Origin of the sequence: Mycobacterium sp. ENV421, assembly GCF_002887815.1 — a bacterium.
GTDB lineage: Bacteria > Actinomycetota > Actinomycetes > Mycobacteriales > Mycobacteriaceae > Mycobacterium.
Map to the genome: position 1 here is coordinate 1 of NZ_PDHO01000024.1, position 56,474 is coordinate 56,474.

Below are 56,474 nucleotides of genomic sequence, written 5' to 3' on the forward strand. Positions count from 1 at the left end.
AAGCTGCACAAACTCAGAGAACCGCGCTGCCGCACGGGGACTGAACCCTGGAGAAAAGGCCCCATCCGTAGAGGGTCTTGAACGCGATCGCATCCCGCCACGCCGCCAGTGCGCCCTTGCGCCCGGCGCGCAGGATCCGTTCGGGTTCCAGATCCGCCAGGTCGAAGAACTGTTGCAGCTCCTCGAGCGTGAAGGGCCGTTTCAACGCCCGCGAATCGTCGACCTGTACGTGCTTGGCCCGATTGAACTCGGTGATCACCTGACTGAACACCGTGCCAAACAGCCGACCGCAGTGCTCATTCCAGTCATAGGCAGGATTTGTCGCGTAATCGAGGAACAGCTTCACATCGGTCTGATAGGCCCGCACCGTGCTATGGGCTCGGTTGAGCACGCCGCGCAGATGACCGAAGAAGTCATCGGCATCGGCGGGAGTCCACTGCCACGGGAAGGTGCCCACGAAGTCGGTCATCCGCAGCACCTGGGCTTGGCGTCGGCGGATGGTCTCGGTAGAGGTGCCCTGAGCCAGCTGCGCACGCCGCCAGCCGGTCAGCACGTCCTGCAGGAACGCCTCGGGATCCGGACCCGACGCACCCGCTGGCAAGTACACCAGCCGACCCATCGAATCGTCCATCCAGACCTCCTAACTGAATGCAGATTCTGCACTCAAGATGCAGAACATGCAGAGGAACGATGCAAATTCCCAGCTCGAGCCAGCGGATCATCGCCCGACAACCAACCGGAGCCGCCTCCAGGTCAACCTGCTGGCTCTGCACCCAAAAGAGCCGAAACCTGCTCGGCCGCAACGTCATCGGTCTTGCAGGAGAGCGTTATCCAAAACTGATCTATTCGCATCCGATGCGAATAACCAACTTACAAGTTGACATAATGTGGCTTATCGGCAAAACGTGGACCTGGGCGGAGTCTGAATCCGGCCCACCCGCAACCCGCGTTCCGCTCGCCGGCGCGTGTCGCACACTCGGCCCTGTCCTAGGCACTGCTCGTCGAGAACTGATATCGCCGGTGATACCGAGTTCCCGGCGACAGACAATGCCCGCCCGCCATGCCGCGGTATCCGGTCACAAGCGCTGAGGCGGACCGGCTTCCGCTCGGCCCCGGATTCCAGCCCGGCAGGTCCAATTCGTCACTGTGACGTTTATGCTGCGGCGGGCGGCATAGTCCGACTGGCGGTCCGGCACGGCCCACGCCGGCCAACGCCGCCCGGCGGGCCGATGCCGCCCCCCCTCTCGCGGCAGTATCGCCCGGGTAGCCCTCCTACCCCGCCAGCCCAAGAGGATCATTACGTCACAGTGACGGAACACCGCCACCCGACTCGGACTCCGCATTCGCGAATCGCATTCCCCCGCAACGCCTTCGAGTGGATGAATGAACGGAGCCCCGGCGCGCGCGCCAATCCGACCCCGGACATCCGCGAACGTGCGATCGCACCCGAGCCGCGAAAGGGCTACGCCCCCAATAGAATTCGTCACTGTGACGATTATGTCTGGGTCCGGTTAGAATTCGTCACTGTGAGATCTGCGCCTCGGGGCCAGCGCTGATGCGAGACGTGTGGGGCCGTTGCCTGACCGCAGTGTTGTTCACCGCCTCGGCTGCCGGTCTCGGAGCCCTCGGGACAACCGGCACGGCAACCGCCGATTGCTTCCAACGCGGCGGGTACAACCCGGCCCCCTGCACAACCCCCGCTCCGACAAGCGGCGGAGCGTCGAAGACATCGTCGACCAGCAGCCCGTCCACGCCGGACAATCAGAACGCCGATCAGAACGGGTCCGGCTCGCCGGACAAGGACCAGTCGGAAAGCAGTTCGACCGGGACCACGCCCGCAGATTCCGGGCTGACGGCCTGTCAGAACCAAGGCGCGATGACGACCTCGCTCGGACTGCCAACCGCCACCTGTCGCGCGAGCCAGGGTCCGAACACCCCACCGGACTCCGGCGTGACCGCCTGCCAGAACCAAAGCGCCATGCCCATCGCCATCGGCCTACAGCCCACCACCTGCCGAGCCAGCCAAGGCCCCAACACCCCACCGGACTCCGGCGTGACCGCCTGCCAGAACCAAAGCGCCATGCCCATCGCCATCGGCCTACAGCCCACCACCTGCCGAGCCAGCCAAGGCCCCAACACCCCACCGGACTCCGGCGTGACCGCCTGCCAGAACCAAAGCGCCATGCCCATCGCCATCGGCCTACAGCCCACCACCTGCCGAGCCAGCCAAGGCCCCAACACCCCACCCGATTCCGGCGTGAATGCATGTCAGAACCAAAACGCCATGGCGAATTCGCTCGGTCTTCAGCCGGCGGTCTGTCCGCCCAGTGCACGCGACTGACAAAGGCGCTAAGGCCGAAGGCTGCGCAGCGTGCTCTTCACGAATTTCTTGAGGACCACGTCGCGAGCCGGGCCGTTCTCCCGGGCACTGATGAGAACGGCATGGAGCCCGATGAGGAAGAACGCGGCGCCGTCGTAGGCTTCGACGTCGTCGTAGAGTTCGCCGCGGATACGGGCACGCTCGATCTCGGCGGCCAGCAATACGAACGTCGGGTGTCTGCTCCACTGCTCGTCCTGGGCAAGGGACGGCGAGAAATACAGACTGATGACATCGCGGAACAATGCAGCGCCCCAGCGATTCTCGAGCTCGACGGCGAGCCTGATGATCTCCTCGAGGACGGCTTCCAAATCATGCCGGGTCTCTAGGAATCGACTGAGTTCGTCACCGAGGTAGTCCTCGTCGCGCCGGATCAACTCGAGCAGGACATGCTCTTTGGTCGGGAAGTGGAAATAGAAGGTGCTTCGAGCCACTCCCGCGGCTTCGACGATGGCATTGATGTCGGCCGAACTGGTGCCTGCCCGCTGAAACTCGACGATGGCCGCGTCGAGCACACGCGCACGCGTCCGACGACGCTGGGCTTCGCGGCTCGTCGCAGTCTCTCGCACGGCTCCATTGTGCCGCACACGTTCGCTTCACTGACAGATGTCACCCAAAACTCGGTAAACACCAGGAACTCTCCATAACACCCGCCCTGTTTCGTTGTTATCTGTCAGCGAACGTGCTACAAAAAGTCCGATGAACACACGAGGCCAGCGCATTCTGCTGTGGACCGCGCCGCCGGCGGCAGCTCTGCTCGCCCTGGCCTACGTACTGTTCCCGGTGTTCTCCCCGCCGCTGTCCCCGACCTTGTCCCCCGACGAGGTTGCGGCGTTCTTCCGGGAGAACGCGACGGGTGTGCTCGGCGTCGCGATTCTGTGCAATCTGATCGCCGGTGCCCTGATCCCGCTCTTCGCGGTGACGGCGGTCCAGATTTCGCGGGTCGCGACCTCCAGCGTGGTGCTGACCTACGCCTACATCATCTGCGTCGGCGTCGGGACAACCGCGTTCATCCTGGCCGACTATTGCTGGGGCTTGGCGGCTTTCAGACCTGACCGCGATCCCGAACTGGTCAGCCTGCTCAACGACATGGCCTGGTTCTTCTTCATCGCGCCGGTCGGCACCATCATCGTGCAGAACCTGTGCTTCGCGCTGAGCGTGTACCTCGATGAGCGCCCCGATCCGATCTTCCCCCGCTGGGCGGCGCACTTCAACGTCGCCACCGTTGCGCTCCTGGCTCCGAGCGCGTTTTCGATTCTGGTCAAGACCGGTCCCCTGGCCTGGAACGGCACGCTGTCATTCACGTTGCGGCTGCTGACTTTTGCGGCCTACATCGTGGTGATGTTCGTCGTACTCCTGCGTGCGGTGAATCGGCAGGGCGACGAGCGAGAAGTCCTCGCGTGACACCACGACGCAGGAACCGCAAGCTCGACCAATGGATCACCTTCTGGAGTGTGCCGTTCTTCTTCAACGTGTTCGGGCTGGTCTTCGTGCCGTTGAGCTGGATGATGCCGCCGAGATCACCGAGCGCCCCCGCGTCACAGATCGTCGCATTCATGCAGTCCCACAATCTGCTGATCGCCTGTGTCCTGCTGACACTCACGTTCGGACTCGCGCCGGTATCCAACGCGGTGTATCTCATGCAGATCAAGCGGATGTCGGTCAGCCCGGCGTTCCGGTACACGCTGATGATGGGCGCCATCACCGGCGCCATCGTCGGCATGCTGTTCCCGATGTTCTGCTTCGGCGTGGGCGCCTTTCGCCCGGGCTACAGCCCAGCCGTGCTGTCGATGCTCTACGACTTCGGCTATCTGGCGTTCATCGGATCCCTTGGCTGCTTCTGTGTCATGTGGATGGCGTTCGGGCTGGCCATCCTTCTCGACAAGAACAATGTGCTGCCGAAGTGGCTGGGCTACTACACCGTGTGGCAGTACATGACCGAGCTGATGGCCGCGCCGGTCTGGATCAACAAGTCGGGCCCCTTCGCATGGAACGGGCTGATGACGTTCTGGTTCACCGTGGTGCTGTACGTCTCGTGGCAGATGGTCGTCTACACCTGCATCTACCGGTCGATCAAGAGACAACCCGACACCGAACTCGACAACGCCGACCTGCACACCGCCACAGGTGATCCCCGCGCCGGGGCGACCGTATGACCGACGTCGCCGAAGGACGCTTCGATAACCTCAGCGACCCCAACCCGGACCACGACGCGCGGTGGCACATCCCTGGCGATCCGAGCATGTGGTTCTTCGTCATCGGTGATCTGCTGATCTTCGGTGTCTACTTCATCGGCTACGTCTACTACCGCGGTCAGAACCCGGATCTTTTCCTGGAGAGCCAGGCCCGGCTCAACGTGGACGTCGGCGCGATCAATACCGTTGTGCTGCTGACCAGTTCGTTGTTCGTGGTTCTCGGGACCACCGCAGCACGAGCTGGCAACTCCGCGGACGCGCTGCGCCGGTTCGCCGTCGCGCTGGGCTTGGGTGCTGTGTTCCCGATCCTGAAGATGTTCGAGTGGATTCCGGAGATCACCGCGGGCATCACACCGGGGACCAATCTGTTCTTCATGTTCTACTTCGTGATGACCGGACTGCATCTGTGCCACGTTCTGCTCGGTCTCATCATCCTGTGCTTCGTCATGCGCAACCTGAAAACTGCTGCCCAACCGAAGATCTCGTTCGTCGAGACCGGTGCCACCTACTGGCACATGGTTGATGTTTTGTGGCTGGTCCTGTTCGCCGCGTTCTACTTGATGAGGTGACGATGACGTCGTTGATCCGCAACCCGCTGATCCTCGTGTGGGCGCTGCTGACGGCGGTCACCATCGTGTCGTGGCTGGTCTCGCGCGACGGCGGGGCCGCCCATCAGCTCAATGCGACGGTGACCACCGTCGTGCTCCTGATCGCGGCCGCGAAGGCCCAGCTGGTGATCTGGCATTTCATGGAGGTTCGCCGGGCACCGGTGTGGCTCAAGGCCGTTACCAGCGGTTGGGTGATTGCGGTGTTCGCGGCAATGCTCGGCGTCTACTTCACCGGCGGATAGTGCTGACGGACCGTCACAACTCGGTCCACCACGGCTTGAGATCAAGAGTGAACGAGATGGTCTTCGGTGCCCGGCTGGTGCCGCCGAACCAGCTGTTGATCCGGAACGCAGACAGCTGATTCGGGTGCAGACCCTCGGGAATCGGCTTGTACACCGCCGTGTCTCCGTATTGCACGGTGATGCCCTGGTAATCGGCGTGGAAGGTGAATGTCTGCCCGACGGGTACCGAGATGATCTCGGAGTCGGTCGGCATGATCCTGGCGGTATCGACGTTGTAGTACGGCCCGACCTCGAACATCTGGGTGCTCACGTTGTATCGCCAGGCCACCATGATGGCGTCGGTGTCCGGCCGCAGGAGCGTGAACGAGATGCCGGTGAGCTTGTTCCAGTCGTACTGGTCGACGGTCTGCAAGTCGTAGACGGAGTTCTCGGTGAAGGTGGCATTCCCGGTAACGCGTTTGGCGAAGAACACCATCTGCAGCGGCAGCGCCAGGTGGGTGTTCTTGACGATGACGATCCGGTTGCGTAGCGGATGTCGGGCCGACGACGCGGCGGCCGCCGGTTGACGAGCCGTCGCGACCTGTCGTTTCACGTTGCTGGGGGCCACTCGAGGGGCCGCCGGCCCGCGCGTCGGCGTGGTCTTGTGGTCACGCGCGCTGGTCGCACTGTGCGCGGTTGTCCTGTCGGAGGAACCGGCCGGCGCCGCCGACGCGGGCTGCGCGCCCCCGATCCCCATGGCCAGCCAGATCCCGAATCCGACCGCCAGGCCACCCAGAATCCCCGTCAACCGCACCCCCGGCATCAGCAAAGCGTAGCCATGCGTGATGGGCACCGGGCGTTGTTTGCTGAGATCTCATGCCCGGCAATGTGATCCGAAGGTCGGTTATCCGCGTTTACCCGACCGCGGCTTCGAGGACATGTTCAGTTCAACCGCAGACCGGATGAGGGCCGCCAACGCACGCTCGTCGATGACATCGCCGTCGTGGAAATCGATCGCCCGCCGGGTGTTCCCCTCGAGGCTCGAATTGAACAGACCCGAGGGGTCCGGCAGTGCGGCACCTTTGGCGAATGTCATCTTGACCGCGGTCTTGTACGTCTCGCCCGTGCAGATCATTCCGGCGTGCGACCACACCGGAACGCCCCGCCACTTCCACTCCTCGAACACCTCAGGATCGGCCTGCTTGATGACGGCGCGGATCCGGGCGAGTGTCTCGCCTCGCCAATCGTCGAATTCGGCAATTCGTGCGTCGATTCGCTGTGAAGCGGTGATGTCGTCGTCGGCCATATCGTCATCATGGCCGCACCGACCGCGATTTTGTATTCGCCAGTCACAGAGAGTATCTTTTCCCGCGGCCCAGAATCGTTTCGGAAAGCTTGAAGATGCGTACTCATTACAGAACTCGCGGCTTTTCCACTCGTCCGCAACGGGGTCTTCGCACCCACCAGGTACTTCGGCCGATGGCCGGTCAGTGCTTCGAGATCGATATTCGGTTCGAGAGCAACCGGTGGCTTGTCCGGATCCCCGAAATCAACGATTCCACCGAGGCGACGGCGCGCGACAAGGTCGAGCTGGCTGCGCGCGAATGCATCGCCGCCCGCACCGGCATCCCCATCGGCTACATCTCGGTCTGGGTCCGCGACTGACCGCAATCCCCGCAATCACGTTGCCTCGCAACGGTTGAGTGCAGCCTGTCAGATCGTGACGGGTCGGAACAGCGGGATCCACACTCGGGTGTCCTCGCCGCCGGACAACCCGGTCCAATCTTCGAAGAACACCTCCACCTCGAGCCCGATGCGCATGTCCGCCGGCTCGACGTCCACCACATTGGTGATCAGCCGAACCCCTGGATCCTCGGCGATTTCGACGATCGCCACGATGTAGGGCGGCTCGAAACCCGGAATCCAGGGTTGCCGGTCGACGCTGAACGCCGCAACGGTGGCTCGCCCGGAGACCTTCTCCGGTGCGACATCGGTGCTGCGGCAACGCCAGCAGGCCGGCCCGGGCGGATGAAAGAAATGGCCGCACGCGTGGCAGCGGCTGATCAGGAGGTGGCCGTCGCGGCCGCCGGTCCAGAATGCCTCCGACTCCGGCGTTGGGCTGGGCGCGAGCCGTAGCCCTGGTCGTTGATAGCTCATCGGCTGCTCACCAACATCGAGCCCGCGACGGGACCGCCGCCGACACCGATCGCGACGACCTCAGGAGTGCGCGGAGCTTGTCGTTCGCCGCCCTCGCCCCACAACTGCACACAGGCCTCGTGCAGGAAGCCCATGCCGTGCAGCCGTCCTCCCGACAACTGCCCGCCGCTGGTGTTGAGTGGCAGCTGCCCGTCGAGGGCGATTCGGTCACCGTCCTGGATGAACTCACCGACCCGGCCGTGTTCGCAGAATCCCAACGCCTCCAACCACATCACCGTCAGGAAGCTGAAGCCGTCGTACAGCTGGGCCATGTCGACATCACGCGGCCGTAGCCCGGTGTGCTCCCACAGAGTGGCGGCCGAATCGTGGGCCGCCATCGTGGTGAGGTCGAAACGTTGTTCCCACGTTGGCCGTTCGAACATTCCCGGCCCGACCGACTCGACGGTCAACGGGTGGCGGGGCAAACCGCCGCAGGCGTCCCTGCGGGAGACGATGACCGCGGTCGCCCCATCGCAGGGCACGTCACAGTCGTAGAGGCACAAGGGTTCCGAGATCATCCGCGCGGACAGATAATCCTCCATTGTGAGCGGGTCCCGGTAGACGGCGTCGGGATTGCGGCCGGCGTTGCGCCGGGCATTGAGCGCGATCGCACCGAGTTGTTGACGGGTGAGCCCGAAGTCGTGCATGTATCGCTGCGCCGGCATCGCCAGCCAGTTGGCCGCCGACAGCGCCCCGAACGGCGCGGTCCACTCCATCTGCGGTGGCAGCTTGCCGCCCCCGCCGAGCAGCACCGACGCGTGGCCGCCGCCTGCCTGCTGCGCGGCGGTGGACTCCCACACCGAGCGAAATACCACAACGTGGTTGGCCAGACCGAGGGTGACGGCCATACAGGCTTCGATCACCGGTCCGATCTGGCCCGCCGTCTCCAACCCGGACATGTACCACCTGCTTCGCAGGCCCAGCGCGGTACGCACTTCGGTGACGTTGGCGCCGGAGAAGCCCGGGTTGGCGGCGACCGCGCCCGGGTAGCTGGCGATGCCGTCGACGTCCTCGACATCGAGCCCGGCGTCGGTGATCGCGCGCAGGACCGCTTCGATCGTCAGCTCCAGCCCGGTGCGGCCCAGTCGGCGACCGACCTGTGACTTGCCCGCGCCGGTGATCACGGCCTTGCCGTCGAACGGGCCGCGGTTCACCGGGTCCTCGTCTCCATCTGGGCGGCAACAAGATCCGCGAGACGCGCGACTTCGGCCTGGAGACTTTCGATGTGCGCCACGGTGGCCGCCTGCTGAGCACTGTCCTGCGCCGAGACACGCTGCACGATCCAGCTCGCGATCGTGGCGGTGATCGCACCGACCATGCTGATCCCGCCGATCATCAGAAGTGCCGCGACAATTCTGCCCAGCACGGTCACCGGGTAGAGGTCACCGTAGCCGACCGTGGTGATCGTGGTGACCGACCACCACACGGCGTCGCCAAAACTCGTGATGTTGGCTCCCGGAGCGGGCCGTTCGACCTGCAACACCGCCAGCGACGCGGCATAGACCAGCAGGACGGCGCTGAACGCGGTGTAGGCCACCACACGACCGCGGATGGCGTCACCGACGGCCCGCTGCAAGGCCCCCACCAGGGCGACCAGGCGCAGCAACAGCAGCGGGCCCATCAACGGCAACACGACGACCACCAGGTCCAGCACGTGGCGGAAGAACCACCGCGCGCGCTGCTCGGCCAGAGTCAGGCGCGCCACGTAGTCGACCACGAACGGCAGATACAGCAGGAAGAGCAGCCCGTGGATGATGTGCATGTTCAAGCCCTGCGGCCGGCCCAGCACCTTGACCGAGAACAGTGCGAGGAACGCCGCCGCGCACGCCGCGAGCGGCCACTCGGCCAGTGCCTCCCACCGCTGTAGCCTCGACTCAGGAACCGCTGTCTCGTCCTGTGTTTCGCGTTCGACCACGGTCACGAACTGCGAGCCTCCTCTTGATCGCGCACCACCTGTTTGGCCCGCATGGTCTGGTCGGTCAGCCCGAGCGCGATCAGCACGTCGACGGCGGTGATCACCAGTCCCCAGTAGTACATCCACCGGACGGTCGGGTCGGGTTGCGCGGCGAAGTACACCACCAAAAATATCGGGCCGACGATGCCGAACACGAGGCACATCGCCTGCACTTTGAGGTACACCAGGAACGTCTCCATCGTCACTGCTCGCCGCGGGCGACCGGCCGGCCGGGCTCCGAACTCCATTGCGACCACGAGCCCGGGAACAGTGCGGCCTGACGGCCCGCGGCGGTCAATGCGGCGACGGCCACCGCCGCGGTGATGCCCGATCCGCAGTACACACCGATCGGTGCCTCGGGGCCGACGTCGCAGGCGGCCAGTAGCTCGTCCAGGGCGCTGTCGCTGATGAAGCTCTGATCCCCGGTCAGCAGTCCCGTACTCGGCAGGTTGCGCGCCCCGGGGATGTGCCCGGCCACCGCGTCGACCGGTTCCACCTCACCGCGGAAGCGGTCCGGCGCGCGGGCATCCAGCAACGGCCCGCTGCCGACCTCGTCGGCGGTCAAGGTGGGCAGCGCACCCGCGTACAGATCGTCGTGGGCCACCGTGACGTCGCCCGGAGGTGGTTCGACCGGGCCGGTGTCGACATGCCCACCGGCCGCTTTCCAGGCCGCCCAGCCGCCGTCGAGAATGCGGACGTCCGGGATGCCCGCCGCCGTCAGCACCCACCAGGCCCGTGCCGAGCCGGCCCGGTTCCAGTCGTCGTAGACCACCACGGTCTGCCCCGCGCGGATCCCCCACCGACGCGCGGCGGCCTGCACCGCAGGTCCGGACGGCAGCGGGTGTCGTCCGCGGCCGGGCACCGTGTGGTCGCTCAGGTCGTCGTCGAGCGATACATACACCGCGCCCGGAACGTGGCCCTGCAGGTAGTGCTGTCGCCCGTCCGGCTCGCTCAAGGTCCACCGCACGTCGAGAACGGTCACCGGATCACCGGCTGCCAATCGATTGACCAGCGCTTCAGCGGTGATCAGTACGTCAGCGCGCCCAGTCATCGAGTCTCCCCGTTCGTCGTCGGTCGGCACCGATGATCATGCCCTCGCGCGCGCGTCGACGCAGGCACCAGGTGGTCAACCTGAGAAGAAGCTGAAATCGAGTAGTGCACTACGCGTGCGCACGTCGATATCGGCCCGATAACTTTGCTACAGCATCAGACGACACACGGGTTCCGACGGGGGGCGCCGGAATCGCCTGATGGTTCGCACCACGGCTATGGGGGGTGTGGTGCGAACGCCAGGCGGCGCTGGGGAAGGTCATCGAGCCTTCCCCGGCGTCCGTGGTTTTCTCGGACGTCCTCGTCCGGTAGCCGACGGTAGGGTCGGCCGGATGACGTCTCCAGCGGCATTCACCGCCGACGGCCGGCCTCGCGCTCGTGGACTGGACATCCCGCTCGCCGGCGAACCAGGCCCACTCAACGCCATCACCGATGTGGCCGGCGTCGAGGTCGGTGTGACCACCCTGCTGGCCGGCGACGGAGAGCTGATCGTGGGAAGCGGCCCGGTGCGCACCGGCGTCACCGCGATCCTGCCCCGCGGCCGGGCCGGCCTCGGCAGGCCATGCGCCGCGGGTTGGTTCTCCCTCAACGGCAACGGCGAGATGACCGGCACCACCTGGATCGAGGAGTCCGGCGCCTTCAATCTTCCTGTGCTGCTGTCGAATACGCATGCCGTCGGTGCCTGTCACGCGGGTGTGATCTCCTGGGTCAACCGGATCGATCCGGTGCTGGCCCGTCAGTGGCTGCTGCCGGTGTGCGCCGAGACGTGGGACGGCTACCTCAATGACATCAACGGCGGGCATGTGCGCCCCGAACACGCCGAAGCGGCACTGGACCACGCCACCGGCGGCCCGGTGGCGGAGGGGTCGGTCGGTGGCGGCACCGGGATGAATTGCTATGAGTTCAAGGGCGGCAACGGAACTGCGTCCCGGCTGGTGCGGTACGGCAGTCACACCTTTACCGTGGGCGCCTTTGTCCAGGCGAATTTCGGTGCGCGCCATGAACTCACCGTGTCCGGACGTCTCGTCGGCCCGCACTTGGATGTCGAGAATCCGCTCGACGGCGACTGGTTCGAGCGCGACCTCACCCGGCCGCCGCCCGGAGCCGGTTCGGTGATCGTCGTGATCGCCACCGACGCACCGCTGCTACCCGGGCAGTGCAAGGCACTGGCCCGACGGGTGCCGCTCGGGCTGGCCCGCACCGGCACCACCGGCAGCCACTTCTCCGGAGACATCTTCCTGGCGTTCTCGACCGCCGACGCACCGGATCTGGCCAGCCGGTTCCCCGTCGGCCCAGTCGGCGACGACGAATTCGGCCACCTGCGGTTCCTGCCGTGGGGCCGGATGGACGACTTCTATGCCGCGGTCGTGCACAGCGTGGAGGAGGCCGTCCTCAATGCGTTGGTGGTCAACGCCGACATGGTCGGTCGCGACGGGCATCGCTCCCCCGCACTCCCGCACGACCGCCTGCGCGCGCTGCTGTGACTCAGACGTTAAGCGTCGGGATCGTGTCAGGTTTGCTGAAGTCGATCTGAGCCGCCGGGTTGGCGATCGCGGTGACCAGACCCGTCGCAAACGGGCCGGCGTCGTCGAACAGCGTCCCGGCACCGACCGAGATGCCGTCCGACGTCCAGTGCGAATCGCCCTGCACCCCAATGTGTTCCGACTGCGGCAATCGGGAGAGCGCGACGGTGAGATCACCGTTGATGTAGCCGATGCCCTTGGTGCCGAGGTTACTGACCAGGCTGGTGGCCTCGGCCACGACGACGGTGCGGACGAACGGCGTGATGTCGTGACCGGCGACCACATCGATCGGGCAGTGGTAGACGCGCTTGCGTGAGGTGTTCTGGTGCGCGCCTCCGTCGGCGAGCCAGCCGACATCGTCACTGCCGATGAAGTAGCCGTGCCGGTCGCCACCGGTCGGCGGGGTGAACTCGGCGTGGGCCATCCACTCTTCGCCGGGCGGCGGTTCGGACAGCCGGTACTGCACCATCGTCGCCCGCGCGACGATCGCCTCGCCCTGAAGGACGTCGCATTCCGAGTTTCGAATCCGCCTGCCGTCACGAATCAGCCGGACACGCACCGTCGTCGGCACCCGGCGTGCCGCCTTGAACAGGTCAACGGTGAGCCGGGCCGGCAGGAACTCGGGCAGGCCGAACCGCTGCTCGAGGGTGAACGCGGCCAGGCTGACCACAGCGGGCCCGTTGAGCATGTCGTCACCCCAGCGGCTGCGGGCATTCTCCGTCGGATGGAAGTTGCCGTCGGGATCGGAAATGAAATGCGCCGGTCGGGTGGCCATCCGGGCATCCTCGCACAGCCCCCTCCGGCGTCCGGCACTCGGTGGTTAGCCCGCATAATCAACTCGTGCGCGACCTCCAAGCCCCCCATGCCGGCGCCGGGTATCACCGGCCGGGGCCGCTCGTGGCCACACTGAGCGTCGTCGCCCTGACCGTCGCGGTGTTGCAGACCGGCGTCGTGCCGGTCCTGGGTGTGATGGCCCGACAGCTGCATGCGTCCCCGGTCGACGTCAGCTGGGCTGTCACGGCCAACCTTCTCGCGGCGGCGGCGACCACTCCCCTCATCGGTCGCCTTGCCGATCTGTACAGCAAAAAGGGGGTGCTGCTGGCGGTCCTGGGGATCGTGCTCGCCGGCTCGCTGCTGGCCGCGCTGACGTCCTCGCTTCCGCTGCTGATCACCGCGCGGGTGTTGCAGGGCGCGTCGTACTCGCTGTACCCGATCGGGGTGTCCATCCTGCGCGAGGAGCTGCCCCCCGACCGCCTCATGCGGGCGATGGCGGTGCTGTCCGGCTCGCTCGGATTCGGCGGCGGCATGGGCCTGGTCGTCACCGGGCTGTTGATGCGCGGTGACGCCGGCTATCACCGGGTGTTCTGGTTGACGACGGTGTTCACGGTGCTGGTGATCATCGCCGTGCTGGCCGTCCTGCCGACCCGCCCGCGAAGTTCGGCGGGGACCGTCGATTGGGGCGGTGCGGCCGGGCTGGCGTTGGGTCTGTCCGCGGTGCTGCTGGCGATCACCCAGGGTCACGGCTGGGGCTGGGTATCGGCACGCACGGTCGGCTGCCTGGCCGCGGGGCTGGCGGTGCTGAGCGCCTGGTGGTGGTGGGAGCGACGCAGCCCGCACCCCTTGGTGTCGACGGCGATGCTGTCGCGCCGCCCGATCCTGTTGACCAATCTCGCGACGATCCTGGTCGGAATGGGCCTGTATTTCGCGTTCCTCGGGCTGACCGACTTCGTCCAGGCGCCCGCCGGTAGCGGCTACGGCTTCGGCGCGACGGTGCTCGGGGCCAGCGTCGTGTTCTTGCTGCCCGGCGCTCTCGCCGGGTTCCTGACCGCGGTGGCCAGCGGCCGCTACATCGACCGCTTCGGTGCCCGCGCGGTGTTGATGGTGGGCGCCGCGGCCGGCGTCCTCGGGTTCGTACTGCTTGCCGTCCTGCACCACCAGCCGTGGCAGGTGATCATGGCCGGCGTACTGGCCAACGCCTACATCAGCCTGGCCTACGGGGCATTGCCTGCCCTGGTTGTGCGCGAGGTCGACGCAGGCGAAACCGGGGTCGCCACAAGCATGAACGCCATCGCGCGCACCGTCGGCAGTTCGATCGCCGCCGCGATCGTCGCGGTCCTGCTGGGCCGGTCGGACCACGGCCACATCCCGGAGAGCAGCTTCACGGTGATCTTCGCCCTCGGCGCGATCACTGCTGCCGCCGCGATGCTGCTGATCGCGATCACCCGACCGAAGCTGCGGGTCGCCTCGACCGAGGACGTCACCGAGTCGCGCGCGATGAACCACGAATGGGGCTGAGCTACCCGGGCTGAACCGGCGTCGGTGTGTCACGCGTGCCGGCGCGGGCGGCCCCGATCCCGGCGGCGACGACGAAGCCGACACCGACGATCGCCCACGAGTTGGGCACCTGGTGAACGACGACGAACCCGATCAACAGAGCCAGCGCCGGCTCCAGGCTCATCAGCGTCCCGAAGGCCGCGGTGTTCAGGCGGCGTAATGCCATCAACTCGAGGACGAACGGCGCAATCGGCAGCAACAGGGCCAAGCCGAGGCCGATCAGGATCATGTCCGGCGTCATCCGCGGCAGCACCGCCCAGCCGACCGCCGCGGTGACAGTGACCGCGGCCACCGGCATCGACACCCCGAGACCCTGCAGCCCGCTCACCCGGTCGCCGACGCGCTGGGTCAGCAGGATGTAGGCCGCCCAGCAGGCTGCGGCGCCCAGCGCGAACGCCACCCCCACCACGTCGATCGCACCTTGCGCCGGCTGGGTCAGCGCCGCGACGCCGACAGCGGCCAGCGCCGGCCACACCCAGCGGCCCCGCCCGCGGCCGCTGACGACCGCCACGGCCAACGGTCCGAGAAACTCCAGGGCACTGGCCGTCCCCATCGGGATGCGCGCCAACGCCGCCATGAACAACATCGTGGTCAACGCGGTCACCAGCCCCAGCAGCACGCAGATCCCGAACGTGGCTCGGGTGAACGCCGAGGGCCGCGGGCGCACGAGCACCAGCAGCAGCACTCCGGCCCAGGCCACCCGCAGCCACGCGGCGCCTTCGGCCCCGATCCGCCCGATCAGGCCGATCGCCACCGCAAGCCCGAGCTGGACGCACACCATCGCGGCCACTGCCAGGGCAGCACCCACGCGGGCCGGATGTCCGGTCATGGCTCGCATTCAACGACACCCGGCACAGCACCACGGTGCCGGGCTGGTATCAACGTCTCGGACACCCCATACAGAACGGACCCTGCGGAACGGACGCGCTGTGACTTCTTCACCGAAGGACGAGTCTCTCGACTCGATCAGCCGAAGCCTGGCCCAGGTGGTGCGCCTGACCAGCAGCCGGTCCCTATTCGCCAGGCAGGCGGGCGCAGCCGGTGTCGGCCTGACCCAGCCGTCGTATGCGTTGCTGCGGATTCTTCTCGACAGCGGCCCGCTGCCCATGGGTGCGCTGGCGCGGGGCGCTCACATGGACCTGGGGATGGCGACGCGTCAGGTCACCTCCCTGGTCGACGCGGGACTCGTGACCCGCAACCCGGACCCGACCGACCTGCGGGTCGCCCTGGTGGCTGTCACCCCGCAGGGCCGGCGCGAAGCCGGAAAGCTGCTGGACGTCCGACTCGGTCATCTGCGACGGGCTCTGTCGGGGTGGACGGAAGCCGAACTCGACCAGTTCGACCGCTTTCTGACCCGGTTTGTCGCCGACTCCCTCGCCACCCCGATCGACGATTGACTCGCCACCGATGATTTGCTTGACTTTGTCAATCTTTCGCTTCTAGCCTTCGACCATGGCCGGGGCACGGTTCCATTTCGACGTGGGCAACTACGTCACGATGCTGCGCCTGGTGCGTGCCGAGACCGACACATCCCGCCGCCGAAAGCTGCTCGCCGCGTTCCTGATCGGTGTTCCGGTGATGGCCGCCATCCACGCCGTCTGCTTCGCGTTGGACCCGCTGCTGTTCCCCTCCTTACAGCGCACCGAGGTCCGTGAACCGGTGTTCTGTGTCGGGCACGCCCGCAGTGGGACCACCTACCTGCATCGACTGATGGCCCGTGACGACCAGTTCAGCGTGGTCATGATGTACGAGATGTTCTTCCCGTCCCTGTTGCAGAAGCGGGCGCTACGACTGCTGTTTCGCGCCGATGAGGTTCTGTGGGGGAAGCGGCTGCGACACCGGATCGAGGCGATCGAAGAGCGTGCCTTCGCCGAGACCAACGACATGCACCGCACCGGGTTCTTCGCCGCAGAAGAAGACGATTTCCTGCTCACGTGGTCACTGGGATCCGGATTCTGGATCGTGCTCTTCCCGTACCTGGGCCAACTCGACTTCTACCACGTCGACCAGTGGAGCGAACGCAAGCGCCGGCGTCTGATGCTGTTCTACAAAGAGTGTGTGCGACGCCAGCTGGCCCTCAACGGCGGCCGGACGCATCTGAGCAAGAACCCGACCTTCTGCGGACGCGTCGAGGCGCTCATCGAGACCTTTCCCGACGCGAAATTCATTGTGCCGATGCGCAATCCCTACGAGACCATTCCGAGTCTGCTGAAGATGCTGCAGACCACGTGGGAGCTGCAGGGCCGTGACGAGCGGCTGATCCTGGAATCGATGCAGATCCTGGCCGATCAGTCCTTCGACGCGTACTGTCATCCGCTCGACGTGCTGGCTCGCCATCCCGAAACACGTTCCTGCGTCATCGATTACCGTGACCTGGTCGGCGATCCCGCATCGACCATGCGACGCGTCTACGACGAGCTCGAGCTCGATCTGCCCGCCGACGTGGCCGTGGCCATCGGCGCGTCCCGAGGCCAGGGCCACGAAACCACCCACCGGTACAGCCTCGAAGAGTTCGGTCTGGACCCCGAAGCGATCCACGTCCGGCTCGCGACCCTCTTCGACCAGTTCGGTTGGGCAGGCGACGGACACGAAGGAGAACACGCCGGTGCCAACTGATCACGGTGCAGCCGAGCTGCGCGCCGCCTGGGACGACCTCACCAGCGCCCTGAACCGGGCCCGCGACGCCGTCGACTCCGAAGCGCTGCACGCTCCCCCGCCGACCGAACGCGGACTGGCCGAGGGCTACCGGTATCTGCTGGGGTTCACCTTCGCCGCCATCGAACGTGCCTTCTTCGAAGACCCGGACTTTCCGTACTTCCGCCGGGCCATTCAACCCGCCGACAAGGCCACCATCGACAATGCCGACGCGCTGTATCTGTCCGCGGCGATCGACGGGGAGCAGACCTACCGGATTCGGGGACGGGTACTCGCGAAAGCTCCGCAGTACATCGTCTTTGAGACCCATACCGCCTACGCGGGAGACTCGGGCAGCCTCATGGAACTGAGCCCCGCCCACCGCATGATCACCGGATCGCTGGACAGTAGCGAACTGCGCATCGACGACGACGGCCAGTTCGAGATCGTGGTCGGTCCCGAACCGCCCCCCGATTCTGCCGGCAACTTCCTTGCCAGCCATCGGGTTACCGACAACGGCTCCGGGACAGCGCAATACGTCATCGTGCGGCTGCTGTTCCACGACTGGGCCAATGAGGTCTGCCCGGATCTACACATCGAGCAGGTCGGTCAGCAGGGACGGCATCCCGCGCCGATCGACGCCCCGGGAGCTGCCGGCCGGATGCGCAGGGCCGGTGCGATCGTCGAAAACCAGATGAAGTTCTGGAACGAGTTCTACGACGTCATCCTCGAGGCGCACGGCGACCGCAACGGTGACGGCGCAACGTTCATGCCGCGCAACGGAGTGAACGCACCGGCACGTGCCAACCTGGCGACCGGCGGCGGCCAGAACACCAACGTCTACGCCGGCGGGGTGTTCGATCTCGACCAGGATCAGAGTCTGCTGATCGAGACCAGCGTGCCGGTCGAGCCCGCCTACAGCGGATTTCACCTCAGCAACCTGTGGGGCGAGTCGCTGGACTACGCCAATCATCAATCCAGCCTCAACGGGTTTCAGGCCGAACCGGACGACGACGGTGTCGTCCGCTACGTCGTGGCCGCCAGCGACCCCGGCGTGCCGAACTGGCTGGACACGACCGGCTTGCCGAAAGGCTTCCTCAGCTTCCGGTGGACCTACGCCCAGGACCCCGAGCAGCTGCCCGAAATCTCGGTCAGCACTGTGCCCCTGGCTCAGCTGCGCGACCACCTGCCGGCGACTACTCGAACGGTCTCGGCCGCCGAGCGTGCCGAACAGATCGCCATCCGCCAGGCGCACGTCCAGCGTCGGTACCGCCAGTACTGATCCGGCTCAGCCGGTGACGCGGTCGACCAGTTCGCCGGCGAGCGCGAACGCCGACGTGGCGGCCGGCGACGGCGCGTTGCGGACATGCGAGATGTGACCGTCCCGGGAGATCACGAAATCGTCGACCAGAGAGCCGTCCCGGCCGACGGCCTGGGCCCGGACACCGGCGTGGGAGCTGCCGTCCAGATCGGCCAGGGTGAGGCCGGGCATGTATCGGGCGGCGGCGGTGACAAAGGCCCGTCGGCTCGCCGCCATGCGGATCTCGTCGAGCCCCACTCGCCAGTACCGGCGTGCCACCCGCCAGGTCCCGGGCCACGCCAACGTCTCCCAGGAGTCACGAATGCTCAACCGGCGCAGTGAGTACGCGTCCCGGGCGCCCACCATCATGGCGGTCGGCCCGAGCGTCACCTCGCCGGTGATGTGCTTGGTGATGTGCACCCCGAGAAACGGCAACTCGGGGTTGGGCACCGGGTAGATCATCCCGTTCAATCGCGGCGAATCCGTGGGCTTGAGCCCGAGGTAGGCACCGCGGAACGGCACGATCTGCGGGTCGCGGGGCGCCCCCGCCCGCCGGGCGAGGCGGTCGGCCCACAATCCGGCGCAGGCGATGACGGTGCGGGCACGCAACGGGCCGCCGGCGGTGTGGACGATCGGGTTGTCTGCCCCCTCGATCGCGGTGACCTCGGTGCCGAACCGGATCGACACGCCCGCGGCCGTCAGCTCGGCGACGAGAGCCCTTGCCACCGCGGGATAATCGACGATCCCGGTGTTGGGTGCGTGAAGCGCCTGCAGGCCAACAGCATTGGGTTCGATCTCGGCTATCTCCTGGGCACCGATACGACGCAGCCCCGGTACGGCGTTGGCGATACCCCGCTCCTGCAGGTCGTCCAGACGGCCGAGCTCCTCGGCTGATACCGCGACAATCAGCTTGCCGCACCGCTCGTGACCGATGGCGTTGTGCTCGCAGTATTCGTACATCATCCGGGCGCCGTCGACACAGAGCCGGGCCTTCAGCGATCCCGGCTGGTAGTAGATCCCGCCGTGGACCACACCGGAGTTGTGGCCGGTCTGGTGGCGGGCAGGCGCATCCTCGCGCTCGACGACGGCCACCGAGTCCTGGGGGCGCCGCGACATCCACTCCCGGGCAACTGCCAGGCCGACGATGCCCGCGCCGACGACAACGAGGTCATGTCTAGGAGGCGTCATCACCGTCGCTCGTCGCGACCGCTCGCAGCATGTAGTCGCGGCGCTGCTCGATGGTCCGCCCGAATTCCTGCAGGAGCAAGGGGTTCTCGTGGACGATCGTCTCAACCTGCTCGCGCGCGAGATACACCATCGTCACCTCGCCCACCGCGTACGACCAGCCGATCACGGGCTGACGGGTGAGCGTGCTCTGCCCCAGGAACGAACCGCGCTCGTGGCTGCCGACCACCACTTCGGTGCCGTCCTCTGCGATAGCCGTCAACTGGACCGCACCGGAGACTATGAATTTGATGCCGGCGGGGACTTCACCGGAGCGCTGGACAAGTTCGCCGTCGCCGTATCGCTCCATCGACGCATACGGGATCAGCCGCTGCTGCTCGTCGCGGTCCAGCCGCAATGTCGGCGCGACGATGGAACGAATGGCCGCGGTGACTCGCTCGGTAGAGGAAAATTGGTCATCCGCTTCGTCCAGGTGCAGACCTTCGCGCCGGGCCGAATACCAGATCCAGCGCAGGAACGTGGCTTTGGCCTTCCCGTCGTCGGCCGGCGATGTCAACGGAATCTTGGTCTGATACTGATTGGCCCCCAACGGAACCGCCGACGGCTGCAGATCAGGGTGGCATTGCGGCAGCTCCGAGGCGACCCGCACCAGCATGGCGCACACTTCGTCAGGAGCGTCATCGACCGCGAACACGCTCGTGACCATGATCGTGTGCTTTCCGGGCGGCCTGCTGAGGTTTGTGAACGATGCCCCAGCCAGTACCGAGTTCGGTGTGATCTGCAGGCCGGTCCCGGTTTCGAGATGGACGGCTCGCCAATTCACCTCCACGACCCGTCCTTTGGCGGCCGGCGTATCCAGCCAGTCGCCGATCTTGAAGGGCTGTTCGAAGAGCATCAACAACCCGGAGATGATCTGGCCGACCGAGTTCTGCAGTGTCAGGCCGACGACGATCGAGGTGATTCCCAGTGCGGTGAAGAGGCCCTTGACGTTGGCGCCCCAGATGTAGGCGAATATCAGCGCCAGACCCACGGCGATCAAGAGGAAGCGGGCAACGTCGAGGAAGATCCCCGGAATTCGCTTGCGCCAGCTTCCATCCGGTGCGCTTTGGAACACTGCGGCATTGATCCCCGACAGCAGCAGGACCAGAACGACGAACGCCACCAGGGTGCCCACCATCCGCACCGAGGTCGAACCCGCCGGCACCCGGCTGGCTTCGAGCATCAACAGCAGCAGCGCACCGAGCGGCAAGAGGTAGTTACGCAGCAGAGTTACCGGCTTGAGCAGAAAGCTCTTCCTGCGGCGCAGCGCATGCTGCCACTCGGTGAGGGCGACCAAGCCGAGGGGAAGTCCGATGGCGATCCCGATTGCCCAGTAGAACCAGGACGAGGTGAACACGTCGCTCATCGCTGGTCCTCCGACACCTGCCAGATCGGTTGCGCCGCCTCACCGACGGTGACCGATCCCGCCTCGACGAACGTCATCGTGTCGCGCAGGGCTTCATAGACCTTGGCGGTGACGAAGATGCCCGGACGGGGTGAACCATCCTTGACCTGGTGCGCCAGGTTCACCGCGTCGCCCCACATGTCGTAGACGAGCGACGGGCTGCCCAGCAGGCCGCTACCCACGTCACCACTGTCGATTCCGGCGCGCAGAGCCAGCTCGATCCCCGCGTCAGAGTTGAACCGTTCGACGATCCGCTGGCACTCGAGCGCGAAATCCACGGTACGGCGCACGTTGTCGAGTCGGGGCACCGTCAGTCCACAACTGGCCAGATAACCGTTACGTACGGTGTGAACGCTCTCGACGCCGAAGTCGGCTGCGGCAGCTTCGATCTGGCGGATCAACTCATTGCCCAGCGCCAGGTAGTCGGTGGGGCTCATGTCCGCTTGCAGTCGGTCGATGCCCAGCAGATCGGCGAAAATGACCGTCACATTGTGGTGTTCGCTTGCGATCGTCTCTTCGCCCTGCCGGAAACGCTCCACTACGGCTTCCGGCATCAACGATCGGAGCAGTTCGTCGTTCTGCTGCCGCTGCTCCTTGAGCAGATCATCCTTGACGGTCAGACTGCGACTCATATCGTTGAACGCCTGCGTCAAGTCGCCGAGTTCGTCTCGCGTCTCCACCGGGATGGCAACCAGATAGTCACCCGCAGCGATCCGTTGGGCCCCGGCCTCCAGTTTGCGGATCGGCCGCACGAACACCTGCGCCAGGTAGGCGGCGAGTACGCAGACGATGAAGATCATCCCGACGGTGCTGAGGACCATCGTGCGGGTGAACGAGGATTCCTTGGCGAAAGCCTCGGCTACATCCACCTTGGCGATGATCGACCACTGCAGCCCCGAATTGTGATCGGGCAGAGGGGCATAGGACTGGAGAGCTCGATTGCCCAGATAGTCGCTGGACACCAGCGTGCCGGTTTCGCCCCGTCGCGCGTTGGTTGTGGCTTGGGATATGTCGGGCTGCACCAATGTGGTGCCGCCGAGCCGAATCGCCTTGTCGGCGACTTCCGCGGGGGTACCGGCCGCGGTCACCTCACTCTTGTACCGCTGCGGGTCCTCGACGAACATTCGCGAGTCCGAACGCATCAGTCCATCGGGTCCGACGAGGAATGTCTCCCCGGTGGCGCCGAGGCCGGCGTCTTTCCACTTTCGGTCGAAGGTCATGAGCTGGTTGATCTTCGAGATCGGAAATTGCAGAGCCAGTACACCTTCGGTTCTGCCGTTCGGCGTGATCGGGGCGACCATCCACGCGGTGGGCTGCATCTGGGCCGGTTGATAGAACTCGAAATCGGTGAGGCCGACGTAGTCGACGGTGTTGGCCGACATCGCCTTCAGGTAGGCGGCATGCAGTTTGGAGCCGGCGTAGGGGCCGGTGATGATGTTGGTGCCGAGGTCGACGCCCTTGTAGGCGGTGTAGACCACATTGCCGCGGGCATCGAGGAGCAAGGCGTCCTGGAAACCGAAGCGAGTGGTGATCTGCCGGAAGAAATCCTGGTAGCGCGCGTTTGCCGCCGACCACTGGCTCCCGTCACCGGCGTCGCCCATGGCGATGGCCGCGTCGTCGGTGGGCAACCGCGCGGTGTAGTTGGCTTGCAGATATCGCTGGGCCGGGGCTGTCGGCAGGAGCGCGGACGCATCCAACAGGATGCCGCTCTGCTGATCGGTCTGCTTGATGAAGGTGTCGTAATACCCGAGCACGCCCTGCCACTGTGCCGGGCTGACCGATGCGTTGTCGAGCTGATCGAAGCCGGCGGTGAACGCCGCGAGCGCATCCGAGGTGCTCGTGCCACGGCTGTAGATGACCAGCGAATTCTTGAGGTCCTGGAACTCGCCCTCCAGCGCCCGGGACTGCGCCTCCCGGATCTCGATCAAACGGCTGAACACCGCGGTGCGCAGCGACGTCCGGCCGACCTCGAAAGCGATCGCGCCGACGACCGCCGCGGCCAGCATGGTGCACAGCACCAGCATCAAGATCAGCTTGGACTGGATGCTGACGCGCGCGAGGATCCGATCGCGGCGGAATCGCGACAGCATCTTGTGCTTGTCAGGGGCCGGATCCGGCGTCGGCGCGGGTTGCGACGCGCCCTGCTCAGCCACTCGAGACATCGGCACCCTTTCGCGGTCACCCCGCAGCTAACCGGTCCCGGTGCAGATTAGCAGGATGATGTGGCAAATGAGGCGTACGAGGCTGTTGATATCGGGTCGAATTACTGTCCGGTCGGCGGGACCGGGCAGTTGAGCACCGTCGCAATGCATGGTCGGATAGCACCCGTGGACACGACTTACGAAGGCACCAAGCGCGAGATCGCCACCGAGAAGGGCGTTCTGCGCTATCACGAGGCCGGCGAGGGCCCCACCCTGCTGATGCTGCACGGATCCGGGCCGGGAGTCACTGGCTGGCGCAACTTCCGCGGCAACCTGGCGTTCTTCGCCGAGCGCTATCGGTGCCTGGTGCTGGAGTTCCCCGGATTCGGGGTGAGCGACGACTTCGGCGGCCACCCGATGCTGGATGCGCAGGCGGCGGTGCCCGCATTCGTCGATGCGCTCGGCCTGGACAAGGTCGACATCATCGGCAATTCGATGGGCGGCGGCGTCGGCATCAACTTCGCGATCAATCATCGTGACCGGATCGGCAAGCTGGTCACCATCGGCGGCATCGGCACCAATATCTTCAGCTCGGGACCCAGTGAGGGCATCCGGTTGCTCCAGGAGTTCACCGAGGATCCCACCCGTCAACGGCTCGTCGACTGGCTCAACTCCATGGTCTACGACCCGGCATTGGTCACCGAACAACTCATCGAGGAGCGCTTCGCACTGGCGACCGATCCCGAGACCCTCGAGAGTGCGCGGCGGATGTACGGCAAGGCGGCGTTCGCGGCGATGACGAAGATGATGCGCAACGCTGACTTCCCGCTGCCGTGGGCCATCATGCACAAGGTCAAGGCACCCACCCTGTTGACGTGGGGCCGTGATGATCGGGTCAGCCCGCTCGATATGGCGCTGATCCCGATGCGCACCATCGCCAACGCCGAGTTGCACGTGTTCCCCAACTGCGGACACTGGGTGATGATCGAGGCCAAGCAGGCGTTCGAAAGCACCGTGATGGGCTTCCTGCAGCGCGATTAGCTCGTCGTGATCAGGTCGAAGCCCCGGTATCCGTCGGCGGCGACTTCGGCGCAGATGTCGTTGTAGGCCCCGAAGCCGCCGATGAAGAGCATGAAAACCCTTGGCTTTCCGGGCACATTGGCGCCCAGGTACCACGAGTTGGCTTTCGGGAACAGTGTGGTGGCAGCTCGCCGGTCGAGCTCGGCAAGCCAATTCTCGACGGCGTCTGGGCGCGCCTCGATGCCGGCGTATCCGTTCGCATCGAGATAACCGATGGCCTCGGCGATCCAATCCACGTGCGCCTCGGCATGCAGGACCATGTTCGCCAGCACGGCCGGCGCTCCCGGACCGGTCACGACGAACAGGTTCGGGAAGCCGTCGTCGCCCAGACCCAGGTAGCTGCGTGGGCCGTCGGCCCAGTCCTCGGCCAGCCGCTCGCCCCCGCGGCCGACGATGTCGATCTTGCTCAAAGCCCCGGTGAGCGCGTCGAATCCGGTGGCGAACACGATCGCGTCGAGATCCACGTGCTCCGCGGACGTGGTGATGCCGGTGCGGTCGACCGACACGATCGGGGTGCGGCGGACACTGATCAACGTCACGTTCGGCCGGTTGAAGGTCTGAAAGTAGTTGGAATCGGTGCAGATTCGCTTGGTCCCGATCGGATGATCGTCGGGTATCAGCAGTTCGGCGACTCCCGGGTCGTCGATGACCGCACGAACCTTCTCCTCCCAGAACTTTCGCGCCTCGTCGTTGGCGGCCTGGTCGGTGAGCTGATCGGGGAACGTCTTGGAGAACAGCACACCGCCCAGGCGCCACCGCTTCTCGAAGGCTTCGCGCCGCTCCCGGGCCGAGACCTCCATCGTGGGTGTAGTCGTGCCCACATAGGGCGAACCGCCACCGCTGCGCATCGAGAGGCGCCTGCGCTCGGCGTAATTCGCCTTCACCTCGGCAACCTGCTCGGCGGTCAGCGCCGAGTTGCCTGCCGGGATGCTGTAGTTGGGGGTGCGCTGAAAGACATACAGATGCTGCGCCTGTTCGGCCAGGACCGGGATCGATTGGATACCTGAGGAACCCGTGCCGATGACCGCAACCCGCTTGCCGGTGAAATCGACGCCCTCGTGCGGCCAGTGCGCGGTGTGGAAGATCTCCCCGCCGAAGCTGTCCAGCCCGTCGAACGCCGGCGTGATCGCGGCCGACAGCGCCCCGGTCGCCATCACCACGAACCGGGCAATGGTCACCCGGCCGTCCTCGGTCGTCACCGACCAGCGCAGCGTCTTCTCGTCGAGTACCGCTGAGGTCACCCGGGTGTCGAAGGTGATATCGCGACGCAAGTCGAGCTTGTCGGCGACCCAGTTCAGATAGGTCAGGATCTCGGCCTGGGTGGCGTACTTCTCGGTCCACGTCCATTCCTGCTGCAGCTCGTCGGAGAACGAGTAGCTGTAGTCGACGCTTTCGACGTCACACCGGGCTCCCGGGTAACGGTTGAAATACCAGGTGCCGCCCACCTCGGGTGCCGCCTCGAACACCCGGACCGACAGCCCTTGCCCGCGGAACCTGTGCAGCGCGTACAGCCCGGCGAATCCGGCGCCGACCACGACCACGTCGAGTTCCTCTGCGCTCATGTCCAGCAGAGTAGGTCCAAATTCTGACGTAGCCCCGCTCATCGAGACATTGGCCGGTGCTGACGGCCTCGCGGGTTCAGGATGAGATCAACAGCCCAGACCTGGACTAAGGATGCATGATGACTGCTTCGGTGCTCGACAAGACCATGGAGCTCGCTGACCAGCTTCGCGAGCAGGCCGTGGAAGCCGAGAAGATCGGCAAGCTCACCGATCAGACCGTCAAGGCGATGAAAGAAGCCGGCCATATCCGGCTGCTTCAGCCGGCCAAGTACGGCGGATTGGAAGTGCACCCGCGGGAGTTCGCCGAGACCGTGATGGCGATTGCCTCGCTCGACCCGGCGGCCGGTTGGATCAACGGCGTCGTCGGCGTGCACCCCTATCAGCTGGCCTATGCCGACCCGCGGGTCGCCGAGGAGATCTGGGCCGACGACGTCGACACCTGGGTGGCCTCGCCCTACGCCCCCCAGGGCATCGCCCGGCCGGTCGACGGCGGCTACATCTTCAACGGGCGCTGGCAGTTCAGCTCCGGAACCGACCACTGCGACTGGATCTTCCTGGGCGCCATCAAGAGCGACGCCGACGGCAAGGTGCAGATGCCGCCGCAGATGCTGCACATGATCCTGCCGCGCAAGGACTACACCATCGTCGAGGACTCCTGGGACGTGGTGGGTTTGCGCGGCACCGGTTCCAAGGACGTCATCGTCAAGGACGCCTTCGTGCCCGAGTACCGGGTGATGGACGCGTTCAAGGTGATGGACGGCACCGCCCAGCGTGAAGCCGGGATGACCGACACCCTGTACCTGATGCCGTGGTCGACGATGTTCCCGCTGGGCATCTCCTCGGCCACCATCGGCATCTGCGAAGGCGCGCTCGCCGCTCACCTGGACTACCAGCGTGAGCGGGTCAGCGCCGCAGGCACCGCCATCAAGGACGACCCTTACGTCATGTACGCGATCGGTGAGGCCGCCGCCGACATCAACGCCGCACGCCAGGAGATCCTGGCCAACGTGGACCGGATCTACGACATGGTGGACTCCGGCAAGGAGGTCTCGTTCGAGGACCGCGCCGCCGGGCGACGCACCCAGGTGCGCGCGGTGTGGCGTGCGGTCAGCGCCGTCGATGAGATCTTCGCCCGCTCCGGCGGCAACGCGATGCGGATGGACAAGCCGCTGCAACGGTATTGGCGTGACGCCCACACCGGGATGGCCCACGCCATCCACGTGCCGGGCACGGTGTATCACGCGTCGGCCCTGAGCTCCTTCGGTGTCGATCCGCAGGGCCCGCTGCGGGCGATGATCTGACCGGAAAGCAACCGTGAGCCTGCTGAAGAGCCTCGGCTACGTCACGATCCATACGGCTGACATCGATCGGTGGCGCCAATTCGCCTTCGGTGTACTTGGATTCGCCGAAGGAAAGGGACCCGATCCGTCCGCGCTGTACCTGCGCATGGACGAACGGGCGGCGCGGATCATTGTGGTGCCCGGCGACGGAGATCGGATCGCGACGGTGGGCTGGGAGGTCCGCGACCACGCTGCACTGGACCAGGTGAAAGAAGTGCTCGACCGCGCCGGGGTCGCCTATACCCAGCTGTCGCAGTCCGAGGCCGACGACCGCCGAGTCGAGGAGGTCGTGGCGTTCGACGACCCGGCGGGAACCCACCTGGAGGTCTTCCACGGCGCGGTGCTGGATCACAGCCCGGTGGTCACCCCGTTCGGTGCGCGATTCGTCACCGGCGACCAAGGATTGGGCCACGTCGTGCTGCCGGCACTCGACGCGCCCGGCCTGTTCGATTTCTACACCCAGGTCCTGGGTTTTGTGTCCCGCGGTGCATACCGGGTTCCGCTGCCCAAAGAGTTCGGCCCGATCCGGATCCGCTTCCTCGGGATCAACGAACGCCATCACAGTTTGGCGATCGCTCCGGCGATGCACCAGCGCGATCCAGGCCTGATCCACATGATGGTGGAGGTGGACAGCCTCGACACGGTTGGCGAGGCGTTGGACCGCATCGCCGCGCAGGAGTTCCAGCTGTCGTCCACACTAGGTCGGCACACCAACGACAAGATGGTGTCGTTCTACGTCCGCGCCCCCGGCGACTGGGATATCGAGTTCGGCACCGGCGGCCTGCGGATTGACGAAAACCATTACACCGCCGAGGAAATCACAGCGGACAGCTATTGGGGTCACAAGTGGGTCGGCGACCTGCCCGCCGCGATGCGGCCCTGACATGACCGACGTCCGCCCCGTTCCGGCCACTTCGGTGACCACCTGGGACCACGAGGCCGACGTGGTGGTCGCCGGTTACGGTGTCGCCGGCGCGGCCGCGGCGGTCGAGGCTGCCGGCGCAGGCGCCGATGTCCTGGTCCTCGAGCGAGCGGGCGCCTGGGGTGGAGCTGCGGCGTTGGCCGGCGGGTTCATCTACCTGGGCGGGGGTACCGGGCTCCAAAAAGCCTGCGGCTTCGATGATTCCGCCGAGAACATGGCGGCGTTCCTGGATGCCGCGATGGGCCCGGGCGCCGACCGCGAGCGCATCGCCGACTATTGCCAGGGCAGCGTCGCCCACTTTGAGTGGCTGGTGGCGTGCGGGGTGCCGTTCAAGCCGGAGTTCTTCGGTGAACCCGGATGGGAACCGCTGGGCGACCAGGGGCTGATGTACAGCGGTGGCGAGGACGCCTATCCATTCAACACCGTCGCCGATCCCGCGCCGCGCGGACATGTCCCGCAGATGCAGAACAAGAAGCAGGGCCAGGCAAGCGCCGGCTTCATGTTGATGAAGCCCTTGGTGCAGAAAGCGACCGACTTGGGCGTCCGGGCACTCTACGACGTCCGCGTGCAGTCCCTTGTGGTCGAATCCGACGGCCGCGTCACCGGGATCACCGCACGCCAGTACGGGACCGAGGTCACCATCCGGGCCCGGCGTGGCGTGGTTTTGGGCACCGGCAGCTTCGCCTACAACGAGTCCATGATGGACCGTTTCACACCCCGGATCGCCGGTCGGCCGGTGTCAGCGGTGGAACAACATGACGGTCAAGGCATCCGGATGGCGCAGGCGCTCGGCGCTGACCTGGCACATGTCGACGCCACCGAAGTTGCGTTCCTGGTCGACCCGCAGCAGTTGGTGCGCGGCATTCTGGTCAATTCGCGCGGGCAGCGCTACGTCGCCGAAGACACCTATCCCGGCCGCGCCGGTCAGCTCACGCTCTATCACCAGGACGACACGGCGTATCTCATCCTCGACGGGGATGCCCACGACGAGGCCGTGGCATCACAGACGCCGAAACTGATTCTGCGCAAGCCGAAGTGGGTGTGCGAAACCGTCGCCGAGCTCGAGGCCGAAATCGGGTTGCCGTTCGGCAGCCTGCAGGACACGGTGGCGCGTTACAACGATGCCGCCGCCCGCGGTGAGGATCCGCTGCTGCACAAGAAGGCACGCTGGCTGCGTCCGATCGGCAGCCCGGTCGGCGCTCTCGATCTGCGACACGCCACCGGCGGGTTCCCGTTGGGCGGACTGCGGACCAACCTCGATGCGCAGGTGCTGCATGTCAGTGGTGAGCCGATCCCCGGCCTCTACGCGGCCGGTCGCTGCACCGCCGGCCTGGCGGCATGGGGTTACGCCAGCGGCATCTCGTTAGGAGACGGCAGTTTCTACGGCCGCCGGGCCGGACGCTCAGCCGCCCGGGGCTAGTGCATCAGCCGGATCTGTGGAAAGTCCACCACTGCTTTGTAATTCAGCCGCCTGAGCCGCCAAGTTCCCCTCGACCTCCCGCTGCCACACGTCACGCGGCCGGGAGACATCGACCTCGTATTCGAACCGGTCGACCATATCCGGCGTCACATCGGCCACATCGACGTAGAACTGTTCGTACCAGCGGCGAAGTTGGTACACCGGTCCGTCTTCTTCGCACAGCAATGGGTTCTCGATCCTGGTCTTACCCCGCCAGATCTCGACATCCTGCTCGAAGCCCATCTTGACGTAGTCCCCGAGCGCGACGGCAGCCTGCATGGCCGCTTCTTCCGGCAGATCGGGTGACTTCTTGACGATGATCCCGTACTGCAGCACAAACGAATTCGCATCGATCGGGTAGTGACAATTGAGCAGGACGGTCTGCTGGTCGCCGTGCTCGTAGTGATAGAGGAGGTCATCGATCATGAACGACGGCCCCCAATACGAGGCCACCGACGTCGTACCGAGCATCACCGGCCCTTCGGGCAGCGGCTGGTCGGCACGCACACCGCTGTTCATGTACTGGGTGGCGACATGCCCTTCGAAGATGTTCTTGAAGAACGTCGGCATCGCGGAGTGCACGTAGAAGAAGTGCGCCATGTCGACGACGTTGTCGATGATCTCCCGGCAATTCGAGTTGACCACCGTGGTGTACCAGTGCCAGTCGGTCCACTCGTCGCTGCCTGCGCCCTCGATACGCGGGATGACCACCCCCGCTGGGGCCGGGTTGCCCTCCGGGTCGTTCCAGACGAACAGCATCCCATCCTGTTCGAGCGTCAACCAGCTCGCGGTCCGGGCCAGCTTGGGGACCCTGCGGCTGTACGGAACCTGCTTGCACCGGCCGTCGCCGCCCCAGCGCCAGTCATGGAAGGGGCAGGCGATCTCGTTTCCCTTGACCTCGCCCGCCGACAGGTCGCCGCCCATGTGCCGGCAGTAAGCGTCCAGCACAGTGAGCGCCCCGTCGGTGCCCCGGAACACGACCAGCTTCTTGCCGAACGCGTTCACCGCGTGCGGCGTCCCGTCGCCGAGGTCGCGGGTCAAACCCAGGCAGTGCCATCCCCGTGCGAATCGGGTGGGTGGCGTGCCGGCCTCGATCTGGCGTACTTCGACATCGGTGTCCATAGCTGTCATGTCGGACCTCCGTCATTGACCCGTTCCTGACAGCGTGACACCGCCCCGGGGCGTGTGTCGGCGGAACGACCAGGTTCCCCGCTATCCCCCACTCTCGCCGCGAGGGGTGCGACTCCCCGCGGCCATCGCCTTGGCGTCCAGACCACCGAGTGAGTCCTGGCCGACCTCCGCGTTGTGTGCGTGGGCGAAGTGGTGGAGTCCGAACACGGCGTCCATCCCGTTGCGCAGTCCCATCTGGTCCTCGCACTGATTGACGGCCCGCTTGGCCAGGGCGAGACCGAATCTCGGCATGGTGCCGATACGTCCCGCAAACTCGAACACGGCGCCCCTGAGCTCCGCTTTCGGCACCACCCTGTTGACCATGCCGATCTCATAGGCGCGCTGAGCGCTGAACTGCTCTCCCGTGAACAACATCTCCTTGGCGAACCGGGAGCCGAGGATCCAGGGATGGGCGAAGTACTCGACACCCGGAATGCCCATCCGCACAACAGGATCAGCGAAGAAGGCGTCCTCGGAAGCGATGATCATGTCGCAGACCCAGGCCAGCATGAGGCCGCCGGCGATGCAGGCGCCGTGCACCATCGCGATGGTGGGCTTGGGAATCTCGCGCCATCGCCGACACATCCCCAGATAGACCTCGACTTCGCGGGCGTAGCGCATATCGCCGCCCTCTTTGTCGACGTGATCCCACCACAGCGCGGCCTTGTTGTCATAGGAGACGTGGTGGTCGCGGTCCGGTGAGCCGATGTCATGGCCTGCGCTGAAGTGCTCACCGTTGCCGGCAAGCACGATAACGCGCACCTCGTCGTCGGAGACCGCACGCTGGAACGCGGCGTCGAGCGCGTACGTCATCACGGAGTTCTGGGCGTTGCGATAACGCGGCCGATTCATCGTGACGATCGCCGTCCCGTCGACGACTTCGTAGGTGACCACGTCAGTATCGTGTGCAGTCATTCCAACCCTCCGCATCCCTCGGTGTCTGCCTCCAATGTGCATCGCAGCAGACACCCGTTCGCACGGGATGTGCCAGTGACTGGGAGTTGGCCTCGTCACAGCTCACCCTTGCGCTGGGTCTCCGATTCTCATCGTTGGGTGGCGCCCGCATCTACTGGCAAACTCGTCGAGGTGATGTAGCGCGCCTCGTCGGACGCGAGGAACAGGCTGGCGTTCGCGACGTCGACCGGATCGACCCAGGGCACCGGCAGCATGTTCATGCCGGTCGCGGATTCGGCGAACTCTTCTCGCGTCGGCGGTCGGTCCAAGTCGGGCCGGAATGCACTGCTGACGACATCGTTCTGGATCATCGGTGTATCGACGTTCGTCGGGTGAACACAGTTGACCCGAATGCCGAACGGCGCGAGGTCGATCGCCAGACTCCGCATCAGACCGACGACACCGTGTTTGGCGGCCGTGTAATGAGCGACGCCGACCAGACCGCGCAGCCCGGCGATGGAACTGACCAACACGATCGAGCCTGCCCCACGGGAAATCAGATGAGACGTCGTGACGGTGCAGGTGTTCCACACGCCGGTGAGATTGACGTCCAGCATAGTCCGCCACGTGGACTCGGCCATGTCGACTGCGGGGGCGCGTGACGTGATTCCCGCTGTGGCACAAACGATATCGATACCGCCGAATTGGTCGGCGCCCCGGCCGGCCGCGACTCGCAACGCGTCCACATCGCGTACGTCGACCGTCTCGGTAATGATGCGGCCGCCCAGGTTCTCGACCAGCCGCACCGTCTCGTCGAGATCGTCTCGCGTGCTCGGCGGCACCTGCACCGACTCGACGGGTCCGCACAGGTCGACGCCAACGATCGCCGCGCCCTCCTGGGCGAACCGCACCGCCTGCGCGCGGCCGATTCCGCGGGCTGCCCCGGTGACGAATGCGGTCTTACCCGCCAGCCGCCCCGTCATGTCGTCTTCTGGGTCAGGCCCGCGTCAACGACGAGCTGAGTGCCGGTGATGTAGCGGGCATGGTCCGATGCGAGGAAGACGACGGCGTTGGCGACGTCGACGGGCTCGACCCACGGCACGGGCAGCAGGTTGCGGGCGGTCAGGACTTCGGCGGCGTCGGATTCGGTCGGATTGTCCAGATCCGGCCGCAACCGCCGATAGGTTTCCGGGTTTCGCACCATGGGTGTGGCGACGGCACCGGGGTGCACGGTATTGACCCGAATGCTTCGCGGACCGAGTTCATTGGCCAGTGTCCGGGCCAGCCCGACGACAGCATGCTTGCTGGCCGTGTAGTGGGCGGTGCCAGCGGTGCCACGTAACCCGTTGGTGGAGCTGATGATCACGACGGAGCCGCCCTCGGACCCGATGTGCGGCACACCCGCTCGGACGGTGTGCCATACCCCGGTGAGGTTGACGTCGATAGTGCGCTGCCAGTCGGCAGGAGTGATCTGCCACGCGGGCGCGCCGGGGGTGTGGATGCCGGCGTTGGCGACGATCACGTCGAGTCGGCCGAGGCGCTCCACCCCTGCCTCGACCGCAGCGGTGACCGCGGAGAGGTCGGCGACGTCGGCCGTCCCGATGACAGCGCACCGGCCCCGCTGTTTCACCCGCAGTGCGGTCTCACGTAGATCATCGGTCGCGTCGCTGTGGTCGAGCATGATGACGTCGGCACCCTCGTCGCGAACCGATCACAGTGCACGCGACCGGTGCCGCGTCCCGCCCCGGTCACCAGGACGACCTTTCCCGCTAAGCCCGACATTCACAGCGCCTTGAGCAGATCGAAGCCCTTGTACCCGGCACCGGCCACCTCCTTGCAGATATCGAGATAGGTGCCGAAGCCCCCGATGAACAGCATGAATTGGCGCGGCTTGCCGGGCACGTTTGCCCCCAGGTACCAGGAGTTGGCCTTGGTGAACAGTGTCGCCTCGGCGCGTTGCGCGCATTCCGCGATCCAGGAGTCCACGGCGTCGGCTGTCGGTTCGATTCCGGCGTAACCGCTTTCGTCGAGGTAGGAGATGACATCGGAAATCCAGTTCACATGGGCCTCGGCATGCAGCACCATGTTGGCCAGCACTGCCGGCGCGCCCGGACCGGACACCAGAAACAGATTGGGGAACCCGTCGGTGCCCAATCCCAGGTACGTGCGCGGCCCGTCGGCCCAGTCCTCCACCAGCCGTTGACCGCCACGGCCCACGATATCGATCTTGGCCAGAGTCCCGGTCATGGCGTCGAACCCGGTTGCCAGAACCAACGCGTCGATGTCGAAGTGCGCTTCAGCGGTGGCGATTCCGGTTTCGTCGATCGACTCGATGGGCGTCTTCCGCACACTGACGAGCCTGACGTTGGGCCGGTTGAATGTCTGGAAGTAGTGGGAGTCGGTGCAGATTCGCTTGGTGCCGATCGGATGGTCGTCGGGGATCAGCAGATCGGCGAGATCCGGATCGTCGATGACCGACCGGATCTTCTCCTCGTAGAATTTGCGGGCTTCCTCGTTGGCGTCCAGCGACACCATCTGATCGGCGAAGGTTTTGGAGAACAGGACTCCCCCGAGTTCCCAGCGCGTTTCGAACGCGGCCCGCCGCTCCTCGGCGGTGGCCTCCATGGTCAGTTTCGGATGCGCGACATGCGGTGACCCGCCGCCACTGCGCCACGACAGCCGCCGACGCTCGGCGTAGTTGGCTTTGATATCGGCGAGTTCCTCGGCCGTCAGCGGCCGGTTGCCGGCCGGCACGCTGTAGTTCGGCGTGCGCTGAAACACGTACAGCTGCTGGGCTTGTTCGGCGATGATCGGGATGGATTGAACTCCCGAGGACCCGGTGCCGATCACGGCGACGCGCTTGCCGGTGAAGTCGACGCCCTCATGAGGCCAGTGCGCCGTGTGATAGACCTCTCCCCGGAAGCTCTCCAGCCCTGCGAAATTCGGTGTGATGGCGGCCGACAGAGGGCCTGTTGCCATCACCACGAATCTCGACGCGACGCTCTCCCCTGCGTCGGTGCGCACGGTCCAGCGCAACGTCTGCTCGTCGAGCACCGCGCCCACCACGCGGGTGTTGCAGGTGATGTCCCGGCGTAGATCCAGCTTGTCGGCAACCCAATTGATGTACGCCAGGATCTCGGATTGAGTGGCGTACTTCTCGGTCCAGGTCCACTCCTGCTGCAACTCGTCGGAGAACGAATAGCAGTAGTCCACACTTTCGACATCACACCGTGCGCCCGGATAACGGTTGAAGTACCAGGTGCCGCCGACATCGGGGGCCCCCTCGAACACCCGTACCGACAGCCCCTGCGAGCGGAACTTGTGCAGGGCATACAGGCCGGCGAACCCGGCCCCCACCACAACGACATCGACATGGGACTTCGATCCAGTGCTCACACGCCGAAACGGTAGGCGGTCCGTGCCGTCGCACCGGGGCGGTCTCCCGGTGACCGGACGCAGAGCCACCGCGTCCCGGCCATCGGGCCGCAGAATCGATGCCCATGTCCGACATCGACAACGGCAGCGACCTGTCAGATGACACCGGCTCGGCGGCAATCCATTTCGGTAGTACCGACACCGCAGCCGTTCGGGTCGATCTGGACGGAACCAGTCACCATCTGCGGTGGCCCCGGGACGCCACACTGGTCGACACCTTGATCTCAGCCGGCATCGAGGCCCCCCACTCCTGCCGGGAAGGCCACTGCGGGTCATGCGTGGCGACTGCCGTGCGCGGTGAGGTGCACATGGCCAGCTGCGACATCCTCGAGCCCGACGACCTTGCCGAGGGCCTGATCCTGGGTTGCCAAGCCAGGCCCGTATCCGACGACCTGCACATCGAATTCTGAAGACACGGCCACGACAGCTTTCCGCTGACCGGGAATCGGCACGGTCGCGGTGACGACCGCGGTACACCATCGACGTCAGCCAGCGACGATAGGACCACATGATGAGTGAGCGGGTAATCGACCGGGTGCACCAGTTCGCCGATCGACTGCGAGAGCAGGGAACCGAGGCCGAGAAGATCGGCATGCTTACCGACGAAACCGTCAAGCTGATGAAATCGGCGGGCAACATCCGTCTGCTCCAGCCGAAGACATTCGGCGGGCTGGAGGTCCATCCTCGCGAATTCGCCGAGACCGTGATGGCCACCGCTGCGCTCGACCCCGCTGCCGGCTGGATCAACGGCGTGGTCGGTGTACACCCCTACCAGTTGGCGTATGCCGATCCCAAGGTCGCCGCCGAGGTGTGGGCCGACGACGTCGACACCTGGGTGGCCTCTCCCTACGCCCCGCAGGGAGTGGCGACCCCGGTCGACGGTGGCTACATGTTCACCGGCAGATGGCAATTCAGCTCCGGCACCGACCACTGCGACTGGATCTTCCTCGGCGCGATGCTCGGTGACGCCGACGGCAAACCGCTGATGCCACCGCAGATGCTGCACATGATCCTGCCCCGCCGGGACTACGAGATCGTCGAGGACTCCTGGAACGTCGTCGGACTGCGCGGCACCGGCTCCAAGGACGTCATCGTCAAAGACGCGTTCGTGCCGTCCTACCGAACGATGGACGCGACGAAGGTGATGGACGGCACCGCCCAGCGCGAAGCCGGAATGACCGACACGCTCTACCTGATGCCGTGGTCGACCATGTTCCCGCTGGGGATCAGCGCGGCGACCATCGGGATCGCCGAGGGCGCACTGGCCGCCGCGCTGGACTACCAGCGTGAGCGGGTGAGCGCCAGCGGGGTGGCGATCAAGGACGACCCCTACGTCATGTATGCCATCGCCGAGGCAGCCGCCGACATCAACGCCGCCCGACAGGAATTGCTCGCCAACGCCGACCGCATCTACGACATGGTCGATGCCGGCAAGGACGTGTCCTTCGAGGACCGGGCGGCGGGCCGGCGGACCCAGATCCGTGCGGTGTGGCGCGCGGTGTCGGCGGTCGACGAGATCTTCGCGCGCTGCGGCGGCAACGCCGCACGCATGGACAAGCCGCTGCAACGGTATTGGCGCGACGTGCATGTCGGCCAGGCGCACGCCATCCACGTGCCCGGGACCGTGTACCACGCGTCGGCGCTGAGCTCGCTGGGCGTGGACCCGCAGGGCCCACTGCGCGCGATGATCTGACGGGGACACACAGCATGGGTCTGATCAAGGGTTTGGGCTATGTCGCCGTCGCGGCGTCCGACATCGAGCGCTGGCGCCACTTCGCGTTCGACGTCCTCGGCTTCGCCCGGGGCAGCGGTCCGGATACCTCCGCGCTGTATTTGCGAATGGACGAGCGGGCCGCCCGCATCATCGTCGTGCCCGGTGATGTGGACAAGATCGTCACGGTCGGTTGGGAAGTGCGTGACCACGCGGACCTGGAGCGGGTCAAAACCTCGCTCGATTCCGCCGGCGTCCCGTTCACGCAACTGTCTCAGGACGAAGCAGACAGCCGGCGCGTCGAGGAGGTCATCGCGTTCGAGGATCCGGCGGGAACCTCGCTGGAGATCTTCCACGGGGCGGTGCTCGATCACTCCCCCGTCGTGACACCATTCGGCGCCAGATTCGTCACCGGCAACCAGGGACTGGGCCACGTCGTACTTCCCGCGCTCGACGTCGACGGCGTCTTCGCCTTCTACACCGAAGTGCTGGGTTTCCGGTCCCGCGGCGCGTTTCGGGTCCCGGCGCCACCCGAGTTCGGACCGGTGCGAGTGCGATTCATGGGTGTCAATCAGCGCCACCACAGTGTGGCGATCTGCCCCGCGCAGACCGTTCGTGATCCCGGGTTGATTCACCTCATGGTCGAAGTCGACTCACTCGACGCGGTGGGACAAGCCCTGGATCGGGTCAACGCCCAGGGCTTTGCACTATCGTCGACCCTGGGCCGGCACACCAACGACAAGATGGTGTCGTTCTACGTGCGCGCGCCCGGTGATTGGGACATCGAATTCGGCACCGAAGGGATGCGCGTCGACGAAATGTACTACACCGCAGAGGAAATCACCGCTGACAGCTATTGGGGACATCAATGGGTATCCGACCTCCCAGCTGCGATGCGCCCATGACCGTCGGGGATGACATCACCCCGGTCCCCGCGTCGTCGATCGAGAACTGGGATCACGAAGCCGATGTGGTCATCGTCGGCTACGGCATCGCCGGTGCGGCCGCAGCCGTGGAAGCAGCGCGGGCGGGCGCCGACGTGCTGGTGCTGGAGCGCACCGGGTCCTGGGGCGGCGCCGCGGCGATGGCAGGTGGATTCATCTACCTCGGGGGCGGCACACCGATCCAAAAGGCTTGCGGCTTCGCCGATTCGCCTCAGAATATGGCGGCGTTTCTCAACGTGGCGATGGGGCCGGGGGCCGATGAGGCCCGTATCGCGGACTACTGCGAGGGCAGCCTCGACCACTTCGAGTGGCTGACCGACTGCGGAGTGCCGTTCAAAGCCGAATTCTGGGGCGAGCCCGGGTGGGAGCCACCGGGCGACCAGGGCCTGATGTTCACCGGCGGGGAGAACGCCTACCCGTTCAACACGATCGCCGAACCCGCTCCCCGCGGGCACATCCCGCAGATGACCGGGAAAGTCGCCGGTGAGAAGAGCGGTGGTTTCATGTTGATGAAGCCACTGGTCGAGACCGCGACGTCGCTCGGCGTGCGAGCTGTGTACGACGTCCGGGCACAGACGCTGATCGTCGAGTCCGACGGCCGGGTGGCCGGCGTGCTGGCGCGACAGTACGGCGAAACGGTGCGGGTGCGCGCCCGGCGGGGGGTCATGCTGGCCGCGGGCAGCTTCGCCTACAGCGAGTCGATGGTCAAGCAATTCGCGCCGGCAATCGCGGGACGGCCCGCGGCGTCGATCGAACAACACGACGGTCGTGCCATCCGGATGGCCCAGGCCCTCGGCGCGGACCTCGCACACATGGACGCCACCGAGGTGGCCTTCCTGATCGATCCGCAACAGACCGTGCGCGGTGTTCTCGTCAACGGCCTCGGCCAGCGATACGTTCCCGAGGACATGTACTCCGGCCGGATCGGCCAGCTGACGCTGTACCGGCAGGACGACACCGCGTTCCTGATCATCGACAGCGATGCCCAGGACGACGCGATGGCGGCGACCTCAGCCACTCCCTTCCTCAAACGACCCGCGACGTGGGTATGCGAAACGATCGCCGAGCTGGAGGCCGAGATCGGACTGCCCGTCGGTGCGTTGCAGACCACGATCAGCACCTACAACGAGGCGGCCGCGCGGGGCGAAGATCACCTGTTGCACAAGAAGCCGGAATGGATCAAGCCCGTCGGCTCCCCGGTCGGCGCAATCGACCTGCGGGCCAGCTGTGGCGGTTTCACCCTCGGCGGACTGATGACCTCATTAGACGGCGAAGTCCTGCACGTCAGCGGGAACCCGATTCCCGGACTGTTCGCGGCAGGCCGCTGCACCGCGGGCCTTGCGGCGTGGGGCTACGCGAGTGGCGTATCCCTCGGCGACGGCAGCTTCTACGGCCGCCGCGCCGGTCGCGCCGCAGCCGGCGCCTGACGACCCGCGACGCCGGACCTCTGTGAGGGCTGGGGCGCTCGTCCAGAACGTGATACCACCGGCGATATCACGTTCTGGACGAGCTACACACCGCACCTACGGTCCACCCCGCACCTCGGTACGCCATCACCGATCTGTCCGCGTGTTCGTGTGACAGCGCACACAGCGCTGTGCTAAAACTATATGACTAATAGTCATATGCCTGGTTGGCATGCCGCTGGAACTGGGGAGGCCCTCATGACACTGACCGTCGAGAAGTCGGGCGAAACGCCGAGCGCTGTCATCGACCGGATTTCGCTGGTCCTTGACTCATTCGATGGGCCGGGGCGCCTCACGCTGGCACAGATCGTGCGCCGCACCGGACTGCCGCGGTCGTCTGCGCACCGCATGCTCGAACGTCTCGTCGCGCTGCGGTGGCTGCGCCGCGACGGCCGCGACTACGAGCTCGGGATGCGGCTGGTCGAGCTGGGATCGCTGGCACTGCATCAAGACCGCATCCATCGGGCCGCCATCCCGCTTCTACGCGATCTGCATCGGGCAACGGGGCTGGTCGTGCACCTTGCGGTCCTGGATGGCTCCGACGTGGTGTACCTGGAGAAGATCGGCGAACAGATGGGAGCGGCGATCCCGACCCGCGTCGGCGGGCGTCAGCCGGCCCACTGCACGGCGATCGGCAAAGCCATCCTCGCCGACAAGGACGTCACCGATATCGACCTGTCCGACCGCAAAACCCGGTTTTCGATCGCCACCGCTCCGCAGCTGGCCGCCGAGATGGCCAAGGTTCGCGCACACGGCGTGGCCTTCGAACGTGAAGAGTCGCTGCCCGGCTTCGGGTGCGTGGCCGCGCCCATCGGCCCGGACGGTCACGCGGTGGCAGCGGTCTCGGTGTGCGGTCCGATGAATCGGATGGCCTTCGACAGCCGACTGGTGGCACCGGTGAGAATGACGGCCATGGGTATCTGGCGAAGCGCCGAAGGCGGTCCGGACCGAGTCGCTCCCACGCTGCAGCCGCTTCGTCCACTACGCGCCGGCTCCGCGCCCCGCACCATCGGACGCCTGCAGCCCGCGTGACACTCGATCCCCAGATCGCCGGTCTGATCGAAACCCTCGACTCCGGCTTCCCGCCGGTGCATACGATGACCGGCGCCGAGGCCCGAGCGGCGATCCGCTCCCGCTTCGTCCCGAACCCGGACCCCGAACCGGTGTTCCAGGTGGCCGAACACCGCGTCGACGTCGTCGACGGCAGCGTCGGGGTCCGGGTGTACCAGCCCGCATCCGGCGGTCCGTTGCCGATACTCGTCTACGCCCACGGCGGCGGATTCGTGTTCTGCGACCTCGACAGCCATGACGGCCTGTGCCGAAGCCTCGCCAATCTCATTCCTGCCGTGGTGATCTCGGTCGACTACCGCCTCGCACCCGAGCATCGTTGGCCCACCGCGGCCGAAGACGTCTTTGCGGTCACACAATGGGCGGCGGCGCATGCCGCCGAACTCGGCGGCGATGCCACCAGGCTTGCGGTCGGCGGCGACAGCGCGGGCGGCAACCTCGCCGCGGTCACCGCCGTGATGGCCCGCGACCGCGGCGGGCCGGCCATCGGCGCGCAGTTGCTGCTGTATCCCGTGATCGCCGCCGATTTCGACACCGAGTCCTACCGGCTGTACGGCCGCGGCTTCTACAACCCGCGGCCGGCGCTGCAGTGGTACTGGGATCAATACGTGCCCGCGGTCGAGGATCGGCAACATCGGTATGCCTCACCGCTGCAGGCGGATCTGACCGGGCTGCCGCCCGCCGTCGTGGTGGTGGCCGGTCATGACCCCCTGCGCGATGAGGGCACCGCGTACGCGAACGCCCTGACCGCCGCCGGGGTTCCGACCACCCGATGCTCCTATGACGGCGGCATCCACGGTTTCATGACGATGCCCATGCTCGACATCGCCCACCAGTCACGCCGGGAGGCCAGCCGATCACTGGCTGAGTTGCTCGACCATGGCTGAGGTGGTCGTCATCGACCGCGTGGTGACCGCTCCGGGCTGCGCACAGGCTTTCGTCGACGCCTATCTGAGCGGCTATGTCCCGGGAGCGCGCGAGCGCGGGATGGAATTGCGCGACGTACTGGTGAGCCCACCGATCCGCTTCGACGACCGTCCCAACACCGTGACGATCACCTGGTGCCTGCCGAGCCCGCAAGCCTGGTGGCAGATGACGTGGCGGGCTCGACCCGATCCGGCCATAGCCCGCTGGTGGCAGGACATCTCAGGCCTGGTGCTCGAGCGCGGTCGCACTGTCGCACAGCGAGCCGACGACCTGACCGGGGCCGAACCCCCGCCGCCACTCCCCGGCTCGCCCGGCAGTGCCGTAGTCGGTGTCACGCGCTTGCTCGACGTCGTCGAATCGGAACGCGAGAGGTTGCTCGACCCAGTCCGCTCGGCCGCCGAAGCCAGTGGTGCACTGCGCACACTCGTCGAACCGACGCTGGCCGGTTCCCGCAACGGCGGTGACATCATGGTGCACCTGCGATTTGCGGACGAGATGACCTGGGCCGAAAGCACATTCGATGATGCGCTCCTTGACCCCGCGATCACCCGGGTCAACGGGGCCACGTACACCGGTGCGCCGCTGCGCCGCGGGGACGGCACCGTATACCGAACGCTGCTGTTGCGGGTGCCACCGGAGGTCCCTGACGACCACGTCGCCGCATTCGAACAGGAACTGGCGATGATGCCCCGCCATGTGCCGACCATCCAGGCCTGGCAGCTCAGCCGTGTCAGCCAGGCGATCGGTACGACCCCGTGGACCCACGTGTTCGAGCAGGAGTTCACCGACGTCGACGGCCTGATGGGTCCATACCTGATGCACCCGGTGCACTGGGCGGTCGTGGACCGTTGGTTCGATCCGGAAACGACCGACATGATCGTCCGGGATCGCGTGTGCCACAGCTTCTGCGAGACCGGGGCGCCAGTCCTCTAGAGCCCGCCGGGCCGGATGTTCGGATTCGCCGTTGCCGGTGGTTCCAGCGGCGGCAGCACGGTGCGCCCGTCGAGTGTGTGCACCGGAAGGTCCTGCGCCCACGGGTAGTGCAAGCTGAAGGCCACCAGACCCGTTCGCTTTTCGGCCGGGAGGTGACACATCGCCAGGACGGTCTCGGCCAGGTATTCCACCGGCTCGGTCGGGAAGCTGTCCGGTATCAAGGACGCCGCGCCGGGAGTGCGCACCGCTGTGGACGGACCGACGCAATTCACCGCGATGTTGGCGTCCACCAGTTCGGCGGCGACGCCTTGGGTGAAGCGATGCAACGCGGCCTTGCACGACGCGTAGATCACATCCCCGGCGGTCTTGTTGTAGTCGCGAAACGGCCGGACCGGCGGCACTCCGGTGACCGATCCGATGTTGACGATCCAGCCCGCCCCCTGTCGGCGCATATGTGGCACAGCCGCTTTCGTCAAAACGAATGGCGTCCTCAGGTAGTGCTCGACGGTTCGATCGAATGTCTCCATCGACATGTCCTCGACAACCGAATAGTCGGCGTAGCCCGCGTTGTTCACCACGATGTCGATGCGGCCGGTTCGCTCCACCACCGCATCGATCACGCCGCTGCGCGCCGCCGCGTCTTCGAGATCAGCGGCGAGACCGAAAGCCTCGCCGCCGGCGTCTTCGATGAGCGCGACCGTTTCCTCGATGGTGCCGGGCAACGCCTGACTGACTCCGGAACGCGTCGACGGTGACGGTGTGTAGGCCCGGGCAGTGACCGCGACGGTGGCGCCTTCGGCAGCCAACCGCTGGGCGATCGCGCGCCCGATTCCGCGACTGCTCCCTGTCACCAAGGCCGTTCTCCCGGCGAGGATCTGACTCATTGCAGGATGAAATCCTCTTCGATGGGCGCCCGGTGCTGTCGCCACAGGTCGACCAGCCGGTACGGGGTGGCGACGACGACACGGCCCGATTCCGACCGGTAGTACGTGTGGGCGTTCGGTGTGTGGCACCAGACCGTGCGTTGCATGGCCCGGTCGACGTCGGCGACATAGTCGTCGAAGGCGCGCTGAGTCACCTCCATGGTTCTCGCGTCGCGTAATACCATGAGCTGCAGGCACTCCACGATGTAATGGGCGAGGACCTCCATCGCGAAGTTGGCGCCCGCGCCATGGCCAGGGCTGTAATTCGGTGCCGAGGTGATGAACAGGTTCGGGAAGCCCGGAACGGTTCCGCCCCGGTATGCGCGCGGGCTGGCTCCCCACTCCCCCGCCAGCGTCTTGCCGTCACGACCGCGGATGTCGACCGTCGACAGGAAGTCCAGGTGGTAGCCGGTGGCATAGATGATGACATCGAGATCGATCTGGCGGCCGTCGGCGGTGCGAATGCCGTCGGCATTCACCGCCGCGGGTTCACTGGCTTCGACAGCGACGTGGTCGCGGGTCAGTGCCGCGTAGTAGCCGCCGGGATCCCGAATGATGCGCTTGCCGTATGGCGCGAAGTCGGGAGTGACCTTGCGCGCCAAGTCGGTACCGGCGCCGAACGTTCGGTCGATGTAGTCCAGGCACATCTGCAACAGGACGTCGTTGGCCGGTGAGATGGACAGATGACTCTGCGCCCAGTCCGGGTCTCGCAGGATGACCGGGTAGTTGTTGTCCGCCGTCGCCCAGTACGACTTGAGCCGGTGCCACATCGCGTAGTAGGGCAGCGCGCGTCCCAGATAGCGGCGGTGTTCGGGGACATCGTCGGAGAGCCGTTTGCGCGGGGCAACCCAGTGCGGTTGACGTTGGAACACGGTGAGCTGTTCGACCTCGTCGACGCACGAATCCACGATCTGCACAGCCGTGCACCCGGCCCCGATCACGGCTACCCTTTTCCCGGCAAGGTCCAGGTCAGGATCCCACTGGGCTGAGTGAATGCTGGTTCCGGAGAACGTATCCCGCCCTTCGAGCTCCGGGAACCGGGGCCGGTTCAGGTAGCCGGCCGCGGTGACGACGACGCTGGCGTAGTCGATGGTGCGAGTGCCGTCGGCAGTGCGCGAGTGGATCTGCCACTCCCGCCGCTGCTCGTCCCACCACAAGGCTTCGACCTCGGTGCCGAACCGGATGTGGCGCCGCAGGTCGTGCTTGTCGGCCAGCTCCACCAGATACGCCTGATATTCGGCGCCTTGCGGATAGTAGTTCGACCAATCGGGGTTCACCTCGCGAGACAACGAGTAGTAGGCCGACGGCGTATCCACACCGATCCCCGGGTACGTCGTGGTCAGCCAGGTGCCGCCGACGTCGTCGTTGCGATCGTAGATCGCAAAGTGCACACCCTCCTCGGCTGCTGCCAGCGCAACGGCGATACCGGCAAGGCCGGCGCCGATGATCGCCATCGTGGTCGTCGACGGAATCGGGACGGTACGGGGCAGCGTGGGCTGCGACGGTCGAAAACCACCCTGTTCGAGGAGGAGGTCGACGTGTTCGTCGTCGACCACCGCGCCCAGAGCGACCGGCAGTAGAGCGGCGAACAGGTCACGGTCGTCGGCGGCGAGCGCACCGGCCGGCCGCGGCCGACCCAGCGCCGTGACGATCTCGTCGATCACGGTATCCAACGTGACGGGGTCCGTCGTCCCGGCACGTTCGGGTGGGTCGGGAACGTGGTCGATCTTGGCGGCGTACCGGTCGACGACAGCCGGGTCGCCGGTCATCTGCGCCAGCACGGCCACCAGGACGCCGGGATCGGCCTGCAGCAGGTGATCTCGCAACACGCTCGGATCGACTTCTGTGCTCGGTACGACGGCAGATGGTCCAGTGCTCATGGGACCCGAGTATCCGAGGACTGCGCAGCGCCGGCAGCGCTGTTGTCTACTCAGCGGGAGACTCGGCGGTGGCAGCCGTCTGCGGTCTTAGAGTTCGGTCCATGCAGCGCGTGCACTACGACGACGACCATCTGGCCTTCGGTGACCTGGCCGGCGATTTCGCCGCCAAGGCGATAGCTCCTCACATCGAATCGTGGGAGACCGCCGGCATCGCCCCGCGCGCCGTCTTCGCGGCCGCGGGAGCGATCGGCCTGCTCGGTTTCGCGGCGCCTGAACAGTTCGGCGGCATGGGCGTCAACGACTTTCGCTACAACCAGATCCTCATCGAGCGCTGCATGGCGGCGCACGCCGGCAACGTGGGCCTGAGCTTCGCGGTACACAACGACATCTGCCTGCCCTACCTCGCGGAGGTCGCCGATGACGAGCAGCGACAGCGGTGGCTCCCAGGCTTCGTGCGGGGCGAGTTGATCGCCGCGATAGCCATGACCGAGCCGGGTGCGGGCTCCGACGTCGCCGCCATTCGGACGAGCGGTGCCGACGCCGGCGATCACTTCGTCGTCAACGGCGCCAAGACCTTCATCACCAACGGGCAGAATGCCGACCTGGTGATGACCGCGGTGCGCACGTCGCCCGATCGCCACCGGGGACTGACGTTGATGGTCATCGAGCGTGGCATGCCCGGCTTCGAACGGGGCCGCAACCTCGACAAGCTCGGTCTGCATTGCCAAGACACCTCAGAGCTGTCCTTCACCGACGTGGCGGTACCGAAAGCGAACGTTCTCGGCGAAGTCGGCCGGGGTTTCGAATACCTGATGCGCAATCTCCCTCAGGAACGGATGCAGATCGCGGTGGGCAGCCTCGGGCGGGCTCGCGCCGCGCTGCAGTGGACGATCGACCACGTCCGCGATCGCACCGCCTTCGGGAAGCCCATCGGCGCCCTGCAGAACACGCGTTTCGCGCTGGCCGACGCGGCAACCGAGGTTGCGGTCGCAGAGTCCTTCGTCGACCGCTGCGTGATCGAACTCAATGCCGGTCGGCTGACTCCCGCTGACGCCGCCAAGGCGAAACTCTGGGCAACCGAGATGGAGTTCCGGGTGCTCGACAGCTGCCAGCAGTTGTTCGGAGGCTACGGCTATATGCGCGAATACCCGATCGCCCGCGCGGCTGTCGACGCGCGCGTCACCCGGGTGTATGGCGGCACCTCAGAAATTATGCGGGAGATCATCGGGCGCGACCTCGCCCTGGACCCGACGCGAACGGCGGCCCCGGCATGAGCGTGCAGGACCTGGTTGACGCCGCGCGCGGTCATGGCCTGGGCGACATTCCCCGGCGCACCGCCCGCCGATTCCCGGACAAGGTCGCTGTCGTCGACGGCGACGTCACCCTGACCTTCGCCGAGTTCGACGAGCTCGTCGACCGCGCCGCTGCCGCGTTGAGCGACAACGGGTTCGGGCCTGGCGATCGAGTGGCGTTGCTGGCCCGAAATTGCTGGCAGTACGCGGTGCTCGCGTTCGCCACGGCGCGCGCAGCAGTGGTGCTCGTCCCGCTGAACTTCATGCTCACCGCCGAGGAAATCGCCTACATCGTGGATCACTGCCGAGCCACGGGCTTCATCGCCGAGGCTGATCTCACCGCGGTGGCCGAGGAAGCGATGCGCCGCAGTGGAACTGCCCCGACGCGGATCGCCATCCCCGCTCCGGGATTACCGCTGCCACCGGGATGGATCGACTTCGAGCACAGCCTGACCACCACGTCGCCCCCGCCGAGGCCCCGGGTGGACGATGACCAACTGCTGCGGGTGATGTACACCAGCGGAACCGAGTCACGGCCCAAGGGCGTCATGCACACCGCCCGGAGTCTGATGTGGCAGTACGTCAGTTCCATCACCGCGGGATCGATGTGCGCCGACGACATCGAAATTCACTCCCTGCCGCTCTACCACTGTGCCCAGCTCGACAACTTCCTGGCGACCGATATCTACCTCGGCGCAACGAGCATCCTGTTACCGCGGCCCGATCCGGAAGCGGTGCTGCGCACCATCGAGCGGTACGCGGTGACCAACTACTTCGCTCCCCCCACGGTATGGATCAGCCTGCTGCGGAGTCCGGTCTTCGATCGAGTCGACCTCTCGAGCTTGCGAAAGGGTTACTACGGAGCGTCGGCGATGCCGACCGAGATCCTGCACGAGATCCGGCACCGCTTGCCGAACCTGGAGCTCTGGAACTTTTACGGGCAGACCGAAATTGCGCCACTTGCGTCCGCGCTGGGCCCAGAGGATCAGGAGGTTCACGCCGGTGCCGCGGGACGGCCGGTGCTCAACGTGGAAACCGCGATCCTCGATGAATCCGACGTCCCGGTCGCGGCGGGAACTGTCGGCGAGATCTCTCATCGGAGTCCGCACCTCATGCTCGGATACCTCGACGACCCGGACAAGACGGCCGAGGCCTTCCGGGGCGGCTGGTTCCACTCGGGGGATCTTGGCTTCTACGACGACGCCGGGTTGCTCCATGTCGTGGACCGGAAGAAAGACATGATCAAGACCGGCGGCGAGAATGTGGCCAGTCGCGAGGTCGAAGACGTGCTGTATTTGCACGCCGGTGTCGAGGAGGCGGCGGTTTTCGGGCTGGCGCACCCGGTGTGGGTGGAAGCTGTGGTGGCCGCGGTGGTTCCGCGCTCCGGCGCGGAGCTGACCGAGGACGACGTGCTCGGCCATTGCCGGCAACACCTGGCCGGGTTCAAGACGCCCAAGCACGTGTTCTTCGTTGATCAGTTGCCGAAAAACCCCAGCGGGAAGCTGCTGAAACGCGACCTCCGGCAACGGTTCACACTGCCGGTGTGACGCCACCGGAATCTGGGTGTTCCACTCAACGGGCAGGTGCGGTTTTTTTGGCGCCGGGCCCGAGTTGACTGCCGGTATGAGCAACGAGATCACGGTGGCCGAGGTTCAGGAGTTCATCGCCGGATTCTGGTATCACTACGACCAGGGCCACTTCGACGAGGTGGGAATCCGCCTCGCCGACGAGATGGAGTACCTGAGTCGGTCCGATTCGGGTAACTGCCCGTTCGAGCACCTGCTGGCAGCCGAATTGAGCGGCAAGGCAGAAACACTCGCGTGGCTGACCGAGCATCGCAACGAGAATCCGTATCCGTGCCGGCACCACGCGACCAACATCTTTCGCACCGGTGTGGTCGGCGATGTGACCACGGTTCGCTTCTATATGTTTGTCAACCAGATCACCAACAACGTGCCGTTCGCGGTGTCGAGCGGCATCGCCGACGCCGGTATCCGGCGCGCCGGCGACTCGCTGGTGCTGACCTCGCTGACGGTGGTGCTCGACGCCGAGGATTCGATTCCGTTCGCTCAACACGCGGCCAAGGCCGCAGCCGGCACGCAACCGGCGTGAGCGCCCGCGAACTCTTCGGCGGGGGCGTCGCGGTCATCACCGGCGCCGGCGCCGGCATCGGCGCGGGCTTGGCACGCCACGCCAGCCGCCTCGGCATGACAGTGGTGTTGGCTGACATCGATGCCGCTGCGGTGGCGGATCTGCGCGACGAGCTCACCGCGGCAGGCGGATCGGCGATCGATACGGTGTGCGATGTCCGCGACGCCGATGCCGTCCAGGCGTTGGCCGACGACGTACACCGCGAACTCGGCCCAGTCCGGCTGCTGGTCAACAACGCCGGTGTCGAACAGTTCGGCTATCTCTGGGACATCCCGGTGGCCAACTGGCAGCGCGTCGTGGACGTGAACATCAGCGGAGTCTTCAACGGTATCCGGGCGTTCCTCCCGAAGATGATGGCCACCGATGCGCCGGCATGGGTATGGAACCTCTCCTCGGTCGGCGGCGTCGCGGTGGTGCCCCTGCAGGCGCCGTACATCATGAGTAAGCACGCTGTGCTCGCACTGACCGAGTGTCTGCATCTGGAGGTCCAATCCGCAGGCCATGCTCACCACCTGCACGTACAGGCGGTATTACCCGGCGCGGTGGCCTCCAATATCTTCGAATCCGCCGGCGGAGTGGATTCCGGTGACGAGGGCGCGGCGGAGGCGCAGCGGGCCGCCATGCTCGACATCAAGGCCGACGCGATGGACCCGTTGAGTGCCGCAGAGGTGGTTTTCGACCAAGCCGCCGAAGACCGGTTCTATCTGCTCACGCAACCCGACTACGTCGGCTCGGCGATGGCGGAGCGCGCCCGGGTGCTGACCACCCAGGAGCCGCCGACGTTACGCACCCGGCGCCGATTCGACCCGACCCGGCACTGATGCGTCCCCCACAACTCGATCCGGATGCCGCCGACCGCGTCGCATCCCTGGGTGTGCCGGCTCCCATGCGGATCCGGGGTCTGGCCGCGGTGCGGTCCGGTCTCGAAGCCGCGCCGCGTCCGGAGATGCCTCCGATGGCCGAGATCCGTGACGCGGCGGCATCGGGACCGGCGGGGTCGATCCCGTTGCGGATCTACCGCCCCACCAACGACCCTCACTCACCGGTGTTGGTGTACCTGCACGGCGGCGGCCTGGTGATGGGAAGCAATCACTCATTCGAACCCCTGGCGCGCGAGCTGGCCCACGCCAGCGGCGCGGCGGTGGTAGCGGTCGACTACCGGCTCGCGCCGGAGTCACCGCCGCCGGCTCAATTCGACGACGCCTACGCCGCTACCGAATGGATTGCCGCCCATGCCGATTCCCTGGGCTTGGATAGCAGCCGGCTGGCGGTGGTGGGCGACAGTGCCGGCGGTTCGCTGGCGGCCGCCGTCACTTTGGCGGCCCGTGACCACCGCGGACCCCGAATCTGTGCGCAGGTGTTGCTCTATCCCGGCCTGGACCGGGATATGGGTGCCGCGTCGATCACGTCGATGCCGGATGCGCCGATGCTGCGCCACGACGACATCCTGTACATGCACGAACTGGTCGACCGCGGCGCCGGGGTATCGCACGATCCCTACCAAATCCCCGCCTATGCAGAGGATCTGAGCGACCTGCCGGCTGCCATCGTGGTCACCGGAGAGTGTGATCCGATCAGGGACTGGGGCGAACGCTACGCTGGCCGGCTGCGTGACGCCGGCGTGCAGACGACGATCACGCGTTACCCGGGTGTGTATCACGGATTCTTGATGCGCTCGGATACCACCGCTCGTGGGCGGCTGGCCATTGCAGAAATCGGGGCTCTGCTGCGCGCCAAATTCACTCACTCCCTCGGTTGCAGCGAACCTCCCGATCAACGGACGTCGGCCCCATCCGCCGCCCCGTCGCCCACCACAATCGAAAGCCTCACCACCGAAGGAGATCATCGTGCTGACTGACGAGCAGCGTCTGGAACTGTCCGACATCCTGCGTCCGGTGGCGCCGCCGCGGGAGATCTCCGATATCTACACCGCGGACCAACGACGCCGGCTGCTCGACGTCGTGCACACGCAAGGACCGTGGAAGCTCATCATCGCTCAGCATTTCGCCTCGGCCGATGAATTGATGGCCACGATGAGTGGCGCATTTCCCGAGGGGTTCACGCCCTCGCTGGACCTGTTCCTCACCCCCACCTTCCGCGGGTATCTGGCCAACTACGGCACGGTCCTCTACCCCGAGTTGCACGACTGCTTCTACAACGCCGACTTCGTCGAGCACGCGAAGAGCTACTGGAATGCGCAGTACGCCAAGCCCGAAATGATGTTGTTCAACATCAACGGACCCTGCGCCAACCGCGACCCCGGACACCTGGACTCCCCCAGCTTCCGCGGCGTGCGCCACTCGAACGCGCCCACCTGGTTGTGCAGCGTGATGGGCAAGTCCGGGCTGTTCACCGACTACCTCATAAAGATGGCCCAGGTCATCACCTGGTTCTCCCTCGACGAAGGATCCGGTTTCACGTATTGGCCGGACGGCCCGCTCAAGCCACCAGCCCGCGTCCTGCCACCGATCAACAACCGCGGAGTCGTCGTGCAGAACGAAATGATGGTGCACCGCGGGGAGGCCAATGGACCACTGGAGCAACAGATTCCGGCCGGACTGGAATTCGATACCGTCTTCGCCGGCGATCCTGCCGACCGCGACAGCTGGGTTCTGAAGAACGGCGAGGACGTGATCGCTCGTCACCACACCGACGAACTGCGGTTCCTCGTGCACTGGTCGGCCGAAGTCTTCACCGACTTCGACGAACTGAAGAAGAACATGGACGGCTCTGACGACATCACGATCGAGCGCGCCATCGACATGATGGTCGACGACCTCAACGGCAAGGGCATCACACTAGACGTGCCGAGCCAGCCGTTGCACGATCCACAGTTCATCGGCGCCCTCAACGCCGCCTACGATCTCGGCGGGCCAGCCAGCTACCCAGACGAGGCGCCCATCAGCGCGTTCCAGTTCGCATAATCAGCGCATGGAATCAGACTTTCTGGAACACCTGCGCGGTGAACGCGCCATCGAACGGGCGTTGATCCACTTCGCACGAGCAATGGACGACCGCGACTGGTCTGTGATGAGCGAAATCCTCGAGGTGGACGCCGAGGCAGACTTCGGCACCGGGCGGGTGGCAGGAAGTGCGGCGATCATCGAGTTGATCCGCGGCTATCTCGACAATTGCGGTCCCACTCAACATCTGCTGGGCAACGTCGTCGTCGATGTGGACGGTGATGTCGCCACCAGCAGGGCCTATATCCATGACGTCCACCTCAACGCGACTGCCGATCCGGCGGTTCGCTTCTACACCCTCGGCGACTACCACGACACCTGGCGCCGAACCGGCGACGGCAGTTGGCGCATTTCCGAACGGCTCAAAGCCAACCGCGGCTACGTCGGCCCGCTGGAGATTTTCGGCAGCTGAATCAGGGTTCTGCGGAGCCGTCCACGACGGGGACGGTGCCCGCGTGAACCCCGGCGGCAATCGAGGCCTTGAGCGCGGAACATGCCAAAAACAGACCCGGACGGCTCTCGCCGGTCAATTGTGCTGCCGTGCAACGCTCTTCGCACCGGCTGAACGCAGACTCGCTCCATTGCACACTGGTCTGATTCCAGCTGCTCTTGCGGACCTGGACACCCGCCCCGCAGCGCCCGCAGGTCACAGGGACCATCGGCGCATCGTCGAGGCGGTTGTCGCGGCGCATTCCTACCCTTACTCCGTCGACCCGGACGTCGCGCGCGCGGCGATATTGGCGTCCACTTCCTTCATCCAGGCCGCGGTGGGCTGCGTTGTGTCGAGTTCGAACTCGAAGCGATCCACCATGTCTGGCGTCACGTCCGCGGCATCGACATAGAACTGCTCGTACCACCGCCGCAGTTGATAGACCGGCCCATCCTCCTCGACGAGCAGCGGATTGTCGATCCGGGTCTTGTTGCGCCAGATCTGGACATCCTGTTCGAAGCCCATCTTGACGAAGTCGCCAAGGCCGATCGCCGTCTGCATGGCGAGGTCATCGGGAAGCTCAGCAGACTTCTTGACGATGATTCCGTACTGCAGGACAAAGGAATTCGCGTCGATCGGATAGTGACAATTGATCAGAACCGTGCGGTGGTCGACATCGGTGTAGTGATAGGTCAAATCGTCGATCATGAACGACGGGCCGTAGTACGACGCCACCGACGTGGTTCCCAACATCTGGGTTTCGCCGGGTTCCCCGATGTCGGGCCGGCCCGCGCTGTTCATGTACTGCGTGGCCACGTGACCTTCGAAGATGTTCTTGAACTGCGTCGGCAGCGACCCGTGGATATAGAAGAAGTGCGCCATGTCGACAACGTTGTCGATGATTTCCCGGCAGTTGGTGTGCACCACGGTGGTGTACCAGTGCCAGTCGGTCCAGTCGTCGCTGCTCGCACCCTCGATGCGCGGGATTGTCACGTCGGCCGGTGGCGCGTTGCGCTCCGGGTCGTTCCAGACGAACAGCATGCCGTCCTGCTGCATGGTTGGCCACGACGCAGTGCGGGCCAGCTTCGGTGTGCGCTTGCTGTACGGAACGAGTTTGCACTTGCCGTCCGCGCCCCAGCGCCAGTCGTGGAAGGGGCAGGCGATCTCATTGCCCTTGGCGGTGCCCTGGGACAGGTCACCGCCCATGTGACGGCAGTATCCGTCGAGCACGGCGATGGTGCCGTCCTGGCCGCGGAACACGACGAGCTTCTGTCCGAACGCATTGATCTGGTGGGGTTCGCCGTCATCGAAATCGCGAATCAGCCCCAGGCAGTGCCATCCCCGAGCGAACCGGGTCGGCACCGCGCCGGCCTCGATCAATCGGATCTCGTCGGCCTCGGGTTGCGTCGTCATCGTGCGTCCGTCCTTCGATCGATCCATTCGCGGGCTGATGTCCCATTGAACTGCGGAGAGGGTCCATCGCGAGGCGCGCGTTCCGCTCAAAGGGAGATCAGATCCGAAATCGCCAGGATCGGCCTTATCGTCACAATCGTGACCACCACCAGCCACAACACCGTTCCCGCCGGACTGACCGTCGCCGACATCGAGGTGGATCTCCTCGTCGTCGGTTCGGGGACCGGGCTGGCGGCCGCCCTGGCCGCTCGAGAGCAGGGGTTGTCGGTTCTCGTCGTGGAGAAGTCGGCACAGGTCGGTGGTTCGACGGCCCGGTCCGGTGGTGCGTTGTGGCTGCCCGCCAGCCCGGTGATCTCCGAATGCGGCGGGGTGGACACCCCGAGCCGGGCGCAGACCTACCTCGAATCGGTCGTCGCCGGCTCGGCCCCGCGGGAACGGTCGGCGGCGTACGTGGACAACCTTCCGGCGACCGTCGACATGCTGCGTCGCACCACGCCGATGAAATTGTTCTGGGCGAAGGAGTATTCCGACTACCACCCCGAAGAGCCCGGCGGCTCGGCGGCGGGGCGCACCTGCGAGTGCCGCCCGCTCGACACCGCGATTCTCGGCGAGTACCTCCCGGATCTGCGGCCGGGCATCATGGAGGCCGGCATTCCGATGCCGACCACAGGTGCGGACTACCGCTGGATGAATCTGATGAGCCGGGTGCCCCGAAAAGGGCTGCCCACCATCGTCAAACGGCTTGCGCAGAGTGTGGGCGGGCTGGCGCTCGGCAGGCGGTACGCCGCCGGGGGTCAGGCGCTGGCCGCCGGCCTGTTCGCCGGGGCCATTCGCGCCGAGATCCCGATCTGGCTCAACACCGCCCTTGCTGATCTCATCGTCGAGGCAGGCGAGGTCACCGGTGCGATCGTCGAGCACGCAGGCACGACCGTCACCGTCACCGTCACGGCGCGGCGCGGTGTGGTGCTCGCGGCCGGCGGCTTCGACCACCGGATGGACATGCGGCGGAAATTCCAGTCCGAGTCGCTGGAAAACAACTTCAGCCTCGGCGCCGAGTCCAATACCGGTGACGCGATCTGGATCGGCCAGGACGTCGGCGCCGACATTGCCCTGATGGATCAGTCATGGTGGTTCCCTGCTGTGGCACCGTTGCCCGGCAGGGCTCCGGCGGTGATGCTGGCCGAGCGGTCGCTGCCCGGATCGTTCATCGTCGACCAGAACGGTCGCCGGTTCGCCAACGAGTCAGCCGATTACATGAGCTTCGGTCAGCGCATCCTGCAGCTGGAAAACGCAGGGACACCGGTGGACAGCATGTGGATCATCTTCGACCAGCAGTATCGCAACAGCTATGTGTTTGCCGCCGAGCTGTTTCCCCGCATGCCTATCCCCCGCACCTGGTATGACGCCGGAATCGCCGTGCGGGCAGACGATTTCGGCGCGCTGGCGCGCCAGATGAACGTTCCGCACGAGGACTTCCGCGCGACGGTGGACCGCTTCAACGAGGATGCGTTCGCCGGCGAGGATCCCGACTTCGGGCGCGGCCGTAGCGCATACGACCGGTATTACGGTGATCCGACGATCACCCCCAACCCGAACCTGCGGCCGCTGACCAAGGGACCGTTCTACGCGGTGAAGATGGTGCTCAGTGACCTCGGTACCTGCGGTGGGTTGCGCGCCGATGACCGCGCCCGCGTGCTCCGGGAAGACGGCACCGTCATCGACGGGCTGTACGCGATCGGCAACACCGCGGCCAATGCATTCGGGAACACCTATCCCGGCGCCGGTGCGACCATCGCGCAGGGGCTCGTGTACGGCTACATCGCGGCGCTGGACGCCGCACGCGAACGGTGATCAGTCGGCGTCTTCGGCGTCGGCTTTCCGCTCGATCTCGTACCAGTAGGACGGGTCGGGCCATGGAATCTTGCCGCCCTCACCGACTTTCGGGAAATTCGCCTCCGCCTCGTCGAGATCCTTCATGAGTTTGAGGGTGAGTTCCCGTTCGGATGCGTAGTATCTGTCGGCCCACTCCAGCGCGATCTTGGCGTACGCCCAGGAGGGATCCGCGGCGGCCCATCGAGCTTCCTTGGCGGCGTCGCGCTGCATCCTGTCGATGTAGGCGATGTGCTCTTGCAGCATCTGTTTGAGCGACGCCGGATCGCTCAGGTGTCCCAACGTCACCCTCAGGATCGCTGGATGTTTGAGCGACGGCGGCTCGACCGGCGCCTCCCTGGCCCAGCGGGTCACCGCGTCCATCCCGGTCGGGGTGATCTTGTAGAGACGACGGTTGCGGGTGCCTGCGCCGTCCACTCGCGAGGTGAGCAGGCCCATCTTCTCGAGCTTCTTGAGCTCCGAATAGATCTGGCTGAACGCGGGGCTGCCGTAGTAGTAGCGCATGCTCCAGTCGATCCACTTCCGGATGTCGTAACCCGACAGCTCCGTCTCGTATGACAGCATCCCGAGCAACGCCCAGCCGGTCGCGGACAGCGACGGCATGGCGCCAGACTCGGATTCGGTCATCTGCTCAGGGTATCAACCCTGGTCACAGGTTTGCCTGCACCGACCGCTGGCCGGGATGCCGCATTGCGCGGTAGCACCCGTCGGCCGAAAGATGGTCGGGATGTCCGCAACGCACGAGGATGACGCCGCAGAGGAGCTGTATGCGTCACTGACCAACTCGGTGCGTCGGCTGGTCGATGTCGCCATCCGCAGTCATACCGCTCTGGATGGCATCGCGTCGGCGAAGGCCAAGATCGACGCCGCGGCCGATGAGCTCAGCAGCGACTTGATTCCCGGATCGTTCGGCGTCCAACTGGACCCCTCCGGGAGCCCCCGGGCGTGGGGCAACGCTGTCATCGGGTTACGCAACGCGTTGGCGCCGCCGCTCGTCGTACACCAGGAGTCCGACGGCAGCGTGTGGGCGGAGGTGACGCTGGGCGCGGCCTACGAGGGACCCCCCGGACACGTGCACGGCGGCATCTGCGCCTTGCTGCTCGATCACGTGCTCGGGGCAACCGCGCACAAACCGGGCCGGCCCGCCGTCACCGGAACGCTCACGCTGCGCTACGAGTTGGGGACCCGGCTGGGACCTGTGCGGGCCGAGGCTCACGTCGACCGGATCTCCGGCGTGAAGACCTACGCCGTCGGGCACCTGTCGACGTCCGACGGTGTGACGGTGCGCGCGGAAGGGGTCTTCATTCATCCGCGGACAGCGTGACGAGTCCGCACCCCGTGCTGGACACCGCCGCAGCACGCTGATAGGACAGGCTGATGCCGCTTGCTCGAACCGCCGATCTCGTCACCGCCGCATACCGCGCGGGTTCCGGAGTGCTCGCCTGCAACGTGATCATGC

General features: G+C 65.9%; 55 protein-coding genes and 1 pseudogene (1 of these 56 running past the window's edge). 31 read left to right on the forward strand and 25 right to left on the reverse strand.

What is annotated here, in order from left to right; translation table 11 throughout:
- Positions 1–13: 13 nt before the first annotated feature.
- The 3 genes from CRM90_RS22490 to CRM90_RS22500 all read right to left on the reverse strand — a co-directional run bounded on the left by CRM90_RS22490 (position 14) and on the right by CRM90_RS22500 (position 2,964).
- Entirely contained in the window at positions 14–631 is a 618-nt protein-coding gene (locus CRM90_RS22490) for a site-specific integrase (RefSeq protein WP_199190003.1), read from the reverse strand.
- A 1,229-nt stretch (positions 632–1,860) separates the two neighbouring features.
- A complete protein-coding gene (locus CRM90_RS22495; protein WP_199190004.1) occupies positions 1,861–2,184 on the reverse strand; it encodes a hypothetical protein in 324 nt (107 codons plus the stop codon).
- Between the two features lie 165 nt (positions 2,185–2,349).
- The gene (locus CRM90_RS22500; RefSeq protein ID WP_102809155.1) at positions 2,350–2,964 is read right to left on the reverse strand and encodes a TetR/AcrR family transcriptional regulator; all 615 of its coding nucleotides are present in this window, start codon (positions 2,962–2,964) and stop codon (positions 2,350–2,352) included.
- Between the two features lie 112 nt (positions 2,965–3,076).
- Between CRM90_RS22500 and CRM90_RS22505 the strand changes: the two genes are divergently transcribed.
- The 4 genes from CRM90_RS22505 to CRM90_RS22520 are packed head-to-tail and all read left to right on the forward strand — an operon-like array spanning position 3,077 to position 5,422.
- Entirely contained in the window at positions 3,077–3,781 is a 705-nt protein-coding gene (locus tag CRM90_RS22505) for a hypothetical protein (RefSeq protein ID WP_102809156.1), read from the forward strand.
- Positions 3,778–4,533 carry a hypothetical protein gene (locus tag CRM90_RS22510; RefSeq protein WP_102809157.1) on the forward strand — a complete coding sequence of 252 codons (756 nt, stop codon included), beginning with the start codon at positions 3,778–3,780 and terminating at the stop codon, positions 4,531–4,533. Before CRM90_RS22505 ends, CRM90_RS22510 begins: the two co-directional genes overlap by 4 nt.
- Positions 4,530–5,141: a cytochrome c oxidase subunit 3 family protein gene (locus tag CRM90_RS22515; RefSeq protein WP_102809158.1), complete on the forward strand. Its 612-nt coding sequence runs from the start codon at positions 4,530–4,532 to the stop codon at positions 5,139–5,141. The genes CRM90_RS22510 and CRM90_RS22515 overlap by 4 nt, the downstream gene beginning before the upstream one ends.
- A gap of 2 nt (positions 5,142–5,143) precedes the next feature.
- Positions 5,144–5,422, forward strand: coding sequence for a cytochrome C oxidase subunit IV family protein (locus CRM90_RS22520; RefSeq protein WP_102809159.1), 279 nt, complete (start codon positions 5,144–5,146; stop codon positions 5,420–5,422).
- Positions 5,423–5,435: 13 nt separating this feature from the next.
- Here CRM90_RS22520 and CRM90_RS22525 read toward each other — a convergent pair whose 3' ends face one another.
- Positions 5,436–6,224, reverse strand: coding sequence for a hypothetical protein (locus CRM90_RS22525; protein ID WP_142391429.1), 789 nt, complete (start codon positions 6,222–6,224; stop codon positions 5,436–5,438).
- 81 nt (positions 6,225–6,305) lie between these two features.
- Entirely contained in the window at positions 6,306–6,707 is a 402-nt protein-coding gene (locus CRM90_RS22530; protein WP_102809161.1) for a DUF1801 domain-containing protein, read from the reverse strand.
- Positions 6,708–6,880: 173 nt separating this feature from the next.
- On the opposite strand from CRM90_RS22530, the gene CRM90_RS22535 reads away from it, so the two are divergent.
- Positions 6,881–7,066 carry a long chain fatty acid-CoA synthetase Faa4p gene (locus CRM90_RS22535; RefSeq protein WP_102809162.1) on the forward strand — a complete coding sequence of 62 codons (186 nt, stop codon included), beginning with the start codon at positions 6,881–6,883 and terminating at the stop codon, positions 7,064–7,066.
- A 48-nt stretch (positions 7,067–7,114) separates the two neighbouring features.
- Here CRM90_RS22535 and CRM90_RS22540 read toward each other — a convergent pair whose 3' ends face one another.
- The 5 genes from CRM90_RS22540 to CRM90_RS22560 are packed head-to-tail and all read right to left on the reverse strand — an operon-like array spanning position 7,115 to position 10,602.
- A complete protein-coding gene (locus CRM90_RS22540; RefSeq protein WP_102809163.1) occupies positions 7,115–7,558 on the reverse strand; it encodes a Zn-ribbon domain-containing OB-fold protein in 444 nt (147 codons plus the stop codon).
- Positions 7,555–8,751 carry a thiolase family protein gene (locus CRM90_RS22545; RefSeq protein WP_102809164.1) on the reverse strand — a complete coding sequence of 399 codons (1,197 nt, stop codon included), beginning with the start codon at positions 8,749–8,751 and terminating at the stop codon, positions 7,555–7,557. The genes CRM90_RS22540 and CRM90_RS22545 overlap by 4 nt, the downstream gene beginning before the upstream one ends.
- Positions 8,748–9,518 carry a potassium channel family protein gene (locus CRM90_RS22550; protein ID WP_502693304.1) on the reverse strand — a complete coding sequence of 257 codons (771 nt, stop codon included), beginning with the start codon at positions 9,516–9,518 and terminating at the stop codon, positions 8,748–8,750. Before CRM90_RS22550 ends, CRM90_RS22545 begins: the two co-directional genes overlap by 4 nt.
- Positions 9,515–9,751 (reverse strand): hypothetical protein, encoded by a 237-nt coding sequence (locus CRM90_RS22555; RefSeq protein WP_102809165.1) that lies wholly within the window; start codon positions 9,749–9,751, stop codon positions 9,515–9,517. The genes CRM90_RS22550 and CRM90_RS22555 overlap by 4 nt, the downstream gene beginning before the upstream one ends.
- Positions 9,752–9,753: 2 nt before the next feature.
- Positions 9,754–10,602, reverse strand: a complete 849-nt coding sequence (locus tag CRM90_RS22560) for a sulfurtransferase (RefSeq protein ID WP_102809217.1) — start codon at positions 10,600–10,602, stop codon at positions 9,754–9,756.
- A 331-nt stretch (positions 10,603–10,933) separates the two neighbouring features.
- Here CRM90_RS22560 and CRM90_RS22565 point away from each other — a divergent pair, with 331 nt between their 5' ends.
- Positions 10,934–12,085, forward strand: coding sequence for a DmpA family aminopeptidase (locus CRM90_RS22565; RefSeq protein WP_102809166.1), 1,152 nt, complete (start codon positions 10,934–10,936; stop codon positions 12,083–12,085).
- Between the two features lies 1 nt (position 12,086).
- Here the strand turns inward: CRM90_RS22565 and CRM90_RS22570 are convergent, their stop codons facing one another.
- Complete coding sequence (locus tag CRM90_RS22570) at positions 12,087–12,899, reverse strand: acyl-CoA thioesterase domain-containing protein (RefSeq protein WP_102809167.1); 813 nt, start codon at positions 12,897–12,899, stop codon at positions 12,087–12,089.
- Between the two features lie 65 nt (positions 12,900–12,964).
- On the opposite strand from CRM90_RS22570, the gene CRM90_RS22575 reads away from it, so the two are divergent.
- Positions 12,965–14,419: an MFS transporter gene (locus CRM90_RS22575; protein WP_102809168.1), complete on the forward strand. Its 1,455-nt coding sequence runs from the start codon at positions 12,965–12,967 to the stop codon at positions 14,417–14,419.
- Between the two features lies 1 nt (position 14,420).
- Here CRM90_RS22575 and CRM90_RS22580 read toward each other — a convergent pair whose 3' ends face one another.
- Positions 14,421–15,287: an EamA family transporter gene (locus tag CRM90_RS22580; RefSeq protein ID WP_102809169.1), complete on the reverse strand. Its 867-nt coding sequence runs from the start codon at positions 15,285–15,287 to the stop codon at positions 14,421–14,423.
- 100 nt (positions 15,288–15,387) lie between these two features.
- Here CRM90_RS22580 and CRM90_RS22585 point away from each other — a divergent pair, with 100 nt between their 5' ends.
- From CRM90_RS22585 to CRM90_RS22595, 3 genes are read left to right on the forward strand one after another with little or no spacing between them, the layout of a single operon-like run.
- Complete coding sequence (locus CRM90_RS22585; protein ID WP_233209461.1) at positions 15,388–15,855, forward strand: MarR family winged helix-turn-helix transcriptional regulator; 468 nt, start codon at positions 15,388–15,390, stop codon at positions 15,853–15,855.
- Between the two features lie 55 nt (positions 15,856–15,910).
- Positions 15,911–17,074 (forward strand): sulfotransferase family protein, encoded by a 1,164-nt coding sequence (locus CRM90_RS22590; protein WP_102809171.1) that lies wholly within the window; start codon positions 15,911–15,913, stop codon positions 17,072–17,074.
- Positions 17,064–18,374, forward strand: coding sequence for a DUF1214 domain-containing protein (locus CRM90_RS22595; protein WP_102809172.1), 1,311 nt, complete (start codon positions 17,064–17,066; stop codon positions 18,372–18,374). The genes CRM90_RS22590 and CRM90_RS22595 overlap by 11 nt, the downstream gene beginning before the upstream one ends.
- Positions 18,375–18,380: 6 nt before the next feature.
- Here CRM90_RS22595 and lhgD read toward each other — a convergent pair whose 3' ends face one another.
- The 3 genes from lhgD to CRM90_RS22610 are packed head-to-tail and all read right to left on the reverse strand — an operon-like array spanning position 18,381 to position 23,183.
- Positions 18,381–19,580: an L-2-hydroxyglutarate dehydrogenase gene (gene lhgD / locus CRM90_RS22600; protein ID WP_102809173.1), complete on the reverse strand. Its 1,200-nt coding sequence runs from the start codon at positions 19,578–19,580 to the stop codon at positions 18,381–18,383.
- On the reverse strand, positions 19,567–20,982 hold the full coding sequence (locus CRM90_RS22605; RefSeq protein WP_102809174.1) for a mechanosensitive ion channel domain-containing protein: 1,416 nt from the start codon (positions 20,980–20,982) through the stop codon (positions 19,567–19,569). The genes lhgD and CRM90_RS22605 overlap by 14 nt, the downstream gene beginning before the upstream one ends.
- Positions 20,979–23,183, reverse strand: a complete 2,205-nt coding sequence (locus CRM90_RS22610; RefSeq protein ID WP_102809175.1) for an adenylate/guanylate cyclase domain-containing protein — start codon at positions 23,181–23,183, stop codon at positions 20,979–20,981. Before CRM90_RS22610 ends, CRM90_RS22605 begins: the two co-directional genes overlap by 4 nt.
- A 144-nt stretch (positions 23,184–23,327) precedes the next feature.
- Between CRM90_RS22610 and CRM90_RS22615 the strand changes: the two genes are divergently transcribed.
- The gene (locus CRM90_RS22615) at positions 23,328–24,203 is read left to right on the forward strand and encodes an alpha/beta fold hydrolase (RefSeq protein WP_199190005.1); all 876 of its coding nucleotides are present in this window, start codon (positions 23,328–23,330) and stop codon (positions 24,201–24,203) included.
- Here CRM90_RS22615 and CRM90_RS22620 read toward each other — a convergent pair.
- Positions 24,200–25,804 carry a flavin-containing monooxygenase gene (locus CRM90_RS22620; RefSeq protein ID WP_102809176.1) on the reverse strand — a complete coding sequence of 535 codons (1,605 nt, stop codon included), beginning with the start codon at positions 25,802–25,804 and terminating at the stop codon, positions 24,200–24,202. The two genes, CRM90_RS22615 and CRM90_RS22620, sit on opposite strands and share 4 nt — an antisense overlap.
- A 119-nt stretch (positions 25,805–25,923) precedes the next feature.
- Here CRM90_RS22620 and CRM90_RS22625 point away from each other — a divergent pair, with 119 nt between their 5' ends.
- The 3 genes from CRM90_RS22625 to CRM90_RS22635 are packed head-to-tail and all read left to right on the forward strand — an operon-like array spanning position 25,924 to position 29,486.
- A complete protein-coding gene (locus tag CRM90_RS22625; protein WP_102809219.1) occupies positions 25,924–27,105 on the forward strand; it encodes an acyl-CoA dehydrogenase family protein in 1,182 nt (393 codons plus the stop codon).
- Between the two features lie 13 nt (positions 27,106–27,118).
- On the forward strand, positions 27,119–28,027 hold the full coding sequence (gene bphC / locus CRM90_RS22630; RefSeq protein WP_199190006.1) for a biphenyl-2,3-diol 1,2-dioxygenase: 909 nt from the start codon (positions 27,119–27,121) through the stop codon (positions 28,025–28,027).
- 1 nt (position 28,028) lies between these two features.
- Complete coding sequence (locus CRM90_RS22635) at positions 28,029–29,486, forward strand: FAD-dependent oxidoreductase (RefSeq protein WP_102809177.1); 1,458 nt, start codon at positions 28,029–28,031, stop codon at positions 29,484–29,486.
- Here the strand turns inward: CRM90_RS22635 and CRM90_RS22640 are convergent.
- From CRM90_RS22640 to CRM90_RS22660, 5 genes and pseudogenes are all read right to left on the reverse strand, one after another.
- Positions 29,469–30,647, reverse strand: a complete 1,179-nt coding sequence (locus CRM90_RS22640) for a 3-ketosteroid-9-alpha-monooxygenase, oxygenase component (RefSeq protein ID WP_199190011.1) — start codon at positions 30,645–30,647, stop codon at positions 29,469–29,471. The genes CRM90_RS22635 and CRM90_RS22640 overlap by 18 nt on opposite strands.
- 90 nt (positions 30,648–30,737) lie before the next feature.
- The gene (locus CRM90_RS22645) at positions 30,738–31,610 is read right to left on the reverse strand and encodes an enoyl-CoA hydratase (protein WP_102809179.1); all 873 of its coding nucleotides are present in this window, start codon (positions 31,608–31,610) and stop codon (positions 30,738–30,740) included.
- 128 nt (positions 31,611–31,738) lie between these two features.
- Complete coding sequence (locus CRM90_RS22650; RefSeq protein ID WP_102809180.1) at positions 31,739–32,572, reverse strand: mycofactocin-coupled SDR family oxidoreductase; 834 nt, start codon at positions 32,570–32,572, stop codon at positions 31,739–31,741.
- Positions 32,569–33,371, reverse strand: a pseudogene (locus CRM90_RS22655) (mycofactocin-coupled SDR family oxidoreductase). The gene CRM90_RS22650 and the pseudogene CRM90_RS22655 overlap by 4 nt, the downstream one beginning before the upstream one ends.
- A complete protein-coding gene (locus CRM90_RS22660; protein WP_233209462.1) occupies positions 33,372–34,985 on the reverse strand; it encodes a flavin-containing monooxygenase in 1,614 nt (537 codons plus the stop codon). It lies immediately after the preceding pseudogene.
- Between the two features lie 104 nt (positions 34,986–35,089).
- Between CRM90_RS22660 and CRM90_RS22665 the strand changes: the two genes are divergently transcribed.
- From CRM90_RS22665 to CRM90_RS22695, 7 genes are all read left to right on the forward strand, one after another.
- A complete protein-coding gene (locus CRM90_RS22665) occupies positions 35,090–35,434 on the forward strand; it encodes a 2Fe-2S iron-sulfur cluster-binding protein (RefSeq protein WP_199190007.1) in 345 nt (114 codons plus the stop codon).
- Between the two features lie 101 nt (positions 35,435–35,535).
- Complete coding sequence (locus tag CRM90_RS22670) at positions 35,536–36,717, forward strand: acyl-CoA dehydrogenase family protein (RefSeq protein WP_102809222.1); 1,182 nt, start codon at positions 35,536–35,538, stop codon at positions 36,715–36,717.
- Between the two features lie 14 nt (positions 36,718–36,731).
- A complete protein-coding gene (gene bphC, locus CRM90_RS22675; RefSeq protein WP_199190008.1) occupies positions 36,732–37,640 on the forward strand; it encodes a biphenyl-2,3-diol 1,2-dioxygenase in 909 nt (302 codons plus the stop codon).
- The gene (locus tag CRM90_RS22680; RefSeq protein WP_102809182.1) at positions 37,637–39,106 is read left to right on the forward strand and encodes an FAD-dependent oxidoreductase; all 1,470 of its coding nucleotides are present in this window, start codon (positions 37,637–37,639) and stop codon (positions 39,104–39,106) included. Before bphC (CRM90_RS22675) ends, CRM90_RS22680 begins: the two co-directional genes overlap by 4 nt.
- Positions 39,107–39,343: 237 nt before the next feature.
- Positions 39,344–40,177, forward strand: a complete 834-nt coding sequence (locus CRM90_RS22685) for an IclR family transcriptional regulator (protein ID WP_102809183.1) — start codon at positions 39,344–39,346, stop codon at positions 40,175–40,177.
- Positions 40,174–41,100 carry a LipP1 family hormone-sensitive lipase gene (lipP1, locus tag CRM90_RS22690; protein WP_102809184.1) on the forward strand — a complete coding sequence of 309 codons (927 nt, stop codon included), beginning with the start codon at positions 40,174–40,176 and terminating at the stop codon, positions 41,098–41,100. The genes CRM90_RS22685 and lipP1 overlap by 4 nt, the downstream gene beginning before the upstream one ends.
- A 310-nt stretch (positions 41,101–41,410) precedes the next feature.
- Positions 41,411–42,073, forward strand: a complete 663-nt coding sequence (locus tag CRM90_RS22695) for a Dabb family protein (RefSeq protein WP_353616991.1) — start codon at positions 41,411–41,413, stop codon at positions 42,071–42,073.
- On the opposite strand, the gene CRM90_RS22700 is transcribed toward CRM90_RS22695, so the two are convergent.
- Complete coding sequence (locus CRM90_RS22700) at positions 42,070–42,957, reverse strand: SDR family NAD(P)-dependent oxidoreductase (RefSeq protein WP_102809186.1); 888 nt, start codon at positions 42,955–42,957, stop codon at positions 42,070–42,072. The genes CRM90_RS22695 and CRM90_RS22700 overlap by 4 nt on opposite strands.
- The gene (locus tag CRM90_RS22705; protein WP_102809187.1) at positions 42,954–44,876 is read right to left on the reverse strand and encodes a flavin-containing monooxygenase; all 1,923 of its coding nucleotides are present in this window, start codon (positions 44,874–44,876) and stop codon (positions 42,954–42,956) included. The genes CRM90_RS22700 and CRM90_RS22705 overlap by 4 nt, the downstream gene beginning before the upstream one ends.
- A 101-nt stretch (positions 44,877–44,977) precedes the next feature.
- Here CRM90_RS22705 and CRM90_RS22710 point away from each other — a divergent pair, with 101 nt between their 5' ends.
- The 7 genes from CRM90_RS22710 (at position 44,978) to CRM90_RS22740 (ending at position 51,694) form a co-directional block, all read left to right on the forward strand.
- Positions 44,978–46,150 (forward strand): acyl-CoA dehydrogenase family protein, encoded by a 1,173-nt coding sequence (locus CRM90_RS22710; RefSeq protein ID WP_102809188.1) that lies wholly within the window; start codon positions 44,978–44,980, stop codon positions 46,148–46,150.
- A complete protein-coding gene (locus tag CRM90_RS22715) occupies positions 46,147–47,715 on the forward strand; it encodes an acyl-CoA synthetase (RefSeq protein WP_102809189.1) in 1,569 nt (522 codons plus the stop codon). The genes CRM90_RS22710 and CRM90_RS22715 overlap by 4 nt, the downstream gene beginning before the upstream one ends.
- A 76-nt stretch (positions 47,716–47,791) precedes the next feature.
- A complete protein-coding gene (locus tag CRM90_RS22720) occupies positions 47,792–48,280 on the forward strand; it encodes a polyketide cyclase (RefSeq protein WP_102809190.1) in 489 nt (162 codons plus the stop codon).
- Positions 48,277–49,140: an SDR family NAD(P)-dependent oxidoreductase gene (locus tag CRM90_RS22725; RefSeq protein WP_102809191.1), complete on the forward strand. Its 864-nt coding sequence runs from the start codon at positions 48,277–48,279 to the stop codon at positions 49,138–49,140. Before CRM90_RS22720 ends, CRM90_RS22725 begins: the two co-directional genes overlap by 4 nt.
- Positions 49,140–50,177, forward strand: coding sequence for an alpha/beta hydrolase (locus CRM90_RS22730; protein ID WP_102809192.1), 1,038 nt, complete (start codon positions 49,140–49,142; stop codon positions 50,175–50,177). The genes CRM90_RS22725 and CRM90_RS22730 overlap by 1 nt, the downstream gene beginning before the upstream one ends.
- Positions 50,167–51,243: a hypothetical protein gene (locus CRM90_RS22735; protein ID WP_102809224.1), complete on the forward strand. Its 1,077-nt coding sequence runs from the start codon at positions 50,167–50,169 to the stop codon at positions 51,241–51,243. Before CRM90_RS22730 ends, CRM90_RS22735 begins: the two co-directional genes overlap by 11 nt.
- 7 nt (positions 51,244–51,250) lie before the next feature.
- On the forward strand, positions 51,251–51,694 hold the full coding sequence (locus tag CRM90_RS22740; protein ID WP_199190009.1) for a nuclear transport factor 2 family protein: 444 nt from the start codon (positions 51,251–51,253) through the stop codon (positions 51,692–51,694).
- A 288-nt stretch (positions 51,695–51,982) separates the two neighbouring features.
- Here CRM90_RS22740 and CRM90_RS22750 read toward each other — a convergent pair whose 3' ends face one another.
- Positions 51,983–53,125 carry a 3-ketosteroid-9-alpha-monooxygenase, oxygenase component gene (locus CRM90_RS22750; protein WP_102809194.1) on the reverse strand — a complete coding sequence of 381 codons (1,143 nt, stop codon included), beginning with the start codon at positions 53,123–53,125 and terminating at the stop codon, positions 51,983–51,985.
- Positions 53,126–53,263: 138 nt separating this feature from the next.
- Here CRM90_RS22750 and CRM90_RS22755 point away from each other — a divergent pair, with 138 nt between their 5' ends.
- Positions 53,264–54,976 (forward strand): 3-ketosteroid-delta-1-dehydrogenase, encoded by a 1,713-nt coding sequence (locus CRM90_RS22755; protein WP_102809195.1) that lies wholly within the window; start codon positions 53,264–53,266, stop codon positions 54,974–54,976.
- Here the strand turns inward: CRM90_RS22755 and CRM90_RS22760 are convergent, their stop codons facing one another.
- Entirely contained in the window at positions 54,977–55,642 is a 666-nt protein-coding gene (locus CRM90_RS22760; protein ID WP_102809196.1) for a PadR family transcriptional regulator, read from the reverse strand. It lies immediately after the preceding gene.
- Positions 55,643–55,742: 100 nt separating this feature from the next.
- Between CRM90_RS22760 and CRM90_RS22765 the strand changes: the two genes are divergently transcribed.
- Positions 55,743–56,339: a PaaI family thioesterase gene (locus CRM90_RS22765; RefSeq protein ID WP_502693305.1), complete on the forward strand. Its 597-nt coding sequence runs from the start codon at positions 55,743–55,745 to the stop codon at positions 56,337–56,339.
- 53 nt (positions 56,340–56,392) lie between these two features.
- Positions 56,393–56,474, forward strand: the beginning of a protein-coding gene (locus CRM90_RS22770) for a class II fructose-bisphosphate aldolase (protein ID WP_102809198.1). The gene runs 755 nt beyond the window's last position; only the first 82 of its 837 coding nucleotides appear in the window; it begins with the start codon at positions 56,393–56,395; the stop codon falls past the right edge of the window.

Excerpts from the sequence above, each read along its gene's own strand:
- CRM90_RS22705 (WP_102809187.1), bottom strand. The coding sequence starts at position 44,876 with ATGAGCACTGGACCATCTGCCGTCGTACCGAGCACAGAAGTCGATCCG.
- CRM90_RS22680 (WP_102809182.1), top strand. The coding sequence starts at position 37,637 with ATGACCGTCGGGGATGACATCACCCCGGTCCCCGCGTCGTCGATCGAG.
- CRM90_RS22665 (WP_199190007.1), top strand. The coding sequence starts at position 35,090 with ATGTCCGACATCGACAACGGCAGCGACCTGTCAGATGACACCGGCTCG.
- CRM90_RS22560 (WP_102809217.1), bottom strand. The coding sequence starts at position 10,602 with ATGACTGGGCGCGCTGACGTACTGATCACCGCTGAAGCGCTGGTCAAT.
- CRM90_RS22765 (WP_502693305.1), top strand. The coding sequence starts at position 55,743 with ATGTCCGCAACGCACGAGGATGACGCCGCAGAGGAGCTGTATGCGTCA.
- CRM90_RS22650 (WP_102809180.1), bottom strand. The coding sequence starts at position 32,572 with ATGACGGGGCGGCTGGCGGGTAAGACCGCATTCGTCACCGGGGCAGCC.
- CRM90_RS22640 (WP_199190011.1), bottom strand. The coding sequence starts at position 30,647 with ATGGACACCGATGTCGAAGTACGCCAGATCGAGGCCGGCACGCCACCC.
- CRM90_RS22565 (WP_102809166.1), top strand. The coding sequence starts at position 10,934 with ATGACGTCTCCAGCGGCATTCACCGCCGACGGCCGGCCTCGCGCTCGT.
- bphC (WP_199190008.1), top strand. The coding sequence starts at position 36,732 with ATGGGTCTGATCAAGGGTTTGGGCTATGTCGCCGTCGCGGCGTCCGAC.
- CRM90_RS22520 (WP_102809159.1), top strand. The coding sequence starts at position 5,144 with ATGACGTCGTTGATCCGCAACCCGCTGATCCTCGTGTGGGCGCTGCTG.
- CRM90_RS22570 (WP_102809167.1), bottom strand. The coding sequence starts at position 12,899 with ATGGCCACCCGACCGGCGCATTTCATTTCCGATCCCGACGGCAACTTC.
- CRM90_RS22685 (WP_102809183.1), top strand. The coding sequence starts at position 39,344 with ATGACACTGACCGTCGAGAAGTCGGGCGAAACGCCGAGCGCTGTCATC.
- CRM90_RS22740 (WP_199190009.1), top strand. The coding sequence starts at position 51,251 with ATGGAATCAGACTTTCTGGAACACCTGCGCGGTGAACGCGCCATCGAA.
- lhgD (WP_102809173.1), bottom strand. The coding sequence starts at position 19,580 with ATGACGCCTCCTAGACATGACCTCGTTGTCGTCGGCGCGGGCATCGTC.
- CRM90_RS22710 (WP_102809188.1), top strand. The coding sequence starts at position 44,978 with ATGCAGCGCGTGCACTACGACGACGACCATCTGGCCTTCGGTGACCTG.
- CRM90_RS22620 (WP_102809176.1), bottom strand. The coding sequence starts at position 25,804 with ATGAGCGCAGAGGAACTCGACGTGGTCGTGGTCGGCGCCGGATTCGCC.
- CRM90_RS22555 (WP_102809165.1), bottom strand. The coding sequence starts at position 9,751 with ATGGAGACGTTCCTGGTGTACCTCAAAGTGCAGGCGATGTGCCTCGTG.
- CRM90_RS22615 (WP_199190005.1), top strand. The coding sequence starts at position 23,328 with ATGCATGGTCGGATAGCACCCGTGGACACGACTTACGAAGGCACCAAG.
- CRM90_RS22715 (WP_102809189.1), top strand. The coding sequence starts at position 46,147 with ATGAGCGTGCAGGACCTGGTTGACGCCGCGCGCGGTCATGGCCTGGGC.
- CRM90_RS22495 (WP_199190004.1), bottom strand. The coding sequence starts at position 2,184 with ATGGCGCTTTGGTTCTGGCAGGCGGTCACGCCGGAGTCCGGTGGGGTG.
- CRM90_RS22515 (WP_102809158.1), top strand. The coding sequence starts at position 4,530 with ATGACCGACGTCGCCGAAGGACGCTTCGATAACCTCAGCGACCCCAAC.
- CRM90_RS22610 (WP_102809175.1), bottom strand. The coding sequence starts at position 23,183 with ATGTCTCGAGTGGCTGAGCAGGGCGCGTCGCAACCCGCGCCGACGCCG.
- CRM90_RS22625 (WP_102809219.1), top strand. The coding sequence starts at position 25,924 with ATGACTGCTTCGGTGCTCGACAAGACCATGGAGCTCGCTGACCAGCTT.
- CRM90_RS22720 (WP_102809190.1), top strand. The coding sequence starts at position 47,792 with ATGAGCAACGAGATCACGGTGGCCGAGGTTCAGGAGTTCATCGCCGGA.
- CRM90_RS22605 (WP_102809174.1), bottom strand. The coding sequence starts at position 20,982 with ATGAGCGACGTGTTCACCTCGTCCTGGTTCTACTGGGCAATCGGGATC.
- CRM90_RS22730 (WP_102809192.1), top strand. The coding sequence starts at position 49,140 with ATGCGTCCCCCACAACTCGATCCGGATGCCGCCGACCGCGTCGCATCC.
- CRM90_RS22700 (WP_102809186.1), bottom strand. The coding sequence starts at position 42,957 with ATGAGTCAGATCCTCGCCGGGAGAACGGCCTTGGTGACAGGGAGCAGT.
- CRM90_RS22670 (WP_102809222.1), top strand. The coding sequence starts at position 35,536 with ATGAGTGAGCGGGTAATCGACCGGGTGCACCAGTTCGCCGATCGACTG.
- CRM90_RS22645 (WP_102809179.1), bottom strand. The coding sequence starts at position 31,610 with ATGACTGCACACGATACTGACGTGGTCACCTACGAAGTCGTCGACGGG.
- CRM90_RS22525 (WP_142391429.1), bottom strand. The coding sequence starts at position 6,224 with ATGCCGGGGGTGCGGTTGACGGGGATTCTGGGTGGCCTGGCGGTCGGA.
- CRM90_RS22540 (WP_102809163.1), bottom strand. The coding sequence starts at position 7,558 with ATGAGCTATCAACGACCAGGGCTACGGCTCGCGCCCAGCCCAACGCCG.
- CRM90_RS22635 (WP_102809177.1), top strand. The coding sequence starts at position 28,029 with ATGACCGACGTCCGCCCCGTTCCGGCCACTTCGGTGACCACCTGGGAC.
- CRM90_RS22505 (WP_102809156.1), top strand. The coding sequence starts at position 3,077 with ATGAACACACGAGGCCAGCGCATTCTGCTGTGGACCGCGCCGCCGGCG.
- CRM90_RS22760 (WP_102809196.1), bottom strand. The coding sequence starts at position 55,642 with ATGACCGAATCCGAGTCTGGCGCCATGCCGTCGCTGTCCGCGACCGGC.
- CRM90_RS22580 (WP_102809169.1), bottom strand. The coding sequence starts at position 15,287 with ATGACCGGACATCCGGCCCGCGTGGGTGCTGCCCTGGCAGTGGCCGCG.
- CRM90_RS22490 (WP_199190003.1), bottom strand. The coding sequence starts at position 631 with ATGGACGATTCGATGGGTCGGCTGGTGTACTTGCCAGCGGGTGCGTCG.
- CRM90_RS22530 (WP_102809161.1), bottom strand. The coding sequence starts at position 6,707 with ATGGCCGACGACGACATCACCGCTTCACAGCGAATCGACGCACGAATT.
- CRM90_RS22590 (WP_102809171.1), top strand. The coding sequence starts at position 15,911 with ATGGCCGGGGCACGGTTCCATTTCGACGTGGGCAACTACGTCACGATG.
- CRM90_RS22535 (WP_102809162.1), top strand. The coding sequence starts at position 6,881 with ATGGCCGGTCAGTGCTTCGAGATCGATATTCGGTTCGAGAGCAACCGG.
- CRM90_RS22750 (WP_102809194.1), bottom strand. The coding sequence starts at position 53,125 with ATGACGACGCAACCCGAGGCCGACGAGATCCGATTGATCGAGGCCGGC.